General features: G+C 54.2%; 47 protein-coding genes, 2 pseudogenes and 1 riboswitch (1 of these 50 cut by a window edge). Of the genes and pseudogenes, 36 read left to right on the top strand and 13 right to left on the bottom strand.

Annotation, left to right across the window (positions count from 1 at the left end; genetic code table 11):
• Together TX77_RS06585 and hemW are read left to right on the top strand one after the other, a co-directional pair.
• Positions 1 to 921: GTP-binding protein (locus tag TX77_RS06585; RefSeq protein ID WP_044503981.1), on the top strand; the 921-nt coding region annotated here is incomplete at its 5' end.
• Complete coding sequence (gene hemW / locus TX77_RS06580) at positions 921 to 2,042, top strand: radical SAM family heme chaperone HemW (protein ID WP_044503980.1); 1,122 nt, start codon at positions 921 to 923, stop codon at positions 2,040 to 2,042. The genes TX77_RS06585 and hemW, both read left to right, overlap by 1 nt.
• A gap of 106 nt (positions 2,043 to 2,148) precedes the next feature.
• On the opposite strand, the gene TX77_RS06575 is transcribed toward hemW, so the two are convergent.
• Positions 2,149 to 3,075 (bottom strand): AraC family transcriptional regulator, encoded by a 927-nt coding sequence (locus TX77_RS06575; RefSeq protein ID WP_044503979.1) that lies wholly within the window; start codon positions 3,073 to 3,075, stop codon positions 2,149 to 2,151.
• A gap of 135 nt (positions 3,076 to 3,210) precedes the next feature.
• On the opposite strand from TX77_RS06575, the gene TX77_RS06570 reads away from it, so the two are divergent.
• The 4 genes from TX77_RS06570 (at position 3,211) to TX77_RS06555 (ending at position 6,412) form a co-directional block, all read left to right on the top strand.
• Positions 3,211 to 3,456, top strand: a complete 246-nt coding sequence (locus TX77_RS06570) for a hypothetical protein (RefSeq protein ID WP_141669481.1) — start codon at positions 3,211 to 3,213, stop codon at positions 3,454 to 3,456.
• A gap of 238 nt (positions 3,457 to 3,694) precedes the next feature.
• Positions 3,695 to 3,874: a 30S ribosomal protein S21 gene (gene rpsU / locus TX77_RS06565; protein ID WP_020311403.1), complete on the top strand. Its 180-nt coding sequence runs from the start codon at positions 3,695 to 3,697 to the stop codon at positions 3,872 to 3,874.
• 25 nt (positions 3,875 to 3,899) lie between these two features.
• The gene (locus tag TX77_RS06560) at positions 3,900 to 4,349 is read left to right on the top strand and encodes a GatB/YqeY domain-containing protein (RefSeq protein ID WP_044503977.1); all 450 of its coding nucleotides are present in this window, start codon (positions 3,900 to 3,902) and stop codon (positions 4,347 to 4,349) included.
• Positions 4,350 to 4,510: 161 nt separating this feature from the next.
• Positions 4,511 to 6,412, top strand: a complete 1,902-nt coding sequence (locus tag TX77_RS06555) for a type I glutamate--ammonia ligase (RefSeq protein ID WP_044503976.1) — start codon at positions 4,511 to 4,513, stop codon at positions 6,410 to 6,412.
• Between the two features lie 81 nt (positions 6,413 to 6,493).
• On the opposite strand, the gene TX77_RS06550 is transcribed toward TX77_RS06555, so the two are convergent.
• On the bottom strand, positions 6,494 to 7,249 hold the full coding sequence (locus TX77_RS06550; protein WP_044503975.1) for an exodeoxyribonuclease III: 756 nt from the start codon (positions 7,247 to 7,249) through the stop codon (positions 6,494 to 6,496).
• 202 nt (positions 7,250 to 7,451) lie between these two features.
• On the opposite strand from TX77_RS06550, the gene TX77_RS06545 reads away from it, so the two are divergent.
• The 24 genes and pseudogenes from TX77_RS06545 to TX77_RS06430 all read left to right on the top strand — a co-directional run bounded on the left by TX77_RS06545 (position 7,452) and on the right by TX77_RS06430 (position 29,594).
• On the top strand, positions 7,452 to 9,089 hold the full coding sequence (locus TX77_RS06545) for a phosphoglucomutase (protein ID WP_044503974.1): 1,638 nt from the start codon (positions 7,452 to 7,454) through the stop codon (positions 9,087 to 9,089).
• 135 nt (positions 9,090 to 9,224) lie between these two features.
• Complete coding sequence (locus tag TX77_RS06540) at positions 9,225 to 9,497, top strand: ACT domain-containing protein (protein WP_044503973.1); 273 nt, start codon at positions 9,225 to 9,227, stop codon at positions 9,495 to 9,497.
• An 11-nt stretch (positions 9,498 to 9,508) separates the two neighbouring features.
• Positions 9,509 to 10,867, top strand: a complete 1,359-nt coding sequence (locus tag TX77_RS06535; RefSeq protein ID WP_044503972.1) for a PFL family protein — start codon at positions 9,509 to 9,511, stop codon at positions 10,865 to 10,867.
• A 30-nt stretch (positions 10,868 to 10,897) separates the two neighbouring features.
• Positions 10,898 to 11,935 carry a glycosyltransferase family 4 protein gene (locus tag TX77_RS06530; protein WP_044503971.1) on the top strand — a complete coding sequence of 346 codons (1,038 nt, stop codon included), beginning with the start codon at positions 10,898 to 10,900 and terminating at the stop codon, positions 11,933 to 11,935.
• Positions 11,936 to 11,975: 40 nt separating this feature from the next.
• Entirely contained in the window at positions 11,976 to 13,121 is a 1,146-nt protein-coding gene (gene wecB, locus TX77_RS06525) for a non-hydrolyzing UDP-N-acetylglucosamine 2-epimerase (protein ID WP_044503970.1), read from the top strand.
• A 180-nt stretch (positions 13,122 to 13,301) separates the two neighbouring features.
• Positions 13,302 to 13,580 carry an AtpZ/AtpI family protein gene (locus tag TX77_RS06520; protein WP_044503969.1) on the top strand — a complete coding sequence of 93 codons (279 nt, stop codon included), beginning with the start codon at positions 13,302 to 13,304 and terminating at the stop codon, positions 13,578 to 13,580.
• 19 nt (positions 13,581 to 13,599) lie between these two features.
• A complete protein-coding gene (locus TX77_RS06515; protein WP_044503968.1) occupies positions 13,600 to 13,968 on the top strand; it encodes an ATP synthase subunit I in 369 nt (122 codons plus the stop codon).
• 19 nt (positions 13,969 to 13,987) lie between these two features.
• Complete coding sequence (atpB, locus tag TX77_RS06510; protein WP_044503967.1) at positions 13,988 to 14,659, top strand: F0F1 ATP synthase subunit A; 672 nt, start codon at positions 13,988 to 13,990, stop codon at positions 14,657 to 14,659.
• A gap of 66 nt (positions 14,660 to 14,725) precedes the next feature.
• The gene (atpE, locus tag TX77_RS06505) at positions 14,726 to 14,983 is read left to right on the top strand and encodes a F0F1 ATP synthase subunit C (RefSeq protein ID WP_044503966.1); all 258 of its coding nucleotides are present in this window, start codon (positions 14,726 to 14,728) and stop codon (positions 14,981 to 14,983) included.
• Positions 14,984 to 15,022: 39 nt separating this feature from the next.
• The gene (atpF, locus tag TX77_RS06500; RefSeq protein WP_044503965.1) at positions 15,023 to 15,520 is read left to right on the top strand and encodes a F0F1 ATP synthase subunit B; all 498 of its coding nucleotides are present in this window, start codon (positions 15,023 to 15,025) and stop codon (positions 15,518 to 15,520) included.
• 4 nt (positions 15,521 to 15,524) lie between these two features.
• The gene (locus TX77_RS06495; RefSeq protein ID WP_044503964.1) at positions 15,525 to 16,091 is read left to right on the top strand and encodes a F0F1 ATP synthase subunit delta; all 567 of its coding nucleotides are present in this window, start codon (positions 15,525 to 15,527) and stop codon (positions 16,089 to 16,091) included.
• Complete coding sequence (gene atpA, locus TX77_RS06490) at positions 16,091 to 17,626, top strand: F0F1 ATP synthase subunit alpha (protein ID WP_044503963.1); 1,536 nt, start codon at positions 16,091 to 16,093, stop codon at positions 17,624 to 17,626. The genes TX77_RS06495 and atpA overlap by 1 nt, the downstream gene beginning before the upstream one ends.
• A gap of 3 nt (positions 17,627 to 17,629) precedes the next feature.
• Entirely contained in the window at positions 17,630 to 18,493 is an 864-nt protein-coding gene (atpG, locus tag TX77_RS06485; protein ID WP_044503962.1) for an ATP synthase F1 subunit gamma, read from the top strand.
• A 58-nt stretch (positions 18,494 to 18,551) separates the two neighbouring features.
• A complete protein-coding gene (gene atpD / locus TX77_RS06480; protein WP_044503961.1) occupies positions 18,552 to 19,970 on the top strand; it encodes a F0F1 ATP synthase subunit beta in 1,419 nt (472 codons plus the stop codon).
• Positions 19,971 to 19,973: 3 nt separating this feature from the next.
• Positions 19,974 to 20,396: a F0F1 ATP synthase subunit epsilon gene (locus tag TX77_RS06475; RefSeq protein ID WP_044503960.1), complete on the top strand. Its 423-nt coding sequence runs from the start codon at positions 19,974 to 19,976 to the stop codon at positions 20,394 to 20,396.
• A 359-nt stretch (positions 20,397 to 20,755) separates the two neighbouring features.
• On the top strand, positions 20,756 to 21,634 hold the full coding sequence (gene glyQ / locus TX77_RS06470; RefSeq protein ID WP_044503959.1) for a glycine--tRNA ligase subunit alpha: 879 nt from the start codon (positions 20,756 to 20,758) through the stop codon (positions 21,632 to 21,634).
• A gap of 1 nt (position 21,635) precedes the next feature.
• A pseudogene (glyS, locus tag TX77_RS06465) lies at positions 21,636 to 23,685 on the top strand (glycine--tRNA ligase subunit beta).
• 133 nt (positions 23,686 to 23,818) lie between these two features.
• Positions 23,819 to 24,379 carry a hypothetical protein gene (locus TX77_RS06460; RefSeq protein WP_044503958.1) on the top strand — a complete coding sequence of 187 codons (561 nt, stop codon included), beginning with the start codon at positions 23,819 to 23,821 and terminating at the stop codon, positions 24,377 to 24,379.
• Positions 24,380 to 24,562: 183 nt separating this feature from the next.
• Positions 24,563 to 24,904 (top strand): 50S ribosomal protein L19, encoded by a 342-nt coding sequence (rplS, locus tag TX77_RS06455; protein WP_044503957.1) that lies wholly within the window; start codon positions 24,563 to 24,565, stop codon positions 24,902 to 24,904.
• Positions 24,905 to 25,109: 205 nt separating this feature from the next.
• A complete protein-coding gene (bioB, locus tag TX77_RS06450) occupies positions 25,110 to 26,114 on the top strand; it encodes a biotin synthase BioB (RefSeq protein ID WP_044503956.1) in 1,005 nt (334 codons plus the stop codon).
• Positions 26,115 to 26,460: 346 nt separating this feature from the next.
• The gene (locus TX77_RS06445; protein ID WP_081651710.1) at positions 26,461 to 27,021 is read left to right on the top strand and encodes a shikimate kinase; all 561 of its coding nucleotides are present in this window, start codon (positions 26,461 to 26,463) and stop codon (positions 27,019 to 27,021) included.
• Positions 27,018 to 27,980: a 6-phosphofructokinase gene (gene pfkA, locus TX77_RS06440; RefSeq protein ID WP_044503955.1), complete on the top strand. Its 963-nt coding sequence runs from the start codon at positions 27,018 to 27,020 to the stop codon at positions 27,978 to 27,980. The genes TX77_RS06445 and pfkA overlap by 4 nt, the downstream gene beginning before the upstream one ends.
• 242 nt (positions 27,981 to 28,222) lie before the next feature.
• On the top strand, positions 28,223 to 28,888 hold the full coding sequence (locus TX77_RS06435) for an amino acid ABC transporter permease (RefSeq protein WP_044503954.1): 666 nt from the start codon (positions 28,223 to 28,225) through the stop codon (positions 28,886 to 28,888).
• Entirely contained in the window at positions 28,875 to 29,594 is a 720-nt protein-coding gene (locus tag TX77_RS06430; protein WP_044503953.1) for an amino acid ABC transporter ATP-binding protein, read from the top strand. The genes TX77_RS06435 and TX77_RS06430 overlap by 14 nt, the downstream gene beginning before the upstream one ends.
• A 289-nt stretch (positions 29,595 to 29,883) precedes the next feature.
• Here TX77_RS06430 and hemL read toward each other — a convergent pair whose 3' ends face one another.
• The 7 genes and pseudogenes from hemL to TX77_RS06395 all read right to left on the bottom strand — a co-directional run bounded on the left by hemL (position 29,884) and on the right by TX77_RS06395 (position 37,261).
• On the bottom strand, positions 29,884 to 31,173 hold the full coding sequence (hemL, locus tag TX77_RS06425; protein ID WP_044503952.1) for a glutamate-1-semialdehyde 2,1-aminomutase: 1,290 nt from the start codon (positions 31,171 to 31,173) through the stop codon (positions 29,884 to 29,886).
• 12 nt (positions 31,174 to 31,185) lie between these two features.
• Positions 31,186 to 32,454, bottom strand: coding sequence for a glutamyl-tRNA reductase (gene hemA, locus TX77_RS06420; RefSeq protein WP_044503951.1), 1,269 nt, complete (start codon positions 32,452 to 32,454; stop codon positions 31,186 to 31,188).
• A gap of 2 nt (positions 32,455 to 32,456) precedes the next feature.
• On the bottom strand, positions 32,457 to 33,446 hold the full coding sequence (hemB, locus tag TX77_RS06415; protein ID WP_044503950.1) for a porphobilinogen synthase: 990 nt from the start codon (positions 33,444 to 33,446) through the stop codon (positions 32,457 to 32,459).
• A pseudogene (gene cobA / locus TX77_RS14270) lies at positions 33,443 to 34,964 on the bottom strand (uroporphyrinogen-III C-methyltransferase). Before cobA ends, hemB begins: the two are co-directional and overlap by 4 nt.
• A 12-nt stretch (positions 34,965 to 34,976) precedes the next feature.
• Entirely contained in the window at positions 34,977 to 35,912 is a 936-nt protein-coding gene (gene hemC, locus TX77_RS06405) for a hydroxymethylbilane synthase (protein ID WP_044503949.1), read from the bottom strand.
• On the bottom strand, positions 35,902 to 36,549 hold the full coding sequence (locus TX77_RS06400; protein ID WP_044503948.1) for a precorrin-2 dehydrogenase/sirohydrochlorin ferrochelatase family protein: 648 nt from the start codon (positions 36,547 to 36,549) through the stop codon (positions 35,902 to 35,904). Before TX77_RS06400 ends, hemC begins: the two co-directional genes overlap by 11 nt.
• A gap of 148 nt (positions 36,550 to 36,697) precedes the next feature.
• Entirely contained in the window at positions 36,698 to 37,261 is a 564-nt protein-coding gene (locus TX77_RS06395; RefSeq protein WP_044503947.1) for a flavodoxin family protein, read from the bottom strand.
• Positions 37,262 to 37,544: 283 nt separating this feature from the next.
• Here TX77_RS06395 and TX77_RS06390 point away from each other — a divergent pair, with 283 nt between their 5' ends.
• From TX77_RS06390 to TX77_RS06365, 6 genes are all read left to right on the top strand, one after another.
• The gene (locus tag TX77_RS06390) at positions 37,545 to 39,107 is read left to right on the top strand and encodes a gluconokinase (RefSeq protein WP_044503946.1); all 1,563 of its coding nucleotides are present in this window, start codon (positions 37,545 to 37,547) and stop codon (positions 39,105 to 39,107) included.
• 29 nt (positions 39,108 to 39,136) lie between these two features.
• On the top strand, positions 39,137 to 40,549 hold the full coding sequence (gene gnd / locus TX77_RS06385) for a decarboxylating NADP(+)-dependent phosphogluconate dehydrogenase (RefSeq protein WP_044503945.1): 1,413 nt from the start codon (positions 39,137 to 39,139) through the stop codon (positions 40,547 to 40,549).
• A 15-nt stretch (positions 40,550 to 40,564) separates the two neighbouring features.
• Positions 40,565 to 41,884 carry a gluconate:H+ symporter gene (locus TX77_RS06380; RefSeq protein ID WP_044503944.1) on the top strand — a complete coding sequence of 440 codons (1,320 nt, stop codon included), beginning with the start codon at positions 40,565 to 40,567 and terminating at the stop codon, positions 41,882 to 41,884.
• 35 nt (positions 41,885 to 41,919) lie between these two features.
• Positions 41,920 to 42,777, top strand: coding sequence for a MurR/RpiR family transcriptional regulator (locus TX77_RS06375; protein WP_044503943.1), 858 nt, complete (start codon positions 41,920 to 41,922; stop codon positions 42,775 to 42,777).
• A 579-nt stretch (positions 42,778 to 43,356) separates the two neighbouring features.
• Positions 43,357 to 44,118, top strand: a complete 762-nt coding sequence (locus tag TX77_RS06370) for a dihydroorotate dehydrogenase electron transfer subunit (RefSeq protein WP_044503942.1) — start codon at positions 43,357 to 43,359, stop codon at positions 44,116 to 44,118.
• Positions 44,118 to 45,035 carry a dihydroorotate dehydrogenase gene (locus tag TX77_RS06365; protein ID WP_044503941.1) on the top strand — a complete coding sequence of 306 codons (918 nt, stop codon included), beginning with the start codon at positions 44,118 to 44,120 and terminating at the stop codon, positions 45,033 to 45,035. Before TX77_RS06370 ends, TX77_RS06365 begins: the two co-directional genes overlap by 1 nt.
• Before the next feature lie 245 nt (positions 45,036 to 45,280).
• On the opposite strand, the gene TX77_RS06360 is transcribed toward TX77_RS06365, so the two are convergent.
• From TX77_RS06360 to TX77_RS06340, 4 genes are all read right to left on the bottom strand, one after another.
• Positions 45,281 to 45,934 carry a methionine ABC transporter permease gene (locus tag TX77_RS06360; RefSeq protein WP_044503940.1) on the bottom strand — a complete coding sequence of 218 codons (654 nt, stop codon included), beginning with the start codon at positions 45,932 to 45,934 and terminating at the stop codon, positions 45,281 to 45,283.
• Entirely contained in the window at positions 45,915 to 46,958 is a 1,044-nt protein-coding gene (locus TX77_RS06355) for a methionine ABC transporter ATP-binding protein (protein ID WP_044503939.1), read from the bottom strand. Before TX77_RS06355 ends, TX77_RS06360 begins: the two co-directional genes overlap by 20 nt.
• 84 nt (positions 46,959 to 47,042) lie before the next feature.
• Positions 47,043 to 47,140, bottom strand: a riboswitch (SAM riboswitch).
• Between the two features lie 59 nt (positions 47,141 to 47,199).
• Positions 47,200 to 48,432 (bottom strand): aminopeptidase, encoded by a 1,233-nt coding sequence (locus TX77_RS06345; protein WP_044503937.1) that lies wholly within the window; start codon positions 48,430 to 48,432, stop codon positions 47,200 to 47,202.
• Positions 48,433 to 48,453: 21 nt separating this feature from the next.
• Positions 48,454 to 48,984: the 3' end of an MATE family efflux transporter gene (locus tag TX77_RS06340; RefSeq protein ID WP_044503936.1), read on the bottom strand. 807 nt of this gene lie beyond the right edge of the window; 531 of the gene's 1,338 nt are visible here — the last part of the coding sequence; the start codon falls outside the window, past its right edge; its stop codon occupies positions 48,454 to 48,456.

The following is a 48,984-nucleotide window of genomic DNA, read 5'->3' as shown; positions in this document are numbered from 1 at the left end:
CCCATGGTCTACTGCGGCCTCTACCCGGTCGAAACGAATGATTACGATAATTTGCGCGACGCCTTGGAGAAACTCCATCTCAACGACGCGGCCCTGCTCTTTGAACCGGAAACGTCGTCGGCCTTAGGCTTCGGCTTCCGCTGCGGCTTCTTGGGCCTCCTCCATATGGACGTCGTCCGCGAACGGTTGGAACGGGAATACGACCTGTCCCTGATTACGACGGCGCCGTCGGTTATTTACCGCGTCTACTGCACGGACGGGACGATGGTCGAAGTCGACAACCCGTCGCAGATGCCCGATATGACCAAGGTCGATCACATCGAAGAACCCTTGGTCAAGACGACGATCATCATCCCCAAGGACATGGTCGGTACGGTCATGGAAATTTCCCAGAGCCGCCGCGGCCAGTACGTCACCATGGACTACCTCGACGACACGCGCGTCTCCTTGGTCTATAACCTGCCTTTGTGCGAAATCCTTTACGACTACTTCGACGTCTTGAAGTCGGCGACCCGCGGCTATGCCTCCCTCGACTATGAGCTCAACGGCTACCAGTCGTCGCCTATGGTCAAGATGGACATCCTCATTAACGGCGACGTCGTCGACGCCTTGAGCGTCATCGTCCATCGCGACTTTGCCGCCCGCCGCGGCCGGGCCCTGGTCGAAAAGCTGCGCAGCCTCATTCCGCGCCAGCTCTTCCAGATCCCCGTCCAGGCCGCTGTCGGCAATAAGATCATCGCCCGCGAAAATGTAGCGGCCCTGCGTAAAGACGTTTTGGCCAAATGCTACGGCGGCGATATTTCCCGTAAGCGCAAGCTCCTTGAAAAACAGAAGGAAGGTAAGAAGCGGATGAAACAGTTCGGCACCGTCGAAATTCCTCAGGAAGCCTTCATGGCCGTCCTCAAAGTCGACGAATCGTAATGCTAGGCTTATACGTTCACATTCCCTTTTGCCGGCATAAATGTTTGTACTGCGATTTTCCTTCCTACAGCGGCCTCGAACGCTATCTGGAAGGATATGTTCCGGCCCTCTGCCGGGAAATTGCGGCCACGCCCTATGCCGGGAAGTCCGTCGATACGATTTATATCGGCGGCGGTACACCGTCCATTCTTTCCGCAAAGGCCGTGGGAGACATCCTTCGGCAGCTGCGGCAGACCTTCGAGGTTACGGCGGAGGCTGAAATTACGATCGAAGCCAATCCGGAAAGCCTCGACGGGGAAAAGGCGGCAGCCTACGTTTCCTACGGCATCAACCGTTTGAGTCTCGGCATCCAATCTTTTTCCGATGAGATGCTGTCCTTTTTGGGCCGCATCCACACGGCAAAGGAAGGGGAGCGGGCCCTTCGTGCCGCCTGGGACGCCGGCATCCGCAACCTGTCTATCGATCTGATGTACGGCCTGCCGGGCCAAACCGTTGATGACGTCCGGCGCGATGTTCAGCGCTTGGGAGACCTTCCCGTGGACCACGCCTCGATTTACAGCCTCATCGTCGAAGACGGGACGCCTTTGAAACACGGCCTTTCTAAGGGCCTTTGGACACTTCCCGATGACGAGGTTGTCGAAGCCATGGGCCAGGCCGTCCACGATCAGATGCACGACCTGGGATTCCACCACTATGAAATTTCAAGTTATGCAAAAGGGACTTTTGAATCGAAACACAACAGCAAGTACTGGATCTATGAGCCCTATATCGGCTTTGGCGTGTCAGCCCACTCCTTTGACGGTACGGCCCGCTGGGCCAACATGGCCAATATCCCTCAATATATCGAAAGGGCCGGAAAGGGGAGCGTCGAGGGCGAACGCATCCTTATCGACGCTAAGCGAGCCGTCGAGGACTACTGCTTCTTAGCCCTGCGCCGCCGCGTCGGCATCGATAAAGAAGACTATGACCGCCGTTTCGGGCAGCCCATCGAAGCCGATTTCGGTCCGGTCATCGATTCGCTCGTCGCTCAGGGCCTTTTGGAAAATACGAAAGAATGGGTCCGCCTAAGCGATAGAGGACTTTCTTACGGCAACTACGTCTTTGGCAAGTTCATCCGCTGAACTTTTTACGCGGATAATCCCCAACCCGGGATAAGCAAAAAATAAACCGTCAGGAACATCGATTCCTGACGGTTTTTCTGTATCTTCTCTGAGGTCGGTTCAGCGTTCATTCGCTTCGGCCGGGATCTGTGCTTCGGCTTTCGCCGTGTTTTTTTCGGTATTCTCGAGGCGTATGGGCATAAAAGCGCTTAAAGGTCTTGGCAAAGTGGCTCTGACTGTCGAAGCCGCAGGCGGCGGCGATGGCGGCAATGCTCTTAGTCGGCTTCGTCAAGAGCTGGTCAGCGCCCTGCATGATCCGGTATTTTAAGACGTATTGGATGGGCGACAACTGGATCGTCTTTTGAAAGCAGCGCAGGCATTCACGCTGGCTGATTGCGGCGGCGTCGGCAATATCGGTGACGGTGAGGGGTTCTTCAAAGTGGGTGTGGATATAAGTCAACATCTTTTTGATCCGTTCTTCGTCAAGACTTTGCATCTCTGAAGGGGAATCTCCTTCGAGGCGGAATTGATCGTACAGAAAGAGACAGATTTGTGACAGTTCTTCTCGGACGGTAAATTCAAAGCCTGACGGTTCGTCCGTCATGGCTTTAAAAGCGGTGCGGAAGCGGCGAGCTGTCGTGTCGTCTTGGCTTCCCCGGCAGTAAAAGGCCGAAAAGGCCGGACAAGTGAGGAGGGGACGAATATACTTCACCCATAGAATCGAGTCGTCACTGCCGGAAATCAGCGACGGACTGAAGACAAAGGAGCGCAGGTCGCATTCCGGATCGGCCAGGGCCGCATGAAGGGTATTGCCGTTGACGGCCAATATATCGCCGGCGGTCAGATGGAACGTGTGAGCCGGGACCTTTGCGGTCATTTTCCCGCCTGCGATGTAGATGATTTCCAGTTCATCGTGCCAGTGCCAGGGGACGTTATCGCCTATTTCCTGCCGGTAATGGACGGTGTAGCCGGCACAGGGGAAGGCTGCGTTTCCGTGGGGTTTTATTTCTTGCGACCGATCGTCGACCGGGATAGAACAGTCTGTCAATATCATGGGGACACCTCTTTATTTGGCTGTTTTATTATAGTATACGGCTGAATTTTCGTTGTATCAAGACCTATATGACGGTATTCTTATAATAGAGAAGGGAAGAAACCACACGGCCGCGATGCGGCGAAGGAGGTCTTGATGATGGTATTAAAATTTTACTTCATTCCCAACATGGAAACCTTTACGGCTCTCGTCGCCGCCAGCCGGGGATCGGTCCTGGTCCGGCGGGATGAAGCGTTTCAAAGCCTTAAAGGCGATGGCGACGCCTTGTCCTTTATAAAGGAGAGAACCGCGCGGGGCCGCGGCGTAGAAATTCGTTTGAGTGATACGCGGGATTACTTTTCCTTCGTCCGCTTCATGGTCGGGGCTTGTCTTTACAATTGACAGAATATGCGTGCCGTAACGGATAAATGTACGATGATAAAAAACAATTTCCATAGCGAAAAGTTTTATTCGATCCGGGGCCGATGCAGGTGAAAGCCGACTCCAAGGGCGTTGACAAAGTTATGATAAATCGTATCAGAACCTCATAAGTTATTGACAAACAGCCATAATCTGAGTATAATTTCATTGTGTGCAGTAACAGCACTCCCTATCATACCTTGGAGGGAGGGATAACAGAATGGCAGAAATCAGAGTTGGTAAAAACGAAACGTTAGACAGCGCTCTTCGCCGCTTCAAACGTTCTTGCCAAAAGGCTGGTGTTCTTTCCGAAGTTCGGAAACGTGAACACTACGAAAAACCGAGTGTACGGAGAAAGAAAAAGTCCGAAGCAGCACGGAAACGGAAGTACAGAGCATAATCGTTAATGTAAGAAGGGTGATACCATGTCTCTTAAGAACGAACTTCTTCAGGACATGAAAGAGGCAATGAAAGCCAAAGAAGCCGGTAAGACGGCTTTGTCCGTTATTCGTATGGTCCGTTCGGCCATCCGCAACGCGGAAATCGACGGCGGTCATTGCGAACTCGACGATGCCGGTGTCGGCGCCGTCATTGCCAAAGAAATGAAACAACGCAGGGAGTCATTAGCTGAATTCGAAAAAGCCGGCCGTGCCGACTTAGTCGAAGAAACGAAGGCTGAAATGGCAGTACTGGAAAAGTACATGCCGAAGCAGCTGACGGAAGATGAAGTCCGCCAAATCGTCACCGATACCATTAAAGGCCAGGAAGGTCTTCAGATGGGGGCTGTCATGAAGCTCGTCATGCCGAAAGTGCAGGGACGGACCGATGGCAAGGTTGTTTCACAGATTGTTCGAGAAATTTTACAACATCGTTGATTGCCATAGATTCCTTAAAAATCTATTGACAAATAGACTAAATGATTGTATTATTTTAACATGATTTGAAAACAAAATAAATCATGAAACAAGAGTCAAGGAAGACTCCGAATCCCGACTGTGGGATCGGAGCTTTTTTTTCACCTAAAGGAGGAGTCATAATGACAAAAGATGAGTTGGTATACGTAATTCCGGCAGGTCAGTATGGTAAAGAAGGGGTGCTGGCTTTATTGGAACAGCATCCGGAAATCAAATTCGTATCCCTCGTAGGCATCGATTTGGCAGGCAATGATACGGACGAAAAGATTCCTATCAGCGTCTTCTTTGATGACTACGATAAATTCTTCAATGCGACGGCATTCCAGACCGATGGTTCGTCCGTCGTCCTGCCGGGCATCGCCATCTTGTCCAATGCCCGCGTCGACATCAAAGCCGACCCGTCGGTCAGCTGGTTCGTCGACTACAACGACGACAATATCGACCCGGAAACGGGAAAACCCGTAGGGACTCTGCGTATTCCCAGCTTCCTTCGTCATGCCACGGGCTACATCGACTCCCGGTCGATCCTCCGCAACACCTGCGACTACGTCAGCGACCAGGTCTTGGCGCTGGTCAAACAGTATGGCCTGCCCGGTACGTCGGTCAATGTCGACGACATCGAAAAAATCGTCCTCACGACGGCGACGGAACTGGAATTCTGGGTCAAGACGCCGAGCCAGGATGTAGCGACGCGCCTCTTGTCGGCTTCGCAGAAATTGCAGGAACAGTATTGGCAGCGCACGCACGGCGTCGTTCGTACGGCTCTTGAACAGACCATCGAACGCCTCGAAAAATACGGTCTCGAACCGGAAATGGGCCATAAGGAAGTCGGCGGCGTCAAAGCCCAGATCGACGATTCCGGTAAATTGACCTTCGTCCTCGAACAGCTCGAAGTCGACTGGAAATTTGCCAACGACCCGGTCCAGACTGCAGATAATGAAATCGCAGCCCGTATCATCGTCCGTGAAGTATTCCGTGAAAACGGCCTTGAAGTCACCTTCCAGGCAAAACCGATTCACGGCGTTGCCGGTTCCGGTGAACATACGCACTTCGGCATCGGGGCCATCATGAAGAACGGCAAATTCGTCAACCTCTTCAACCCGTCTGATATGAAGAGCGACTTCCTGTCCGTCGTCGGTTACGGCGCCATCATGGGCATGCTCAAACACTACGAAGTCATGAACCCCTTCGTTTCGGCAACGACAGACTCCCTGAACCGCTTGAAACCGGGTTTTGAAGCCCCTGTTTGCATCGTAACGGCCCTCGGCGGTGATCGTCCGGACGTCCAGACCCGTAACCGTTCGGTCCTCATCGGCCTCATCCGCAACATCGCAAGCCCGGCGGCTACACGGTTCGAACTCCGTTCTCCGAACCCCTTCACCAATACCTACATCGCCATCGCCATGGGATATTTGGCCGCCCTCGACGGCATCAAATATGCTCTCTCCAGCGGTAAGAACGGCGAAGCCCTCCTGGCTGAACTGTCCAAGAAGCCCGGCGAAGATGCAGATTATCTTGAAAAAGACCGGGCTTATCGCTCGGAAGTCGACGTCTTTGAAAACTTCACCAGTGAAGAACGGGATGCCATGTTCGGCAAGGCACCGCGGACGGTCTGGGAAAACTTCAAGGCCCTCGACCTCCATCCGGATAAAGTAGATACCCTGGCCTGCGACGCTTTCCAGAAGCGCATCATGGAATCGTTCCGCCTCGGCGCCCTCAACCGCTGGGCCCTCGAACTCCAGTACCGCCTCATTCCGGAAAACCTCTCCAAGGTCATCGCTGCCAAACAGCTCCATGCCGACGGCGACAGCAATGCCCTTGAAGTCGAACGCTGGACCAAGATCAACGCCCTGCGTACGGAACTGGGCCGCGATACGGAAAAGAGCCTGTCCATTTTCTCGAAGATCAAAGAAGCCCTGGCTGCCAAAGACTACGATACGGCTTCCAATCTCATGGTCGAAATGAGTGATAAGATGGACCTCTTGACCGATATGTACTACGAATATTCGTATAACGCTTTCTAAACCCAGTTGATAAAGTTTTAGCTATATAGAAATGAGCTGCTCCGCACATGGGGGCAGCTCATTTTTGCTATAATATATGTTTTATTTTAACGTGAGGCCGACAGGGCAGTGGTCGCTGCCGAGGATGTCGGTGTAAATAGAAGCCGATTCTAAGCGGTCGTCGAGGTCGGTCGTCGTCAGGAAGTAGTCGATGCGCCATCCGGCGTTGTTCTGGCGGGCTCTAAAGCGGTAGCTCCACCACGAATAGACGCCTTCTTTATCAGGGTAGAAGTGACGCCACGTGTCGGTGAAGCCGGCAGCCAGAAGGTCGGTCATCTTCTGCCGTTCTTCATCGGAGAAGCCGGCGTTCTTGCGGTTCGTCTTGGGGTTCTTGAGGTCGATTTCCTGGTGGGCGACGTTGAGGTCTCCGCAGACGATGACCGGTTTTTCCTGATGGAGGGACAGGAGGTACTCCTTAAAGTCGTCTTCCCACTGCATGCGGTAGGGCAGGCGGGCCAGTTCGCTTTGCGAATTGGGCGTGTAGCAGGTGACGAAGAAGTAGTCGTCAAACTCGAGGGTAATCAAACGCCCTTCGTGATTGTGTTCGTCCTTATCCATGCCGTAACGGACGGACAGGGGCTTGATGCGGGTAAAGATGGCCGTGCCGCTGTAGCCCTTGCGGTCGGCGTAGTTCCAATACTGTTCGTAGCCCGGAAGATCGATGTCGATCTGGCCTTCTTGGAGCTTCGTTTCCTGCAGGCAGAACAGGTCGGCGTCGAGGTCGTTAAATGTATCTAAGAATCCTTTTTTCATGACGGCCCGCAGACCGTTGACATTCCAAGAGATAAACTTTGTCATAGAAACCACCTTTCTTTTTCAGATATCCTCGATGATAAGCCATTTTTATCTAGGATAATGATGCGTTTTTTGTTATAATGAAAACAAACGAATTGCCGCGATGAGATGCTGTGATGACAGTATCCGCAAGGATATTGGCAGCACTCTTTCTTATTGTATAAAATCGTTGAATCCTTGTCAAAATAATAAAGCAGGTGATAGTATGGCAGTACATGAATTAGCAGGAACGAAAGTAAGACCGGAAGACTACATCGACTTGGACGCCATGACCAAGGCGTATCATTCGATTCATCCCGACGCCTCTGATCCTCATCAACAGGTGCGCTTCGGAACGTCAGGCCATCGCGGTCAGGCCGGCAGCGGCAGTTTTACGGCAGACCACGTTGCGGCCATTACCCAGGCCGTTTGTAATTTCCGCCACGACTTTGGTGCCGACGGACCGTTGTTCGTCGGGGCCGACACCCATTATTTATCGAAATTGGCTTTCGAAACGGTCTTGTCGGTCCTTTCGGCCAATAAGGTTACGGCCTACGTCGACGCTGACGGCGATTTTGTCCCGACGCCGTCTGTTTCAAGGGCTATCCTGCGCTTTAATGACCACCGTAAGGAAAACTTAGCCGACGGACTGATCCTCACGCCGTCCCATAATCCTCCGGAACACGGCGGTATTAAGTACAACCCGACGACGGGAGGACCGGCAGGTTCTGACATGACCAAGGCTATTGAAGCCGAAGCCAATCGCATCCTTGCAGGGCATAATCAGGATGTCAAGGCCATTTCCTATGAAGAAGCGGCCCGGGGTGATTTTGTCGTCCCTTATGATTATAAAGGCTTATATGTCGCTGAATTGGCGTCCATCCTTGACATGGAAGCCATCCGCGATGCCGGACTTCCCATTTTGGTCAATGCCCTCGGCGGTTCGGGCATGAATTACTGGCACCGTATTTCCGAACGCTACCATTTGAACCTGTCTTTTGTTAACGATACGTACGATCCGCAGTTCACCTTTATGAATTACGACCATGACGGCAAGGTCCGTATGGACTGCTCGTCGGCATACGTCATGTCGGCCGTTACCGGTCAGGCAGCCGATTATCGCCTCATTTTGGCCAATGACCCCGACTATGACCGTTTCGGCATCGTCTGCGGCACGGACGGCATGATTACGGCCAACGCCTTTTTGACCGTCGCTGCGCACTACCTTATGACCCATCGCCATTTCGACGGTCTGGGCATCGCTAAAACCGTCGTTACGACGGATATGCTGGCTCGGGCGGCGAAAAAACTCGACGTACCTCTCTATGAAGTCCCTGTCGGCTTTAAGTATTTCGGCCCCCTCTATGAAGACGGGAAAATCGCCTTTTCCGGCGAAGAAAGTGCCGGTGCTTCCTTTATCGCTAAAGACGGCAGCGTCTGGACGACGGACAAGGACGGCATCATTCTCTGCCTCTTGGCAGCGGAAATCTACGCCGTTACGGGAAAATCGCCCCTGGCTTACTATGAAGGCCTCTGTGAAGAACTGGGCCGGCCCTACACCGTGCGCAGCGATGCGCCGGCGACGCTTGAAGAAAAGGACAAGATCAGCTCGCTTACGGAAAAGGATGTAACCGAAAAGAATCTCTGCGGCAGTCCCATTACGGCCGTCCTGTCCCGTTCGCCTTACGGCAATTCGGCTATCGGCGGCGTCAAGATTACGACCGATGACGGCTGGGTCGCAGCCCGCCCGTCGGGAACGGAAGACATGTATAAGCTCTATGCCGAAAGCTTCGTCTCCCAGGAACAGGCCGGAAAGCTTCTTGAAGAAGGGAAGTCCCTCATCAGTAAGGCTTTGGATGCATAGAAAGTTTCTTTCAAATCGAAATGATTTACTCGATTTTCGTATCATAAGGCCTTTTCATGGGCCGAAAGTGGCATTTACTGCGTTACCTGTGCTATAATGGGGAGCGTAGAATCTAACTCAAAGGGGTGGGCAGCTGTGAAAGTTGTAATCACGGTAGTCGGCGTGGACCGTACGGGTATCATCGCCGCCGTCAGTCAGATCATGGCGGAACATAAGGTAAATATACTGACCATTAATCAGGTTATTTTAGATGGCATTTTCAACATGGCCATGATTGTTGATATGGACCCTGCAGATATTGATTTAGATACTCTTCAGGATTTGCTCAAGCAGAAGGGTGAAACCCTCGGTGTCGAAATCAGAGCCCAGAACCAGGCTATTTTTGATGCCATGCATCGTGTGGGCTAAGGAGAGGGAATATGCTGACAATCCATGACGTACTTGAAACGAATCAAATGATTCAAAAGAACAACCTTGACGTCCGGACGATTACCATGGGCATCAGTCTCCTCGACTGCTGTGCCAGTGACGGCAAGACGTTGTGCAGCAACATTTACGATAAGATTACGCGCTACGGCGAGCACCTGGTAGAGACGGGGGAAGCCATTTCCCGCGAATACGGCGTGCCCATCATCAATAAGCGCGTGTCTGTGACGCCCATCAGCCTCGTCGCCGGGGCCAGCGATATGACGAGTTATGTCGATATCGCCCGGACCCTTGATAAGGCGGCCAAGACGATCGGCATCAACTTCATCGGCGGCTTTTCGGCCCTCGTCGAACGGGGCATGAGCAAGGGCGACCGGATCCTCATCGATTCCATCGCCGAAAGCCTGGCTGTGACCGATCTCGTCTGCAGCTCCGTTGCCGTCGGCTCGACGAAGGCCGGCATCAACATGGATGCCGTCGCTGAAATGGGGCGGGTCTTTAAGGATTTGGCCGAACGGACGAAAGAACAGGATGCCTTAGGCTGTGCCAAACTGGTCGTCTTCTCCAATGCGGTAGAGGACAATCCCTTCATGGCCGGCGCCTTCCACGGCGTCACTAACGGCGATTCCTGTATCAGCGTCGGCGTCAGCGGCCCGGGCGTCGTAAAAGTAGCCCTAGAAAACGTGAAGGGCGAGCCCTTTGATGTCGTCGCCGAAACGATTAAGAAGACGGCCTTTAAGATTACCCGTGTCGGCCAATTGGTCGCCATGGAAGCGTCGAAACGCCTCAATATGCCCTTTGGCATCATCGACTTATCCTTGGCACCGACACCGGCTGTCGGTGACAGTGTGGCTTCCATTCTTGAAGAAATGGGTCTTGAAAGCTGCGGGGCCTGCGGTACGACGGCAGCCCTGGCGCTTTTAAATGACGCCGTCAAGAAGGGCGGTCTCATGGCTTCATCTCGCGTCGGCGGCCTGTCAGGCGCCTTCATCCCGGTCAGCGAAGACAAGGGCATGCTCGAAGCCGTCGGCCGCGGCAGCCTGAGCCTTGAAAAGCTCGAAGCCATGACCTGCGTCTGCTCTGTCGGCCTCGATATGATCGCCATTCCCGGCGATACACCGGCGTCGACCATTTCGGCCATCATCGCCGATGAAGCAGCCATCGGCATGATCAACAACAAGACGACGGCCGTCCGCGTCATCCCCGTACCGGGCAAGGGCGTCGGCGATAACGTCGAGTTTGGCGGCCTTCTCGGCCATTGCCCGATTATCAATGTCAATAAATATAAGTCAGATGAATTCATTGCCCGCGGCGGCCGCATTCCGGCGCCCATGCGCAGTCTGACCAACTGATGATAGATTAACGGAAAGTAGGCGTGTGTTGTGCTCCAATATGTTGTACCCTTTATCATTGCCTTGGTCGTTTCCTATCTTTTGACGCCGGGCGTCAAGAAGGTGGCCATCAAGGTTGGCGCCGTGGACCGGCCCAATGCAAGAAAGGTACATACTCATGTCATCCCGCGGCTCGGCGGGCTGGCTATTTATATCGGCTTTATGGCGGCCGTCTTGTTCTGCGTGCCCCTGCACCATGAACTCATCGGCATGCTCCTCGGCTGTACGGCCATCGTCGCCATCGGCATTTGGGACGATATCTGCAACATCCCGGCCCGGGTCAAGCTCGTCGGCCAGATTGCAGCGGCCTGTATTCCCGTGGCCTTCGGCATTCAGATCGAATGGCTGACCAATCCTTTCGGAGATATCCTGGTCCTGCCGGAAGTCATTGCCATTCCGGTGACGATTTTCTGGATCATCGGCTTTACCAATACGGTGAACCTCATCGACGGTCTGGACGGACTGGCTGCCGGCGTAGCCTTCATCGCCTCGATTTCGATGTTCCTCTTGGCGGTAAACCTCAATCAATTCCTGCCGGCCCTCATCATTGTGTCCATGGCCGGTGCAGCCTTGGGATTTTTGCAGTACAACTTTAACCCTGCCAAAATCTTCATGGGCGATACGGGGAGTATGCTTCTCGGATATACCCTGGCCGTCTCGGCCGTTCTCGGCTTGGTCAAGACGGCGGCGACGGTGGCACTGGTCGTGCCCATCATCGCCTTAGGCCTTCCCATTCTCGATACGACCTTCGCCATCATCCGACGCCGGATGAGCGGCGTTCCCATATTTCAGCCGGATAAGGGTCATCTGCACCATCGTCTCCTGGCCCTGGGTATGACACAGAAGCAAGCCGTACTGATCATGTATTTTGTCAGCATGATGTTAGGCATCGTCGCCCTCTTCGTAGCCAACGTAAGTTATCAGACGGGGATCGTGACTGTCTTGGTCGTTCTTGCCGTTATCATCTACTCGGCAAAGCGCATCGGCATACTGCGTAAATCAACGACCGATTCGACCCGCAAACCATGACGGGAAGAATCGGTTCGTCATATAAGGAGGAATTTGTATTATGATTAAGGTAATGACTGTATTCGGCACGCGGCCGGAGGCGATTAAAATGGCACCGGTCGTCAAGGAATTACAGAAACATGCCGACAGCATTCAGACGGTCGTTGCCGTCACGGCCCAGCATCGCCAGATGCTCGACCAGGTCCTGGAGTTGTTCCGGATTACGCCGGATTACGACCTGGACATCATGGCCAAGGGCCAGACCTTATACGATATTACGACGAAGTCGCTCCTGGGTCTCAAGGATGTCCTGGCCAAAGAACAGCCGGATCTGGTCCTCGTTCACGGCGATACGACGACGACCTTTGCCGGGGCCCTGGCGTCCTATTATCAGCAGATCCCCGTCGGCCACGTCGAAGCCGGCCTTCGGACAGGGGATATATATTCGCCGTTCCCGGAAGAAATGAACCGCAAGCTCACCGGGGCCATTGCGGCCATTCATTTTGCCCCGACCTCGACGGCACGGGCCAATCTCGTCCGTGAAAATATAGATCCGTCTCAGATTTACGTAACGGGGAATACCGTCATCGACGCCTTGATGACGACCGTTGCCGGCGACTATGACTTCGGCGACCAATTGAAATCGGTGGACTTCAAGCACCACCGAGTCATCCTCTTGACGACGCACCGTCGGGAAAACCTCGGCGAGCCCATGCGCCATATCTATAAGGCCCTGCGCCGCATCATCGAAGAGATTCCCGATACGGAAATCGTCTTTCCCGTCCACCGCAACCCGAAAGTCCGCAAGGTCGTCGAAGATGAACTGTCCGGCATCGACCGGATCCATCTCATCGATCCCATGGAATATGAACCCTTTGCCAACCTCATGAGCCTCAGCTATCTGGTACTGACCGATTCCGGCGGTATCCAGGAAGAAGCGCCGTCTCTGGGAAAACCGGTTCTGGTCCTGCGCAATACGACGGAACGGCCGGAAGCCGTGGAAGCCGGGACGGTCCGCCTCATCGGCACGCATAAAGACGTCGTCTATGAAGAAACGAAGCGCCTCTTGACCGACAAGGCCGCTTATGACGCCATGAGCAACGCCATAAATCCCTATGGCGACGGCCAGGCATCGCGGCGCATCGTCGAAGCCATTCTCCATGTTTTTGCCGGCAAGGAAGCCGTTCCTGACGACTTCTGCCGTTAAAATAAGCTTCAGTTATATTGAGAATAGTTTTTAGCTATATACTCGCTTTTTCTTTCATTTTGTGTTGATTTTCCTGTTTTTCCGTGCTAAAATAAGCAATAATCGCGGCTAAACGTAGGTTTTCTATGCGCAGCGCGGTTGTGGAAAGACTGCTATCGCCTGAGCAGGAGTGTGTGTGCTATGAGAAAAAAGAATGATTCTCACAGTGACAAAAGGTCTTCTATGAGGCTTTTAGACATCGTTGCCATTGCCGCATCTCTCGGCCTGTCGCTCTTTGTCTGCATCTGCGTCGGCGTCGCCATCGGCCGTTTTATCGATGTCTATACGGGCACATCGCCGTGGGGATTGATCCTCTTTTCCCTGATCGGTGCCGTTTCCGGGTTCTGGACGCTTTACAAAAAAGCCTTGTCCTATGAACGGGATGAATCCCGCCGGAATGGATCGTCATCGAGCCGATGAGAACCGCGGAGGATAGTCTATGGAAGCTTTTTACACCTATGTGAAGGCAACAATTTGCAAACTCATTGGTTTTACATGTATCGTCGCCGCCGTGCTCTTACTGGGCGGGTGGTGGCAGTACATAAGTGGCTGGTGTATCGGCAGCGGCTTGAACATCGTCTATTTTTTCATGCTCAGCAGCCGTTCGGTACGGGCCTTGAAACTGCCGCCCGAGCAGGCGGCGGCATTCATCCGCGGCGGTGCCGTGTTCCGGCTGATTTTCGTCTGCCTGGCCGTCATCGTGATCTTGCAGTTCCCGTCCATTTCACTGGGAGCTGCCGTGGCCGGTATCTTTTCATACCGCGTCCTGATCTTTGCAGATGTGTTGACCGCACGCTTCAGACGGTAAAGGAAAGGAGGTATTGCGTATGGAATTACATGCAGGGCATCATGTGGTCGTTCAGCTTCTGGGTCTGAATGTGAACCTGGATACGCTGATGATGACCTGGCTCGGTGCAGCGCTGGTTATCATCGTCACCGTCTCTGCCACAAGGGGACGTTCCCTCGTCCCGTCGGGCCTGCAGAATGCCATGGAAATGGTCATCGAATCCCTCCTCGATCAGTTCAGGGAAACGTTGGGACCGAAATACGGCCAAGTCGTATCGGTCTTATTGACCATGTTCTTATTCATCCTGTTCGCCAACGAATTGGGCATGATTCCGAATCCGGAAATCCTGGCTTCGCCGACGAATGACTTGAATACGACTGTCGCCCTGGCACTGGTATCTTCTTTTATGGTCCATTTTATGGCCTTGAAGAACCAGGGGTTCAAAAAACATTTCAAGAGCTTCTTTAAACCCTTTGCGCCATTTGTTATCATCAATCTGATGGAAGAAATTACCAAACCCTTAACGTTGGCCTTCCGTCTATTTGGCAATATCCTGGCCGGGGAAATTTTGTTGGAAGTCCTGTACTTCCTCGTGCCTATCGGCATTCCGATCATCTGGCTGGTGTTCAGCCTGGTCATCGGTCTCATTCAGGCATTTATCTTTACGATCCTGACCACGTCTTATCTGGCTCCGTCTTTTGCAGACGACTAATCGTGCCGGATACTGTTTTACACTGAAATTTTCATCTTATTCACAGAAACTAGGAGGTTATTTATTATGGAAAAAGCTATCGTATTGGCATTGTCCGCTTTTGGTGCATGCTTGGGTATTGGTTTGGCAGCTCTCGGCGCTGCTATCGGTGACGGTCATGCCGCATCGAAAATGCTCGAAGGTACGGCTCGTCAGCCTGAAATGGGCGGCAAACTCTTGGTCAACATGCTTATCTCCATCGGCTTGATCGAATCCATGCCGATTATCGCAGCTGTCATCTCCATCGTATTGGTCTTTGCCAATCCGTTCGTCAGCCTGCTTTAATCTGAATGATTCTACTATACAGCCGGGGAGGGAAGTACATTGGTTAGTATTAATGGTACCTTGCTGTTCCAGTTTATCAACTTCTTCGTCTTAGTTGCTATTTTGGCGAAGTTCGCTTACAAACCGCTGCTCAAAGTGCTGGAAGACCGCCGCAATAAGATTGCCTCCGATCTCAGCGATGCCGCGAAAGCTAAAGAAACGGCTGAAAAGATGAGAGCCGATTATGAAGCTCAGATCCGCGATGCCCGTGCAGAAGCGCAGGCCATCGTCGACAAGGCGGTAAAGCAGGCCGATAAAGAAGCACAGGCCCAGCTCGAAGCCATTCGCGATCAGATCGCCCGGGAAAAACAGATTGCCCAGGCTGAAATCGCCAATGAACGGGAAGCGGCTATCCGGGAAATGCGTAAGGAAGTAGTCAATCTGTCGATGGCTGTGGCAGAAAAACTGCTCAAGAAGAATATCGATTCCGATATGAACGCGAAACTCGTAGCCGACTGCATTGACCAGATCCAGACGCAGCGCGTAAAGGGGAACTGATCTTATGATACCCGAAACGATCTACAGCAAATACAGCCAGGCTATGTTTGACATTGCCAGCGAACAGAAGAAGCTTACCGAGTTCGGAACAGAATTAAAAGGCGTACGGGATACGTTTCAGGAAAATCCCGATTTATGGAAATTCCTGAATCATCCCCTCGTACCGCCGCAGTCCAAAAAGGACACATTGAAAAAGATTTTTGGGGACAGCGTGTCGCCGATGGTCATGCAGTTCATGTATGTCATGATCGACCGGCGCCGTGAAGCGGCTTTGGTTTTGGGCATTGACGGGTTTATCGATTTGGCCCGTAAGGCTCAGAACATCGAAGTGGCCAAAATCCGCGTCGTCAAGCCGCTGTCCAAGAAAGAACAGACCAAGCTCGTAGCCAGCCTGGAAGACATGACGGGACAGCAGATAGAACCGCTGTACTACGTCGATCCGTCGCTTATCGGCGGCATGGTCATCCAAATTGGCGATAAATTAATAGACGGCAGCCTTAAGCGGCATCTGCAGGATATGCAGAATAGCCTGCTCCAGGCTGACGCGACGAATGGGGTGACGGACGAATAATGAATATGAAGCCAGAAGAAATTACGGCTATAATCAAGAAACAAATCGAAGATTATAATGTGGAAATGAACGTCGATGACGTCGGTACCGTCTTGGAAGTCGGGGACGGCATTGCCCACATTTACGGTTTGGAAAAAGCCATGTCCGGGGAATTGCTGGAACTGCCGCACGGCGTTTACGGCATGGCCCTGAACTTGGAAGAAGATAACGTCGGCGCCGTACTGCTCGGCGATGACGCCCTCATCAAAGAAGGCGACACCGTCCGTCGTACAGGCCGCGTTATGCGTGTCCCTGTCGGCGAAAACATGATTGGCCGCGTCGTCAATCCCTTAGGGATGGCCATTGACGGCAAAGGGGACATCAAGACGACGGAATCCCGTCTTATCGAAGTCAAGGCCTACGGTATTGCCGACCGCCAGCCGGTCAAGGTACCGCTCCAGACGGGTCTGAAAGCCATCGACTCCATGGTCCCTATCGGCCGTGGCCAGCGTGAACTCATCATCGGCGACCGCGGCACGGGCAAGACGGCCATTGCCATCGATACGATCTTGAATCAGAAGGATACGGGCGTCATCTGTGTCTACGTCGCCATCGGTCAGAAATCGTCGACCGTTGCCCGCGTCGTACGGACCCTTGAAGAACACGGCGCTATGGCCTATACCATCGTCGTTGCCGCAACGGCCTCCGACGGGGCTCCGCTCCAGTATCTTGCTCCGTATTCCGGCGTATCCATTGCCGAATATTTCATGCTCCAGGGCAAAGACTGCCTCTGCGTATACGACGATTTGTCCAAACACGCTCAGGCATACCGTGCCATGAGTTTGCTTCTCCGTCGTCCGCCAGGACGTGAAGCGTATCCCGGCGACGTATTCTACTTACATTCCCGTCTGCTCGAACGGGCGGCTAAACTGTCCGATGAATTGGGCGGCGGCTCGATTACGGCCCTGCCGATCATCGAAACCTTGGCCGGTGACTTGTCGGCCTATATTCCGACCAACGTCATTTCCATTACCGACGGCCAGATCTTCCTCGAAACAGAAGCCTTCAACTCCGGTATCCGTCCGGCTATCAACGTCGGCCTCTCCGTATCCCGTGTCGGCGGTTCGGCTCAGATCAAGGCCATGAAGAGCATTGCCGGTACGCTCCGTTTGAACCTGGCCCAGTACCGCGAATTGGCAGCTTTTGCTCAGTTCGGCTCCGACCTCGATAAGAACACGAAAGCCCAGATCGACGCCGGTGAACGGACGATGCAGCTCCTCATTCAGCCGCAGTATAAGCCGATGGCCGTTGAAGATCAGGTCATGCAGATTTATTTGGCCGTTAAGAAATACCTGATGCCTGTCCAGGTCGATGAAGTTGCAGAATTTGCAGACGGCTTCGTTACCTTCATGCACAGCAACTATCCGGAAGTCGGTGAAAGCATTAAATCGACGAAGGAACTCGGCAAAGATGCAGAAGAAACCCTCAAGAAAGCCATTGCGGAATACCTCAAGCAGTACGGTACTTCTCACGAACTGGTTAAAGAGGAGGAATAAGCTATGCCGAGTGCACGCGAAATAAATCGACGGATAAAATCCGTTACCAATACTCAGCAGATCACCAAGGCCATGAAGATGGTCTCTTCCGTGCGACTGCGCCGTGCACAGGAACGGGCACTGGCTACTGCCCCGTATACCGAAAAAATGGAAGGCATGCTGCGCCGCTTGTCGGCGGCATCCCCCGATTCCGGGAACCCTTTGTTCCAGTCCCGCGATGACGTCAAGAAGACGTGCTATATCATCATCGGGGCTGACAAGGGCCTGGCCGGTGCCTTCAACGCTAACATCAACAAGACCATGGTATCCGTCTTAAAGGATAAGCCGCGCAGTGCGTCGGTCCTTTTCGTCTCCGGCCGCAAACCGGCAGAGTACTTAAAGCACCTGCATATTACGCCGGAAGAAAAATGGTCCGGTTTTTCGGATAAGCCGCAGCTCATCAATGCCCAGGAAATCGCCCATTTGGCGACGCAGAAGTTCCTCGACGGCGAAGTCGATGAAGTCTATGTCATCTATACGCACTTCAAAACGGCCTTGTCCCAGGAAGCAAAAATCGTGAAGATGCTGCCTATTTCTCAGGAAGAACAGGCCGGTGACCAGGGGCCGCGGGAAGAGTACTTGTTTGCTCCCGATGCATCCCAGGTCCTCGATTCTTTGCTGCCCCAGTACTTAGATCTGTTTATCTACAACAGTCTCCTTCAGTCAGCTGCCAGTGAACTCGGTGCCCGCATGACGGCCATGACGTCGGCTACGGACAACGCCGGTGAGCTGATCGAAAAACTGACTGTTACCTACAATAAAGTCCGCCAGGCTGGTATTACCAACGAACTGACGGAAATCGTAAGTGGCGCCAACGCCTTGAAATAAGACGTGATTCTCGTCACGCGCTGCTGTTACAATTCTTGAAAGAGAGGAGAACCTCTTCATGAGCAATAACATTGGGAAAGTAGTCCAGGTCATCGGCCCGGTCGTCGACGTGCGGTTTGCTTCCGAAGCAGACTTGCCGTCCATCTACAACGCCATCCATATCACGGGCGGTGAAGGCGACCAGAAGATCGACCTCATTGTAGAAGCCATGCAGCACTTAGGTGACGACGTCGTCCGCTGCGTTTCCATGGACTCCACAGATGGCCTCGTCCGCGGCATGGCAGCCGAAAATACCGGCGACCCGATCAAGGTCCCTGTCGGCAAAGGCGTCTTAGGCCGTATCTTCAACGTCCTCGGCAATACCGTTGACAAAGTCGACGCCAAGGTCGAAGCCGATGATTACTGGCCGATCCACCGTCCGGTTCCGAAATTCGAAAACCAGGCGACGGAAACAGAAATCTTTGAAACGGGGATCAAAGTCGTCGACCTCATCTGCCCTTATGCTAAGGGTGGTAAGATCGGCCTCTTCGGCGGTGCCGGCGTCGGTAAAACAGTCCTCATCATGGAATTGATTCACAACGTTGCTACGGGCCACGGCGGTTATTCCGTCTTCACCGGTGTCGGTGAACGTACCCGTGAAGGCAATGACCTTTGGAACGAAATGAAGGAATCCGGCGTTATCGACAAGACGGCCCTCGTCTACGGTCAGATGAATGAACCGCCAGGAGCCCGTATGCGCGTCGGCCTGACCGGTCTTACCATGGCCGAATACTTCCGCGATAAGGAACACAAGGACGTCTTGTTGTTCATCGACAACATCTTCCGTTTCATCCAGGCAGGTTCCGAAGTTTCGGCCCTTCTCGGCCGTATTCCGTCTGCCGTCGGTTACCAGCCGACCCTGGGTACCGACGTCGGCGCCCTGCAGGAACGCATTACGTCGACCAAAGACGGTTCTATCACGTCCGTCCAGGCCGTTTACGTCCCTGCCGACGACCTCACGGACCCGGCTCCGGCTGCTACCTTCGCGCACCTCGATGCGACGACGGTTCTGTCCCGTCAGATCGCCGAACTCGGGATTTACCCGGCCGTCGATCCTTTGGACTCCACGTCTCGTATCCTCGACCCGAACATCATCGGCGACGATCACTACAATACGGCCCGTGCCGTACAGGAAATCCTCCAGAAGTACAACGACCTGCAGGATATCATCGCCATCTTGGGTATCGACGAACTGTCAGAAGAAGATAAGCTGACCGTTGCCCGTGCCCGTAAAGTACAGCGTTTCCTCAGCCAGCCTTTCGCCGTTGCTGAACAGTTTACCGGTCAGGAAGGCCGTTACGTCCCGCTGAAAGAAACGATCGAAGGCTTCAAAGAAATCTTGTCCGGTAAATGTGACGACATGCCTGAACAGGCATTCTACATGGTCGGCAATATTGAAGAAGCCTATGAAAAGGCCAAGACGCTGAAAGGGGAATAGTCTATGGCAGAAGCAGGAAAGACACTCCATTTGGAAGTCATAACGCCCGATGCTGCCGTACTCCATGAAGACGTGGATTTCATCCTCGTCCGTGCCTTAGACGGCGATTTGGGCATCATGCCCAACCATGCGCCGCTCATCGCCTCCCTGTCGATTTGGCCCTTATGCTATGACAAGGACGGAAGCCGCGGCTGCGTCACCGTTGCCGGAGGCTTCCTCGAAGTCCATGGCAATACGGTCACGGTCATTACGCCGGCTTCGGAAAAGCCGGAAGACATCGACTTAGAGCGAGCCATCGAATCGGAAAAGCGTGCCGAAGCCTTATTGGCGAAACACGCTGCCGATCTCGACGAAACCCGTGCCCAAGCGTCCCTGCAGCGTGCTCTGCGCCGCATCGACGTAGCCCGCAAATACGGCAAGCAATAGGATTACCCGATTGAAAAGGATTGTCTCCTAAAGGTTTTATGCCTTTAGCGACAATCCTTTTTTGATGGGGGAAAAGATTGACTTTTACCCTTAAGTTTGCTATGATAAGGAACGTACAATTACATAGGCGATGCAAGAGAACAAGTACGTATCTTATCAGCGAGGCCGGGACAGTGTGAGCCGGCTGCCGATGCGGAAGGCGCTCTGAAGGCCGCGGCCGGAAGTCAGTCGATGTGTATGGCCGGTAAATCAAGCGGGTCTTTTGGACCAATCAGGGTGGAACCGCGGGTACGTATACTCGTCCCTGTAACATACTTATCTATGTTACAGGGACTTTTTTGCATGTAGGAGGGAATACGATGAATTTTCAAGACATGATATTCGCATTGAAGAACTTCTGGTCTTCTCAGGGCTGTATCATCTACGAACCGTATGATGTAGAAAAAGGGGCAGGGACCATGAACCCGGCGACGTTCCTCAGAACGCTCGGCCCGGAACCGTGGCACGTAGCTTATGTTGAACCGTCGCGCCGCCCGGCAGACGGCCGCTACGGCGACAATCCGAACCGCCTTTATCAGCACCATCAGTTCCAGGTCATCTGCAAACCGTCGCCGGACAACATTCAGGAACTCTATTTAAAGAGTTTGGAAACCTTGGGCATCAACCCGGCTGAACACGACATCCGCTTCGTCGAAGACAACTGGGAATCGCCGACCCTCGGCGCCTGGGGCCTTGGCTGGGAAGTCTGGCTCGACGGCATGGAAGTCACGCAGTTTACCTACTTCCAGCAAGTCGGCGGCATCGACGTCGCTCCCGTATCGTCGGAAATCACATACGGCATGGAACGACTGGCCATGTATATCCAGGGCGTAGAAAACGTCTATGACCTCCAGTGGAACGAAACGGCCACTTACGGTGACATCTTCCATCAGAACGAAGTCGAACAGTCGACGTATGCCTTTGAACTGAGCAACGCCGACCTCTTGTTCCACCTCTTCGATGAATATGAAAAAGAAGCCATGCGGGTCATCAAAGCCGGCTTCGTCCTTCCGGCCTACGACTACGTATTGAAATGCTCGCACACGTTCAACCTCCTCGATGCCCGCGGCGCCATCAGCGTCAGCGAACGAGCTGCCTTCATCGGCCGCGTCCGCAGTATGGCCCGGGCCTGCGCTAAGGCATACCTGGAACAGCGTGAAAAATTAGGATTCCCAATGCTTTCCAAGGAGGAAAAATAAGATGAGCAAAGATTTGTTACTTGAAATCGGTACCGAAGAAATCCCGGCTCATTATATGCCGAGTATCCTCGGCCAGGTCAAAGACTTGGCTGAAAAATCGTTTGGCGAAGCCAATATCGCTTATGAATCGGTCCGCACCTTGGGCACGCCGCGCCGCATCGCCTTGCTGATGAAAGGTGTCGCTGAAAAACAGGCTGACGTCTCGGCCAAACACAAGGGCCCGTCGGTCTCTATCGCCTATGACGGCGACGGCAAGCCGACCAAGGCTGCCATGGGCTTTGCCCGCGGTCAGAAGATTGCCGTCGAAGACTTGACCGTTGAAGACGGTTACGTCTACGCCAACGTCACCAGCGTCGGTGCTGAAACGAAGGGCCTTTTGCCGGACCTCATGAAGGGCATCGTAACGGGCCTCAACTTCCCCAAGAGCATGCACTGGGGGAGCCTCGACTTCCACTTCGTCCGGCCTATCCGCTGGTTCGTGGCCCTCTTTGATACGGACGTCATTCCCTTTGAATTGGCCAACGTTTCGTCGGGAAAGGTCAGCCGCGGTCATCGCTTCCTCGGCACGGGCGATTTTACCATCGAAAATCCGGCCTCTTATGAAGCCGTCTGCGAAGAACACTTCCTCATCGTCGACCCGGAAAAACGCCGTCAGCTCATCCTCGACGGCCTTCAGAAACTGGCTGACGAAAAGGGAGGGACGGTCATCATGGACGACGACCTCTTAGAAGAAGTCGTTTACCTCGTCGAATATCCGACGGCCCTCTGTGGTGAATTCGATAAAGATTATTTGAAAGCTCCCTGAAGCGGCCATCATTACGCCCATGAAGGACCACCAGCGCTATTTCCCCATGCGTGATGGAGAAGGCAAGCTCATGAACCTCTTCTTGACCGTCCGCAACGGCAATGACTACCATTTGGAAACGGTTCAGCACGGCAACGAACGCGTCCTTCGTGCCCGCCTCGACGACGCCAAGTTCTTCTTTGAAGAAGATAAGAAACATAAATTAGTCGATTACACGGAAAAATTGAAGAAAATCGTCTTCCAGGACGGCCTCGGTACCCTCCACGACAAGGCTCAGCGCCTGGCACAGATCACGGTATTCCTCAATCAGAAACTCGATCTCGGCCTCGACGACGCCAAACTCCAACGGGCTTCTGAACTGGCCAAAGCCGACCTTGCCACCCAGATGGTCATGGAATTTACGGAACTCCAGGGCGTCATGGGTAAGGAATACGCCCTCATCGACGGGGAAGACGAAGGCGTTGCCGAAGCCATCAACGAACAGTATCAGCCGCGCTTTGCCGGCGACGAACTGCCGGCGACCGACATGGGCCGAATCCTCGGCATTGCCGATAAATTCGATACCATTACGGGCATGTTCAGTCGCGGTTTCATTCCGACGGGCTCCCAGGACCCCTTTGCCCTGCGCCGCCAGACCATCGGCATCTTGAACATCGTCATGGATGCCGGTTGGAATATCAACTGCCATGAAGTCTTTGCCTTCATCTTAAACCTCCTCGGCGTAACCGGTGAAGATGCCGCTTCTGTCATGGGTCAACTCGACGATTACTTTACCCTGCGCTTAAAGAACATCTTCCAGGACAAGGGCATGGATTACCATATCATCGACTGCGTCCTCAGTTCCGATACGCTCAATGCCAATGAAGCGGCTCGCCGCGCTCAGGCCCTCATCGATGCCGATATCATGAGCAAGACCGATCTTCTTCAGGCCTTCACCCGGGTCAGCAATATGATCAAAGGCGCCGATGATACCGACGTCGATCCCGACCTCTTTGAAACCGACGAAGAACGGGCCCTCTACAGCGCCTGCCAGGCTATGCAGGTCAACTTGTCCCAGCAGTACGCCGTCTATGACTACCAGAGCGTAGCCAATACCTTGTCCGAAGGCATTGCCGTCATCAACGAATTCTTGGACAACGTCCTGGTCATGCATAAGGATGAAGCCGTCAAAGAAAACCGACTCCATCTTTTGGCCTTGACGTACAGCCTTATTCAGCCGCTGGGCGATATCAAAAAATTATCGTAAGCCGCCTTTCTTGTGCAGCTAATTTTGAATATGGTATAATAGATGACAGATGCAGCCTGCCTGCATCTGTTATTTATTTGAAAGCCCTCTTTTCGCAAGTTCCATCGCATCAGAAAATAAAGGAGTGATATCCATGAAATTAAAGAACGTTGCCCTCTTAGTCGCTGCCTTGACCTGTATCGCAGGCTCGACGGCACTGGCTGCTGAAAAAGTCAACATCAAAAGCTCCAATGCCGACAGTTATGACGTCGTTCAGGTCATGACGACGAAGGATAAGGACTACTATCAGTATTACAACAGCGCCTATCAGTATGCCGTCGACATCCCGCGCAGCGCGACGGCCGCCGATATGACGACCGATGGGGACGGGGCTTACTTCCAGGACCCGAAGGACGATGCCGTTTTCCGGACCTATGCCGCCAAGAATACCATGGGTTTTTCCATCGATGAATTGTATAACATGGCTATCGGCATGAACGAATCGCCGGAATTGACGACCAACATCAAGACCAAGGACAGCTACGCCATCGGCTGGACCGACGGCAAGACGTCTTACTATCACGAACTTTACATCAACGACAAGAACAAGACCTATGTGGCCTTTACCGTAACCTATCCGACGGACAAGCGGGATAAGTACCAGGCTATCATCTCCCACATGTCCCGTACCTTCCTGCCGAACGTCCGGATGTAGGCCTCAGGTTTCTTCGTATTTGCGATTTTGCGAGAAAAAAGGCTTTACACAAAGGATTTTTTATGATATAATTCCTTTGTTATTTTAGGCAGTCCGCTGCCCGATATGATCGGTATCATATGACGATTGCTGCGTACCATGGCGGCAACGGGGTAAGAATGTCTTATAGGAGGAAAAAGAGCAATGAACATTATCAGCGTACTTGAACAGGAACAGCTTCGTGACGATATCCCGGCATTCCGCCCTGGGGATACTGTCAAAGTTCACGTAAAGGTTGTCGAAGGCAATCGTGAACGTATCCAGATCTTTGAAGGTGTCGTTATCGGCCGTCAGAACGGCGGTGTCCGCGAAACTTTCACTGTCCGCCGCATTTCCTATGGCGTCGGTGTTGAACGTACTTTCTTAGTACATTCGCCGCGTCTGGCTAAAATCGAAGTCGTTCGCCACGGTATCGTTCGCCGTGCAAAACTGCACTATCTCCGCGGTCTTACCGGCAAAGCTGCCCGTATCCGCGAACGCCGATAAGCTATTGGCAAGAACACTTGAAAAAAGGTCTGTCGCAACTGCGACGGGCCTTTTTTTGTGCCCTTAGGGGAGTTGACAGCGCCTGTCACGGAGAAGTACGAGTTTATTGTTAACCCATTACCGTGAAATAATTGGTTGACTAGAGGCCTTTCAGCGCGTATAATAATCCCATAGTCACTAATAGAAAGAGGGGCATTGGTTAACAATGAATACAATCGCAGGTTTAACGGAACGAATTTTACAAGGCTATCGCATCAAACGGGGTGACGATCTGAGCCTTTTTTTGACGGCACCGCTGGCTGAACTGCAAGAAGGGGCCGGCGTACTGCAGCGCCATTTCTGCGGCAATCATGTCGACTTCTGTACGATTATCAACGGCCGCAGCGGCCGCTGCAGCGAAGACTGTAAATACTGTGCGCAATCGGCCTGTCATCATACGGGCTGTGACGAATACGATTTCCTTCCCAAAGAAGAAATCATGGCCAATGCCAAGGCCAATCAGGACGCCGGAGCCAACCGCTTTGCCATCGTTACCTCCGGCCGGGCCTTGTCGGGGAAGGATTTTGAAAAAGCCCTCGACACCTATCGGGCGATGAAGGGGGAACTCCACATCGGTCTCTGCGCCTCCCACGGCTTGCTTTCGAGAGCGCAGCTCCACGCTCTTCGCCAAACGGGCGTTACCAGCTACCATCACAACATCGAAACGTCGCGGCGATTCTTCCCGGAGATCTGCACGACCCATACGTATGACGACCGCATCCGGACCATCAAAGACGCCCAGGCCGAAGGACTCTGCGTCTGTTCCGGCGGCATCATCGGCATGGGCGAAACTTGGGAAGACCGCCTCGATATGGCCCTTAGCCTCTCCGAACTCGGCATCGAATCGATCCCCATCAACGCCTTGATGCCCATTCCCGGCACGCCTTTTGAAGGTAGGAAAGAGCTCTCCGGCGACGATATCCTGCGGACCATTGCCTTCTTCCGCTTCATCAATCCCGAAGCCAATATCCGCCTGGCTGCCGGCCGGAAACTTTTGCCTGAAAACGGGGCTACGGCCCTTCTTTGCGGTGCCTCGGCGTCGATTACGGGCAATATGCTGACCACGTCGGGTTCGACCATCGTCGAAGACATGGCCATGATCAAGCGCCTGGGCCTGACCAATGACGCTGCTGAAGAAGGCGGCAACTGTGGCACGACCTGCGCTTCGTAAAAAAGCTGTGAGGGCCCTTAGAGAGCTTTCGGCTGACGATACAAGAGATTTGCCTTGGGCAGGTCTCTTTTTTTATAAGGTCCTACAAAGTGGGACCTAAATAGACCCCGTAGGGACACTCCGTTTTTTTTATTCCCCTTGGAAAAGGGCCGCGACGATTGGCAGAATGACGGGCTCGAGCACGTCCTCGGCAATCGTGGAGAGGGTTCTTCTTTTTTGACTGTCCCGCTCTATTTATAGTAATATGAAGAAAAAGTACGGCTTTTTTTGTGTCAACAGGAAAGAAGTATGATAAAATAGGAAGGTACATATGCAGAATAGACTACTTGGAGGAGGTGTGCCGATCATGATGAAGCGGAATATCGTCCTCGTCGGGATGATGGGGAGCGGTAAGAGTCATATTGGCCGTAAGCTGGCGCAACGCCTCAATTGGCAGTTTGTCGACACGGATAGGCGTATCGAGCGGGCCGTAGGCATGACGATTGCCGATTTCTTTGCCAGCCATGGAGAACAGGCGTTTCGAGAGCGGGAGCTCAATATCTTACAGCAAGTCAGCCGGTATCATGAAGCGGTAATTTCTTTTGGCGGCAACTTTCCCATGAATGTCGATACGTATCGTATCTTGCATCGTCATGGCTTTATCGTTGCCCTCTTATCCGAGCCGTTTCGCGTCGAGGAAAGAGTCAGCCGCCACATTGGAAAGCGGCCGACCGTGGACTACGACAATCTTCATGATTTTGTCCATACTATGATGAAACAGTGGGAAGAGATCTATCCGTACTGCGACGGCGTCGTCGATACGACACGCGGGGGAGCGTCACAGATCGTCGAATCCATTGTCCATAAAATCAATGAAAGGCATGTGCAGTTTATTGCCAGGGAAAAGAAGGAGACTGATGTAAAATGATCAACAAAATCGGAGTATTGACCAGCGGCGGGGATGCGCCGGGAATGAATGCGGCCATCCGCGGGGTCACGCGGTATGCTATTCAGCGCGGCCTGACCGTCGAAGGGATTATTCGCGGTTATGAAGGTTTACTGCGTCATGAAACGCGTCCCTTGGGTCGACGCGATGTCGGCGCGATCATTCATCACGGGGGGACTGTACTTCGGACAGCCCGCTGCTTGGAATTCAAAGAAAAAGAAACGCAGCAGAAAGCTGCTGAATATTTACGGGAACAGGAAATCGACGCCTTAGTCGTCATCGGCGGTGACGGTTCCATGCGCGGTGCCGAAGCCTTGGCCGGCTTTGGTTTTCCGACGGTTACCATTCCCGGGACCATCGACAACGATATGGTCGGGACCCAGTATACCTTAGGTTTCGACACGGCCGTCAATACGGTCCTCGAATCGGTCAATAAGATCCGTGATACGGCCTTTTCCCACGACCGCGTCGCCGTCATTGAAGTCATGGGCCGCGAAGCCGGCTTCATCGCCCTTAACGCCGGCATGGCCTCCGGTGCCGAAGCCGTCTTGATTCCGGAACATAAAGTCGACCTGGCGGCGCTCTGCGAGCATTTGGAAGAATCGCACCGCATGAAGAAGCTGAGCAGCATCGTCATCGTCGCCGAAGGGGCTGCTAAAGGCTCTGACGTCGTCGACTATATCAAGGAACATACGTATCTGTCTCCGAACCTGACCGTCCTCGGCTACGTACAGCGCGGCGGGGCTCCGTCGGCTTACGATGCCATCATGGCCGGCCGCTTTGCCCAGAAAGCTGTCGACAGCCTCTTAGACGGCACTTATAACAGTGTCATCGGCCTCATCGATAACAAGGTCGTTGCCACGCCCTATGAAGAAGCCGCCAAGCTTCGCTATCCCATTGACGAAAACCTCTTTGAACTGGTTCATTTCTTAGGCCGATAGATATCTTCTCACAGCGGCTGCCCGTCGGCTTTTGCCGCTGTGCCTGCAAATAGGGGAATACATAAGGGAGCCTTCCTTTATGCATTCCTTTTTTTGTCGTTTTCTGTCAAATACGGGCAAAAAAGCGGCAGGAGATGAAGAAAATTTATTAAATCTGAATTGACATCACATAAATATGCAAGTATAATAAGATAGCATGTGTTTTTGTATATTTATCTGTATCATCAAGAGGAGTGTTATTCATGTCATTTGATTTTAGCCTGATTTGGAATTCATTGCCTCTGCTGTTGGCAGGCGCCGGTGTTACCATTGAAATCACGGCCATTGCCGTCGGCTTAGGTTTTGTATTCGGCCTGATTACCAGTGTGTGCCGCTTGTCAGGAGTCAAAATATTGAACATCCTGGCTGTCTGCTACGTCAATATTATCCGCGGGACGCCGCTCTTAGTCCAGATCTTTTTGATTTACTTTGCCCTGCCCATGATCATCGGCGAACGGATTAACCCCTTCGTCGCTGCCGTTGCCGCCTGTTCCGTCAACAGTGGGGCCTATGTGGCAGAAATCTTCCGTGCCGGCATTCAGTCTGTCGATAAGGGCCAAATGGAAGCCGGTCGGTCTCTCGGCCTGTCGTGGATGCAGACTATGCGCTACATCATTTTGCCCCAGGCTTTCAAACACGTCATTCCGCCTCTTGGCAATGAATTTATTTCCATGACCAAAGAAACGTCCCTGGTTTCGGTCATCGGCTTTGAAGAATTGACCCGCCGGGGCCAGCTGATCATCGCTAAGACCTACGGCTCGTTTGAAATCTGGCTGACCGTCGCTTTTATTTATTTGGTCATGACCTTTACCATCGCCCAGTTGGTAAGCTATTTGGAACGGAGGTTTGCAACGGATGATAGAAATTAAAGGGTTGAAAAAAAGCTTTGGCAAACACGAGGTTCTTCGGGGCATCGATTTGACCATTCAAGATAAAGAAGTCGTCGTCATCATCGGCCCGTCCGGGTCCGGCAAGAGTACGATTCTCCGCTGTATCAATTACCTGGAAGAACCGACGGCCGGCGAAATCATCGTCGACGGCATCAGCATGAACGATGCTAAGAGCATCAACAGCGTCCGCAAGGAAGTCGGCATGGTCTTCCAGCGGTTCAATCTCTTCCCGCACATGACGGTCTTGGAAAACATCATCTTGTCGCCCATGAAGACCCGTGGGGAAAGCAAGGAAGCCGCGACGGAAGTGGCTCTTCAGCTCCTCGAAAAAGTCGGTCTGGCCGATAAGAAGGATGCCTATCCCGAAACCTTATCCGGCGGCCAGCAGCAGCGTGTGGCCATTGCCCGCGCCTTGGCTATGAAGCCGAAATTCATCCTCTTCGACGAACCGACGTCGGCCCTTGACCCGGAAATGGTCCGCGAAGTTCTCGACGTCATTAAAGACCTGGCCCACGACGGCATGTCCATGGCCATCGTCACCCACGAAATGGGCTTTGCCCGCGAAGTGGCCGATCGGGTCTTATTCGTCGATGAAGGCAAGATTCTGGAACAGGGGAAACCGGACGATCTCTTCTCTCATCCGAAGGAAGAACGGACCCAGGCTTTCTTGTCGAAAATCTTATAAGAGACAGCTTTTCCTAAAAGAGAAGGGCTGTGAAAAAATCCCGTTTGAGCGATGGCTCAGACGGGATTTTTTGTGTGGGGATAAGTTTGTTATTTACTCATCTTTATGCTTTTCCAGGTATTGTTCTATCCAGCTTCTAATTAATGCACTCTTATTAACGCTATAGCGTTCTGTCACTTCATTAAATCGCTTAAGTAACGTTTCATCGATTCTGAATTGTATTGCTTTTGTCTTTTCCTTTTTGTCGGGCTGATTTATCACGATGTACCTTCTTTCGGTCTTATATATATTATAAGGTGCGGAAGGCCTTTTCAGCAGCTTTAATCGTCTTTTCGATGTCGGCATCGCTGTGAGCGCCGGAGACGAAGTTCGTTTCAAAGGGCGACGGAGCCAGGTAAATGCCGTCATTCAGCATAGACAGGAAGTAGCTCTTGAAGGCCTCGGCGTCGCAGCCTTCGGCATCGGCGTAGTTCGTGACCGGTCGGTCGCTGAAAAAGACGCTGAACATGGTGCCGGCCTGGGGGACCTGGACCTGGACGCCGGCTTTTTCGGCGGCCTGACGGATTCCTTCGGTAAGGGTCGATGTCTTTTCCGTGACCTTTTCGATATAGTTCGGATCTTCCGTAATGATGCGCAGCGTTTCAAGGCCGGCTGCCATGGCCAGGGGGTTGCCGCTTAAGGTGCCTGCCTGGTAGACCGGACCCTCCGGCGAGACGCAGTCCATGATGGCTTTTTTTCCGCCGTAGGCTGCGACGGGCAGGCCGCCGCCAATGATCTTCCCTAAGGTCGTCATGTCGGGCTCAATATGGTAGAGGCTCTGAGCCCCGTGAAGGGCCGAGCGGAAACCGCACATGACTTCGTCAAAGATGAGGACCGTGCCGTGTTTCTTCGTTTCTTCCCGGAGGAGGTCGAGGTAGCCTTCTTGGGGGAGGACGAGGCCCATGTTGCCGGCAATGGGTTCGACGATGACGGCAGCGATATCGTCGCCGCTACGGTCCATCAGGGCCTTAAAGGCGGCGGCATCGTTATAAGGGACGGTCAGGGTATCTTTGGCCGTGCCGGCCGTAACCCCCGGGCTGTCAGGCTGACCGAAGGTGGCGGCGCCGCTGCCGGCCTTGACTAAGAGGCTGTCGCCGTGGCCGTGATAGCAGCCGATGAATTTGACGATCTTTTCCCGGCCCGTATAGCCTCGGGCGGCGCGGATGGCGCTCATCGTCGCTTCCGTACCGGAATTGACCATGCGCAGTTTTTCGATGGACGGGTAGACCTGGCGAACGAGTTTGGCCAAATCGGACTCGACGAGGGTCGGTGCGCCGTAGCTCGTGCCCCGTTCGGCCGCTTCCTGGAGGGCTTTGACGACGCGGGGATGGGCGTGGCCGACGATCATGGGACCCCAGGATCCGACGTAGTCGATATACTCGTTGCCGTCGATGTCGGTGATGGTACTGCCCTTGGCCCGGGCGATGAACGGCGGCGGGCAGCCGATACGGCTGTAGGAACGGACCGGGCTGTTGACGCCGCCCGGCATGAGGGTCTGCGCTTCGGAAAACGCGGCCCTTGATTTTTCTAAGGAAATCATGGAAAGGCCTCCTTACTCTTTAATGTCTAACTTGAATACGTTTTGCAGTTCGCGGACGACCTGCGCTTCGTCAGGCGTATGGGCCGCTTCGACGGTGCGCTGCAAGGGCGCACGCAGGATTTTGCGGACTAAGATGTGCGATAAGTTTTCGACGACGCGAAATTGTTCGTCCGTCAGTTCCGGCAGTTTGCTGCGGGCCTTTTTGACGAAGTGGCGCCGCGTCTGTTCGGCCTGCTGAGAGAGGCTGACGACGACGGGCCGGACCGAAAGGTAGCGGTAGCGCTCGACCATGGCGGTGACGGCTTCGTCGACGATGACTTTGGCGGCGACGGCTTCTCGCTGTCGGGCCGCTTCGTTGTCGTGGACGATGTCTTCTAAATCGTCGATATTGTATAAGGTGACGCCGTCGATAGCAGCGGCATCGGGAGAAATGTCGCGGGGGACGGCGATGTCGATGAGCAGGAGGGGCCGCCCCTTACGCCGTTCCTGGAAGCGGCGCAGGCGGGGGACGGTGACGACGTAATGCGGTGCCCCCGTCGAGGCGATGACGATGTCGACGTCGTCCACGATCGTTTCGGCTTCTTTGTAATGAACGGCCTGACCGCCGACGTCGCCGGCCAGTTCTTGGGCGCGTTCTAAGTGGCGGTTGACGATGTAGAGTTTATCGGCGCCTTTTCCGAGAAAGTTTTGGGCCGTCAGGCGGGCCATCTGGCCGGCACCGTAGAGAAGAAGCCCTTTTCCTTTTAAGGAACCGAAGACCTTTTCCGCCATTTGGACGGCCGTATAACTGACCGATACGGCGTGGTAGGCGATGTGCGTGTCCGTTCGGATCCTTTTTCCGACGGCGATGGCCTGCTGAAAGAGCATATTTAAGATGGCCCCGGTAGCCCCGTGTTCATGGGCCATGACGTAGGCCTGTTTGACCTGGCTTAAGATTTGGCCTTCGCCGATGACGAGGGAGTCGAGACTGGCGGCGACGGTGAATAAATGGGCGATGCATTCCTTTCCTGTGTAGCGGTAGAAATAGGACGGGTTATAGGTCGGTTTTCCCGCCAAATCGAGGAAGAAGTCGCGCAGGGCCTGTTCGTTTTCCCGGATGTCATCGACGACGGCGTAGACTTCGGAGCGGTTGCACGTCGACAGGACAACGGCTTCGCGAAGGCCGCCGTAGTCGTCGAGGTGCTGAAGGCTGCTGCCGATGGCGTCCGGTGTCATGGCAAATTGTTCCCGAATGGCGACGGGGACCGTTTTATGATTGAGTCCGACGATGACTAAATCCATGGCTAAACCTCGATGTCGCCGTTTTTCAGCCATCGGGCGACGTCGATGGCGTGGTAGGTGATGATGATGTCCGAACCGGCTCGCTTCATGCTGAGCAGGGATTCGGTGACGATGCGCTTTTCGTCGATCCAGCCTTTTTGGGCCGCCGCCTTGACCATGGCGTACTCGCCGCTGACGTTGTACGTGGCAATGGGCCGCTGGCAGCGTTCCCGGGCCTGGTGGACAATGTCGAGGTAGGCCAGGGCCGGTTTGACCATGATGATGTCGGCACCTTCGTCGAGGTCGAGGTCGATTTCTTTCATGGCTTCGCGGCTGTTGGCCGGGTCCATCTGATAGCCCCGGCGGTCGCCGAAGTGAGGTGCCGAATCGGCCGCATCGCGGAAGGGGCCGTAATAGGCCGAGGCGTATTTAGCGGCGTAGGACATGATGCTGATGTCGGTGAAGTCGTTGGCGTCGAGGGCCTTTCGAATCGAGGCCACGCGGCCGTCCATCATGTCTGACGGGGCGATGATGTCGGCACCGGCTTCGGCCTGGCTGAGGGCAACTTTATTGAGGAGTTCCAAGGTGGCATCGTTATCGACTTCGTGGCCGCAAAGTTTGCCGCAGTGGCCGTGGCTCGTATACTGACAGAGGCAGACGTCGCCGACGATGACCATGTCAGGCACGGCTTTTTTGATAGCCTTCATGGCACGCTGGACCGGGCTTTCCGGATCCCAGGCACTGGAACCGATGTCGTCTTTATAGGCCGGCAGGCCGAAGATTTCGATGCCTTTGATGCCGAGTTCCCGGATTTCTTCAGCTAAGGCGACGGCATTGTCGACGGACAGGTGGTAACAGCCGGGCATGCTGGGAATCTCTTCTTTGACCTTCGTTCCGGGGACGACGAAAATGGGGTAGATGAAATCGTTCAGGGAGAGGTGGTTTTCTCGAATCATAGCCCGCAGCGGTGCCGAACGGCGCAGGCGGCGGGGGCGGAGGGTATTTACGTTCATCGTTTTTCTAATCTCCAATCTTTTATACAATCAGTCAGACCTTTTGTCGTATAGGTCGAGGCTGTAAGAATATGGGTGAGGCCCTGTTCGCGGCACGTTTGGGCCGTAATGGGACCGATGCAGGCAAAGGTCAGGTCGTCGAGGGCGGTGCCGGCATCTTTGGTGAGTTCCAGAAAATGGCGGACTGCCGACGAACTGGTGACGGTGACGACGTCGATTTTTCCGTCCGTCAATAGTTTTTTTAAGCGTTCCTTGTTTTCCTCGGCGCCGACGGTTTGGTAGGCTTCACAGATATCGACGGAGGCCCCGTGACGGCGGAGGGTATCGGGCAGGAAGGAGCGGGCTTCTTTGGCGCGGGGGATGAGGATTTTCTCGCCGCCTCTAAGGTGGGGCGATAAGGCTTCGAAGAGCCCTTCGGCACAGTAGGCCCGGGGGACGACGTCGGCCGTAAGACCGTGGGTGAGGAGGGCCTCTGCCGTGGCGCTGCCGATGGCGGCCAGTTTAGCCCGTCCTAAGGCGCGGCTGTCGAGATTTTTTTTCGACAGGCGGCGGAAAAAGGCGTCGACGCCGTTGGTGCTGGTGAAAATCAGCCAGTCGTAGGCGGAAATTTTGTCGATGGCGGTATCGAGGGCGGCATAATTGTCGCTCGGCCGTTCGATGCGGATCGTCGGGACTTCGATACACGATGCGCCCAAGTCTTCCAGCTGCCGGGTGAGGGCCGGCGCCTGGGCATGGGTGCGGGTGACGGCGATGCGCAGGCCAAAGAGCGGTTTCGTATCGAACCACTGCATGGATGGCCGCAGGGATACGACGTCGCCGACGACGAAGATGGCCGGCGCCTTGAAGCCTTGTTCGGCAGCCTTTTGGGCGATATCGCCGACGGTAGCCACTAACGTTTCCTGTATGGGCTTGGTGCCCCAGCGGACGAGGGCCGCCGGCGTGTCGGCCCTTCTTCCGTGGGCCATTAATTCTTTCGTAATCAAGGGCAGGTTGTGGACGCCCATGAGGAAGACTAAGGTATCGACGGCCGTTGCCAGTTTGTCCCAACGGATGGACGATTCTTTCTTCGTCGGATCTTCATGGCCGGTGACGACGGCAAAGGACGAAGCCGCTGTCCGGTCGGTGACGGGAATGCCGGCGTAGGCCGCAGCGCCGATGGCTGAGGTCACGCCGGGAATGATTTCAAAGGGGATGCCGGCGTCGTGAAGGGCCCGGCTTTCTTCGCCGCCGCGGCCGAAGACGAAAGGGTCGCCGCCTTTGAGGCGGACGACGACCTTTCCGGCACGGGCTTTTTCAAGGAGTAAGTCGATGATTTTCTCTTGGGAGAGGGTGTGGTCGGCGGCTTTTTTTGCCGACGTATATTTTTTCTGCATCGGGCCGGGTAAAATCCAGGAGCCGTTCATCCGCCAGGTAGTCGTAGATGACGACGTCGGCGAGACGCAGGACGTCGCGGCCCTTTAAGGTCAAGAGGCGGTAGTCGCCGGGGCCGGCGCCGGTGAGATATACAATGCCGTTCATGGAAAACCTCCTTTATTCGGCAGGGGTAATGCCGAGGTCTGTCAAAATTTGGCGGCCCCCACAGTCGAGGAGGGTCTTAGCGGCCTCTTGGCCGAGGGCGGCCCCGGAAGTGAGAAGGCCGGTGGTCTGATGGCGGAAGGCACGGCTGCCGTCCGGGGCGGCGATGATACAAGAGAGGATCAGCTGATCGTTTTTGGCCCTGCCGTAGACGCCGACGGGGACCTGACAGCTGCCGTTGATGGCGGCTAAAAAGGCCCGTTCCGCCGTCGTGGCCGCCGTCGTGCCCGGGTCGCAAAGAAAGGCTAAGGCCTGTTTCAGTTCATCGTCGTCGGTGCGGGTCTCGATGGCAAGCGCCCCTTGGCCGACGGCAGGAATCATGATGTCCGTCGGGAGAAGCTGGCTGATGCGGTTCGCAAGGCCCAGGCGATGGAGGCCGGCTTCGGCTAAGATGATGGCATCGTACTCGCCGTCATCGAGTTTTTTGAGCCGCGTATCGACGTTGCCCCGAAGGTCCCGAACCGTAAGGTCGGGACGGTAGGCGAGAAGCTGGGCCCTTCGGCGCAGGCTCGACGTGCCGACGCAGGCCCCCTGCGGCAGGGCGTCGAGGGAGTCATAGTGATTCGATACCAAGACGTCGTGGACGTAAGTACGGGCCGTGACGGCGGCTAAGCAGAGACCGTCCGGGAGGTCGGCAGGCAAATCTTTCAGGCTGTGGACGGCTAAATCGATGGTACCGGTGAGGAGCCGCGATTCGAGTTCTGTCGTAAAGAGTCCTTTGCCACCGATGCGGGCCAAGGGGACGTCGAGGATCTTGTCCCCTTTCGTAACGATATGCTCGAGGGTTACGGTCAGTTCCGAATCGTGACCTTCGAGGGCTTTTTTGATGTATTCGGCCTGCCATAAGGCCAGGGCACTTTTGCGGGTACCGATGGTCAGGTTACGTTTCATGGCGGCTCCTTTCAAATTCGATAAGCTTTTGGAATAGGCGGCGGCCGGCTTCGTCGATGTCATTGGCTTCGACGAGGTCCATGATGTCGTCCGAAAGGGCCGTGCGCCAAAAAGCATGACGGTCTTTCGAGGACGGCAGGGCCTCTTTGGCAGCACTTCTGACGCGGGCCACTTCGTCGAGCCAGCGGCTGTAGCGGTCATCAAAGCGTTTTTCTAATCGTTGCCGCAGCCAGCGCGAGAAGGCCGGCCCCTTGCCGTTCGTTGAAATGGCAAGCTGTAAGTCCCCTTGGCGGACGACGGCCGGTAACGTGAAACTGCATAGTTCGGGGACGTCGCAGACGTTGATCGGTTTACCCGCTCCTTCTGCGGCACGAGAGGCGGCGCGGCTTACATTTTCATCGTCAGTAGCGCAGATGATGAGAAAGAACGGCTTTTCGTCGCCTGTCTCATAAGGACGGGCCTTCCAGGTGAGCCTGTTGGAAGCGGCCCAGTCTTTTACGGTGTTCGTCGCCGTCGGGGCGATGATGGTGACATCAGCTCCTTCGTCGAGGAGGCGGGCCGCTTTTCGTTCGGCGACGGTACCGCCGCCGATGACCAGACAGGGCCGGTTTCGGAGATCTACATTTATAGGATACATAGGAAATCCTCACTTTTTTACAATATATTCCTTATTATACACAATTCTCCGAAAAAAAGCGTGGCAACGACAACACTTTTAGCAAGAAGGGGATATGAGAAAATCCGTACAGTGCGGGACTGTACGGATTTTTTGAATCTTCCGGCCATTAGCGGATGAAGTTGGTCATGATCTTGGCTTCCGTCTGCGGTGCGTCGATACCGGCTTTTTTCCCGGCTTCGATGCACTTCAAAATCCAGGCCATGTTGCGGCCTAAGGTGCGCATGATCTGAAGGCCTTCTTCGTCGCGTTTGACTTCATCCGGCGTGTTGCCGTGGACCATGGGCCAGTAACTCGAAGCGACGCTGATCATCTGATGGTAGGCCAGGTATTTATTGAGGACGTCTAAGGTCGCCGTCGTGCCGGCCCGGCGGGCAGAGGCGACGGTAGCACCGACTTTATGGACCAAGGCCGAACCTGCCATACCGGCTAATTGGTCCATGAAGGACATGATTTCGCCTGTCGGCGAAGCCCAGTAGACGGGAGAACCGATAACCAGGCCGTCAGCGGCATTCAACTTTTCAGCAGCGGCCGTGACGACAGCTTTATCAGGGACGGCGTGGATGATTTCCGCATCGATGCCGTTTTCACGGAGCGTATCGGCGACGACGGACAGGGCCGTATAGGTGCAGCCCTTTTCGCGGCGGCTGCCATTTAATAAGATAACCTTCATGGAAAATCCCTCCTAGATGGGTGACTGAATAGGCTCAGCCAACAAAACGATCATATATATCTATATATACCAAGATAACTATACCACAGGAAGGGAAATGGAGCAAGGCGGTCATCGTCAGGAAGGATGATTGCCTTTTTAGCATAGAAAAAGTCTTTCTTATGAAATAAAAATATCAAAATATAAAATTAAAAATGATATTTTTATTGCATTTAGGAAATAGGCGTGGTATCATAAGGGCATCGAAAAGACTAGCCATGATTCATGAAAGGAAGTATGACTTATGAATACAATTACGCCGATGGATTCCGCCAATCAGGAAGTCTGGATTGGCGTCGATGTCGGAACGACCGGTGTCCGTGCCATTGCTTATACGGAAGAGGGCATCAATGTCTGCTCATCCGAAGCCTTTTATCCGTTGTTGACACCTCGTCCCGATTGGGCCGAAGAAAGCCCGCTCCAGATTCTCGAAGCCGTCCAGGATGTCATCCGTAAGACGACAGGCCAGCTCCGCTATAAGAATAAGGAACTGGCAGGCATTGCCTTGAGTACGGCCATGCACAGCTTTGCCGCCCTCGACGAAAATTTTGAACCTCTCCATGATATGCAGACCTGGGCCGACAGCCGCAGTGCTGCCATCGTCCGGGACATGAAGAAAGACGAAGCCTTGTGCCGCTCTTTCTACGAACGGACAGGCTGCCCGATTCACGCCTGCTATCCCTTGGCCAAAATCATCTGGCTCCGTCAGAACCAGCCCGAACTGTTCCGCCAAATGCGTTTCGTCGGTTCCCTGAAAGATTACTTATACTATCATCTGACCGGTGAGTGGCTCGTCGATAAGTCGACGGCCAGCACGACGGGCATGTACAACGAACACACCCTTGAATGGGACGACGAAATCATCGCCTATGCCGGTATCACCAAAGACCAGCTTCCGCCCGTCGTCTCGACGACGTACAGCCATGGACTGAGTGAAACGGCAGCCAAGAATCTTCGCCTTTCCGAAGGCCTTCCCGTCGTCATCGGCGCCACAGACGGCGTCTTGGTCAACGTCGGCATCGGTGCCGTCGAACCGGGACAGATCAGCGGTACCATCGGTACCAGTGGGGCTCTTCGCATGCTGACCCGTCAACCTAAGATCGATCCGCAGATGCGTACTTGGTGCTACAATCTGACCGACGACATGTGGGTCGCCGGCGGGGCCATCAACAACGGCGGCATGATCCTGCGCTGGGTCCGTGACAAGATTTGCCATTACGGCGGAAACGCCCTGGAAATGCTCGACATCGATCCCTACGACCTGATGACCATGAAGGCCGAACACGTCGATGCCGGTGCCGACGGCCTCATCTGCCTGCCTTGCTTTACGGGCGAACGGGCACCGCACTGGAACTCCGAACTGCGGGGCATGTTCTTCGGCTTTTCCCTCAATCACAGTCGATCCCATATGATCCGTGCCGTCATGGAAGGCATTTGCTACAGCTTGAACAGCGTCATGGCCGCCCTGCGGGAATTCGGTGATGTCAAGGACATCCGGGTCAGCGGCAGCTTTACCAAATCGAAGCTCTGGCTTCAGATCATGTCAGATGTCTTCAATGAACCGATTACCTTGCCCGACAACAGTGAAGGTGCCGCCTTTGGTGCCGCCGTCCTGGGCTTCATTTCAAGCGGAAAGTTAAAGAGCATCGCCGATACGGCCAACTTGGTTCACGCCAAGAAAGTCTATACGCCCATTGAAGAAAACGCCGCCGTATACCGTGAGCTCTACGATATTTTCACTCGTCTCTACCAAAAATTACAAGGTGAATTTGCCGATATTGCGGCATACCAGCAGAAATCAAAATAATAATTTGCAGCAGAAAAGGGGATGTACTTATGATGCTTCATGATATTGGCGTCGTCGGCATGGCTGTTATGGGCAGTAACCTGGCCCTCAACATGGCCGACCACGGTTATGACGTCGCTGTATACAACTACACGCCGGATTTGACGGAAAAATTCCTCAAAGAACGGCCTCACGATAAGATCCATGGTTTTTTAGAACTCGATGAATTCCTGGCCTCCCTCAAACGGCCGCGCAAAATCATGCTCATGATCATGGCCGGAGCGCCTGTCGACAGCATGATCGACCAGCTCCTCTCGCGCCTCGATAAGGGAGACATCATCATCGACGGCGGCAACTCCTACTTTGGAGATACCCGGCGCCGCTGCGAACGCTGCCAAGAAGCGGGGATTCACTTCTACGGCATGGGGATTTCCGGCGGGGAAACGGGAGCCCGCCGCGGCCCGGCTATCATGCCCGGCGGCAATAAAGAAACGTACGCCGAAATCCAGCCCATTTATGAAGCCATTGCCGCCAAAGCCTCGGACGGCAAGCCCTGCTGCACCTATATCGGTTCTGACGGTGCCGGCCACTACGTCAAGATGGTTCACAACGGCATCGAATACGCCGATATGCAGCTCATTGCCGAAGCCTATTTGCTGCTGAAATACGTCGGTGGCTATGACAACGCGGCCATCTCCAAGATTTTCCACGACTGGAACCAAGGAGAACTCAAGAGCTTTCTCATCGGTATCGCCGCCGATATCTTTGCCGAAGACGACGAAGACGGCGGTCAGGTCCTCGACAAGATCGTCGACGCCGCCGGCCAGAAGGGGACCGGTCGCTGGACCAGCATCGAATCGATGAAACAAGGCGTCGATATCTCCATGATTACGGCAGCCTGCAACGCCCGGGTCATGTCCAATGCACCGAGCCGTGTCAAAGCGCAGCAGGCCATCGTCCGACCGGCTATTACGCCCGAGAGCGGGGACGATTTCATCGAAGCCGTCCGCCAGAGCCTGTACGCCGCTAAAATCGTCGCCTACGCCCAAGGCTTCTCCCTCTATAAGAGCGCTTCGGAAACGTATGACTGGCATCTTGATTACGGCGCCATCGCTTCCATTTTCCGGGCCGGCTGCATCATCCAGGCCGAATTTTTGACCAAGATCACCGAAGCCTACGGCAAGAATCCCGATCTCGACAACCTCTTGTTCGACGATTTCTTCCTCAAAAAAATCAATGACAACCAAGGTGCCCTGCGCCGCATCATCGGCCTCGCCGTCAGTCAGGGACTTCCCATTCCGGCTTTCTCGGCAGCACTCCAGTACGTCGATGCCTACAGCAGCCCCAAGGTTGGGGCTAACCTCATCCAGGCCCTGCGCGATTACTTCGGAGCTCATACCTTTAAGCGCGTCGATAAAGAAGGTACCTTCCATCATCAGTGGCACGAACACTATACGAAATAAAGGGGGTTTTTCATCATGCCACTCGTCATCCTTGCCATTGGCATTCTCATCTTATTTTTCCTCATTGTAAAAGTAAAACTCAATAGTTTTCTGGCCCTGCTCCTCGTCGCCGGCCTCGTCGGCCTTGCTGAAGGCATGCCTATCGATCAATTGATCCCGACCATTGAAAAGGGCCTGGGTGGTACCTTAGGCGGTCTGGCCATCGTCGTATCCTTCGGCGCCATGCTGGGCAAGCTCATGGCCGAAAGCGGCGGTGCCCAGCGCATCGCCACGACGCTGATCAACGTCTTCGGACGGGAAAAGGTAAAATGGGCCGTCTGCCTGACGGGCTTCATCGTCGGCATCGCCTTGTTTTATGAAATCGGTTTCGTCCTTCTCATTCCTTTAGTCTTTACTATCGCCGCGGAAGCGAAAATCCCTCTCCTCGAAGTCGGGATCCCCATGGCAGCGGCCCTGTCGGTCACCCACGGCTTCCTGCCGCCTCATCCCGGTCCGACGGCCATTGCCATCATCTATAATGCCGATATCGGCACGACCTTATTGTACGGCGCCGCCATTGCCATTCCGACGGCCATCGTCGCCGGCCCCTTGTACTGCAACTTGACCAAGGATATCAATCCGGAAATCCCTAAGGGCATGTACAATCCGAAAATCTTTAAGGACGAAGAAATGCCAAGCTTCGGCATCTCCGTCTTTACGGCCCTGGTTCCGGTCATCCTCATGGCCGCATCGGCTATCTCTAAATTGACCATGGATGCCGATTTGCCCCTGCGTCACGTCCTGACCTTTTTCGGCCAGCCTGATATTGCCCTGACCATTTCGGTGGCCATCGCTATCTATACCTTCGGCATCGGCCGCGGCAAATCGATGGAAGACGTCATGAAAACGGTACAGGATGCGGTCCTTGCCATTGCCATGATTTTACTCATCGTCGGCGGCGGCGGGGCCTTGAAGCAGGTCCTCATCGACAGCGGCCTCGGTCTTTATATCGGGGAGCTTGTCGCTAACTCCGATCTCTCGCCGCTCTTCCTGGCCTGGCTGGTCGCTGCCGTCATCCGCACGGCCTGCGGTTCGGCCACCGTCGCAGCCCTCACGGCCGGCGGGATTGCCGCTCCTATTGCGGTCGCTACCGGTGCCAACCCGGAATTGATGGTCCTGGCAACCGGTGCCGGGTCGCTCATCTTCAGCCCGCCCAATGACCCCGGTTTCTGGCTGTTCAAAGAATTTTTCGGCCTGACCATCAAAGAAACGGTCCGCACGTGGTGCGCCCTGGAAACGATCATCGCCGTCATGGGCCTCATCGGCGTCCTTGTCTTAAATGTATTTGTAGGGTAAAATAAGAAAGTAAATAATGAGTAGGAGAGAATCTTATGGAAGAAGCAAACATCCAGCGATTTCCCGTCCTGCGCAGTGTATACGGCGGTCTGACTAAGTCAGAGCGCCGTATTGCCGATTATATTGCCAATCACGCCGGCGTCGTCATGGAACAGACCGTAGCCGACTTGGCGGCGCAGACGGAAAGTTCAGAAATCACCATTTCACGGTTTTGTAAGAAATTAGGCTGCAGCGGCCTGAAAGAATTGAAAGTGATGCTGGCCGCAGGGCTGTCGACAGCGCCGCAAAAAGATTTTCACGATATCGCCTCCGGCGACGGCGGCCGCGACGTAGCCTCCAAAATTTTTGCCAATATATCTGAAGGACTTCAGGATACGCTGAGTCTCCTCGATTATGAGGCCCTCGATAGGGCGGCGGCTATGGTTTTGGCGGCCAACAGAGTCTATGTCTTTGGCTTCGGCAATTCGGCCACGGTCTGTGCCGATATGGAGACCCGGTTTTTGCGCCTGGGCCTGGCCATCCGGGCCGAATCCGATTCCCATATGCAGGTCACCGAAGCGGCCCTGATGACGGACGACGACGTCGTCATTGCCGTCTCTCACAGCGGGGCTACAAAGGAACTCCTCCAGTCCGTTCGGGCGGCCAAGAAGGCCGGTGCCGGCATCATCGTCATTACCAGCCACGGACGGTCCCTCCTGGCAGAAGAAGCCGATATCTGCCTCTGCGGCATGGGCCGCGAAGTTCAGTACACGTCGGAAGCCGGGGCCTCGCGCTTGATCCACATGGCCATTGGCGACGTCCTTTATACACGGATTGCCATGCAGGAAAGAAGCGTATTCCGGGGCAATATGGAAAAGATGCGCAAAGAAATCGGCAAGAAGCGGCAATTTTGACAGCAGGTGCTTGAAATCCGTGTGCAGCCCGATGGGCGTCGTTACGATGGATGCGTTGAACCATAAAAAAGACGTCCCCTGCCGCATACCGCATCAGGGCATGCAAAATGAGGGGACGTCCTTTTATATTATCAGTATATCAGCATCGTTGTATGGCGTCAATAATACCTTCAAAAGAGCCTGAGCTGAGAGCCGACGATCGAAGGCAGCCTTGATAAGGCGCAAAACCGTTATATCATCTAAAGGCAAAGGACGGTCCGGCGTCAAACTGGAAAAAGGAACCGTCCTTAAGCCGCTTCGATTAGAAACATAAGTAATGCTATTTCATGATATCATAAAAAAAGGGCCATGCCCATCCAATACGCCACAAGTGACGTACATAGGATGGCAAACCGCGAAGGCTTGTCTGCTGTTGAACAGCAGAACATGGTTCCTGATACAATCAGTGTAGCAGAATCGTTACGCGGAGTCAATGATAGGGTAAAGAGATCTAAAAGGCGTCAACTCAGATGTGGACTTTTTGAGCAATTTGTGGAATAATAGAATCGCTATATAGAAATGAGGAAGGATGATCAGAGGGTGAAAAAATTTGTGGAAATGGCGACCATTGTCGAAAATACAGCCATCATTCCGGAAGTTTGGAAAATGGTCTTCCAAGCGCCGAAGACGGCCAAGGAAGCCAAGGCCGGTCAATTTGTCAACGTCCATCGCGATGGGGGACAGACCTTTTTGCGCCGTCCCTTCGGCATCGTCGATGCCGATGTCGATGCGGGAACGGTGACCATTATTTACCGCTTGGTCGGCGTCGGCACGGAAGAAATGAAGGACCTCCGTCCCGGCGATATGATCAACGTCGAAGGGCCCTTGGGCGACGGCATCTTTACGACGACGCCGGGGAAAGTCCTTTTGGCCGGCGGCGGCGTGGGCCTGGCGCCGCTCATCTTCTTGGCGAAACAGCTCGATCATCCCATCGTGCTCGTCGCCGGCAAGACGGCAGCCGAAACGTTTTGGACCGAGTTCTTTGAACCCTATGCCGAACAGATTTATGTCACTACTGATGACGGTTCTAAGGGCATCAAAGGCTTTGCCGTCGATGCCCTGCCCCAAATTTTTTCCGAGCATCCCATCGACCGCGTATCGGTCTGCGGGCCGACGATGATGATGATGACCATTGCCGAAGGATCGGCCAAGGCCGGCATCGACTGTGAAGTCTCTATGGAAAAACGGATGGCCTGCGGCTTCGGCGTCTGTCTGGGCTGTACCTTTGAAAGCAAGCTGGACGGCAAGCGCTATAAAGTCTGCACCGACGGACCCGTCTTTTCGGCAAAGGAGGTCTTCTGATGATCAGTGAACGGATTGCCGTCGAATTTGCCAGTATCTCGATGAAAACGCCTGTCATGGGGGCATCGGGAACCTTCGGATTCGGCATCGAATACAGTGATTTTCTCGACCTCGACGCCGTCGGGGCCATCATCTCCAAAGGGATTACGCCCTTGCCGCGGCCGGGCAATCCCGGTGTCCGCGTCGCCGAAACGCCAGCAGGCATGCTCAACTGCATCGGTTTGGAAAACCCCGGTGTCGACGCCTTTAAGCGGGACATCCTGCCGAAGGTAACGGCTTCCTGTCAAACGCCGCTCATCGTCAATGTCTCCGCCGGCAGTGTCGAAGAATACGGACAAATCGCAGCCGACCTCGACGTCGACGGCGTCGCAGGCCTTGAAGTCAATATTTCCTGCCCCAACGTCAAAGAAGGGGGCATCGTCTTCGGTACCCAGCCCGAAGCGGCTGCCGCCGTTACGCGCAGTGTCAAGGACAACACGAAAAAGCCGGTCATCGTCAAATTATCGCCCAACGTTACGGACATTACGACCATGGCCAAGGCTGTCGAAGCAGCCGGTGCCGATGCCATTTCTCTCATCAACACCCTGACCGGCATGGCCATCGACATCACGACGCGTCGGCCCATCTTGGGCAACATCACCGGCGGCCTGTCGGGTCCTGCCATAAAGCCCATCGCCCTGCGCATGGTTTGGCAGGCGTCGAAGGCTGTCTCCATTCCCATCTTGGGCCTGGGCGGTATCGTGACCTGGCAGGATGCGGTAGAATTCATGCTGGCCGGTGCCAGCACGGTCGCTGTCGGCGCTCATAACTTCGTCGACCCCCGGGCTGTCGAAACCGTCGCCGAAGGCCTCGACCAATACTGTAAAGACCAAGGCATCGCCCATATCAGCGACATCGTCGGTCAATTAGAAGCATAAAAAAGAGTATACATTAGCGTCTTGTGAACATAGCCGGTTCACAAGACGTTTTTTGTTGTCATACCGTGCCGTTCGATGACGATATGATGTTACTGTTAAGCTGGAGCGACCAGCCTGTCTGATTCCAATCATAAAGGATTTATGTACGGCTGAATTTAACGTTCTGCGCAAGGAGCGTGTGACCAAGGGATATAAAAAAAGACATGAACCGAAAATAGCTGTTCATGTCTTTTTTGGCAGATCTGTTATTTTTTATTCTTCTTATGCGATGCCAGGTCGCCGCCGTACTGGATGAGGTTGACGACGACGATGAGGATGATAATCGTCGCTAACATGACGTCGGGACGGAAGCGCTGGTAGCCGTAGCGGATGGCGATGTCCCCGAGGCCGCCGCCACCGATGGCACCGGCCATGGCCGATGCGCCGATGAGGTTGACGATGAGGACCGTAACGTTGTTGATGATCGTCGGCAAAGCTTCCGGCAGGAGGACCTTGCGGATGATCTGGAAGGGCGTAGCGCCCATGGATTCAGCAGCTTCGACGAGGCCGTAATCGACATCGCGGATCGATGTTTCGACGAGGCGGCTGAGGAAGGGAATGGCGACGATGGTCAAGGGGACGCAGGCTGCGGCCGTACCGATGGACGTGCCGGCAATGAGTCGGGTCAAGGGGATGATGGCCACCATGAGGATGATGAAGGGCACGGAACGGATGATGTTGACGATGGTGCCCAAAATCCGGTTGATGAAGAGGTTTTGCAGGATGTGGCCCTTGCTGGTCGTGACTAAGGTGACGCCCAGGGGAATGCCGATGATGCCGGCGATGACCGTGGCCACGGCGACCATATAGAACGTTTCTTCAATGCCTTGGAGCATTAACTTAATGATTTCTTGGGACATAACCTAATACCTCACTTCCTATCGGTAATGTTTTAATATACGAGAAGGCCTTGGCCTGGGTTTCCATATCGCCCATGATGACGATGATCAAGTAACCGAAAGGTTCGTCTTGGATGTAGTCGATGTTGCCGTAGAGAACGCTGACCTTGACGTGGAAGGTGCTGACGATTTCCGAGACGACCGGTTCATGGGTAGCCTGACCTTTAAAGCGCAGGCGGACGAGCATATCCCGGTCCGGCGTCGGTTGGTCGGAGACGCCGAGATTCTTGATCCCCTTCGGCAGTTCCATGTTGATGACGGACGTGACGAAGTCCTTCATGGTCTGGGACTGGGGATTGGTGAAGATGTCGACGACGCGGCCCAGTTCCTTGATGACGCCGCCTTCAATGACGGCTGCCCGATGGCAGATGTTTTGGACGACGGCCATTTCATGGGTGATGATGACGATGGTAATGCCCAGGCGTTGGTTGATGTCCTGGAGGAGTTCCAAGATGGATTTCGTCGTCTGCGGGTCGAGGGCCGACGTCGCTTCGTCGCAAAGGAGAATCTTGGGGTCGCTGGTCAGGGCACGGGCAATGCCGACACGCTGTTTTTGACCGCCTGAGAGCTGAGACGGATAGTTGGCAGCGCGGTCGCTGAGGCCGACCAGTTCCAACAGGGATTCGACTTTTTTATGGATGACGTCTTTCGAGGCGCCGACCAGTTCCAAGGGGAAGGCGATGTTTTCGGCAACCGTCCGCGAGGAGAGGAGGTTGAAGTGCTGGAAAATCATGCCGATATTTTTGCGTTCTGCCCGAAGCTGGGATTCACTCATTTTGCACAGGTCTTTGTCGTCGATGATGACTTCGCCGCTGGTCGGTTTTTCCAGCATATTGATGCAGCGGACGAGGGTCGATTTACCGGCGCCGCTCTTTCCGATGATGCCGAAGATCTCGCCGTCTTCGATGGTCAGGTTGATGCCCTTTAAGGCTTGGATTTGGGCAGCGCCGCCGTAGGTTTTGGTAATGTTCTTTAAGGTAATCACAGTATCACTCCTTGAGCCAGGCGTACAGGGGATAAAGACAATAAAAAAGGCCGTCATGCAGATGACGGCCGTCAATACGGTGTTACTTCATCTGTCGGAATGTTCCGGTGGACTTGGCACCTTCCCGAATGGGGGTTGCCGCAGCGTCATCGGGCCAGTCCCTCAGCTGCTCTGGATGAAAGGTATATCGTTGTTGCAACTTATAATAGCACGGCTTTTTGCCGTTGTCAATAAGTAATCTTTACTCGGCCCAGTTTCCGTTGGTGAATACAGGGACGACGGTGCCGTCTTTTTTTAGGCCCGTAATGGTAAGGTCTTTGGAACCGACCATGAAGTCGACGTGAATCATGGAATCGTTGAGGCCGGCTTTAGAAAGGCCTTCTTTGTCGAGTTCTGTGCCGCCTTCAAGGCAGGTCGGGTACGACGCGCCCAGGGCTAAATGGCAGGAGGCATTTTCATCGAATAAGGTTTCGTAGAATAAGATGCCCGACAGGGAAATGGGAGAGGCGTAGGGGATGAGGGCCACTTCGCCCAGGCGGCCGGCGCCTTCATCGACGGCGACGAGTTTTTGTAAGACGTCTTCACCGACTTTAGCGGCGGCGTCGACGACCTTGCCGTCTTTAAAGGTCAGGTGGAATTGATCGATGGTGTTGCCGTTGTATACGAGGGGCCGCGTACTGTATACCGTACCGTTTACGGCATCGGCCTTGGGGGCCGAGTAGATTTCTTCTGTCGGCACGTTGGCATTGAATAAGATGCCCGTTTCCGTTTCTTCCATGCCGCCCTGCCAGATATGGTTATCGGGAAGGCCGACGGTAAGATCCGTGCCCAGGCTGTTGGTGTAGTGAAGGCTCGTGAAGTGCTGATTCGTCATCCACGTCCGGCGGGCCTTGAGGTTGGCCAGATGGGCATCCCAGTCGGCCAAGGGGTCTTTTCCATCGGCTCTCGACGATTGGAGAATCTGGTTCCAAAGGGCGTCATAGGCTTTGTCGGCGTCAAGATCAGGATAGAGGAGCTTGGCCCAGACGGCGCTCGGTACGGCGGCGACGAGCCACGTCGTCTTCGAGGCCATCATGCCGTCGATATATTCTTTTAAGGCCTTATTGTGCGCCTTTTGCTGGGCAAAGATCTTCTTCGTATCGATGCCGCTCAGGAGTTTGGGATTGGCCGAAATGAGGCTCAGGAAGGCCGCTTTTTTATGATAGTAATGAAGGCTGAAGTCGCGGCGCCAGTCCGGCAGGGACTCAAAAGACGACAGGTCTTCGTGTTCGTAGCGCAGGCGGGTCATGTCGTCGGAACGCCAGTTGACGACGACTTCGGAAGCACCCATGGTGTAGGCTTCTTTGGTCAGTAAGGTGACGAAGTCATGGCCTTCGACGGGGGCATTGATGACTAAGGTCTGTTCTTTTTGAAGATTGAGGCCTTTTTGCAGTAATACCTGTGCGTAGGCCGTTAATTGTTCAATCGTTGGCATAGAATCAACTCCTTTATATAACTATGATAAACGCCAGGCCGTCTGTTTCCACAGCCGCCAGTTGAGGGCCGCGGCGTTGATGGCCAGGCTGATGATCAGGCTGAGCCAGTAGCCGAAGGGGCCGTATGGCGTGAGATGGGCCATGGCATAGCCCATGGGAATGCTGATGAACCAGTAGGTGATAAAGGCGATGTAGGTAATGATGCGGACGTCTTTATAGCCGCGGAGGATCCCCTGGACGGGTGTACCCATAGCATCGCAGAAGGCAAAGGCTACGGCACACAAGAGGAAGGTTCGGAGGGCCCGGAAGGTTTCGGCATCCGTCGTAAAGATGGCGGCAATGTCGTCGACGAAGACGTACGTGAATAAGGTAACGCCGACGGCGATGATGAGGGCCGTGATTTGACAGAGAACGGCGTATTGCCGGGCACCCTGATAGTTTTTGGCGCCTACTTCGTAGCCGATGACGATGGTTGCCGCCAGGCTGATGCTCCAGGGAATGGTATAGGTCAAGGTCGTGAAGCTGATGGCGCCCTGGTTGGCGGCGAGATA

This window comes from Megasphaera massiliensis, assembly GCF_000455225.1.
GTDB lineage: Bacteria > Bacillota > Negativicutes > Veillonellales > Megasphaeraceae > Megasphaera > Megasphaera massiliensis.
This window is presented reverse-complemented; position numbering and strand designations above follow the sequence as displayed.

What these genes read in the sequence shown, in the direction of transcription:
- atpG (WP_044503962.1), top strand. Translation starts at nt 17,630, where the DNA reads ATGCCGAGTGCACGCGAAATAAATCGACGGATAAAATCCGTTACCAAT.
- TX77_RS06360 (WP_044503940.1), bottom strand. Translation starts at nt 45,934, where the DNA reads ATGTCCCAAGAAATCATTAAGTTAATGCTCCAAGGCATTGAAGAAACG.
- hemA (WP_044503951.1), bottom strand. Translation starts at nt 32,454, where the DNA reads ATGGATTTAGTCATCGTCGGACTCAATCATAAAACGGTCCCCGTCGCC.
- hemB (WP_044503950.1), bottom strand. Translation starts at nt 33,446, where the DNA reads ATGAACGTAAATACCCTCCGCCCCCGCCGCCTGCGCCGTTCGGCACCG.
- TX77_RS06495 (WP_044503964.1), top strand. Translation starts at nt 15,525, where the DNA reads ATGATACCCGAAACGATCTACAGCAAATACAGCCAGGCTATGTTTGAC.
- gnd (WP_044503945.1), top strand. Translation starts at nt 39,137, where the DNA reads ATGATGCTTCATGATATTGGCGTCGTCGGCATGGCTGTTATGGGCAGT.
- pfkA (WP_044503955.1), top strand. Translation starts at nt 27,018, where the DNA reads ATGATCAACAAAATCGGAGTATTGACCAGCGGCGGGGATGCGCCGGGA.
- TX77_RS06535 (WP_044503972.1), top strand. Translation starts at nt 9,509, where the DNA reads ATGCTGACAATCCATGACGTACTTGAAACGAATCAAATGATTCAAAAG.
- atpE (WP_044503966.1), top strand. Translation starts at nt 14,726, where the DNA reads ATGGAAAAAGCTATCGTATTGGCATTGTCCGCTTTTGGTGCATGCTTG.
- TX77_RS06460 (WP_044503958.1), top strand. Translation starts at nt 23,819, where the DNA reads ATGAAATTAAAGAACGTTGCCCTCTTAGTCGCTGCCTTGACCTGTATC.
- TX77_RS06445 (WP_081651710.1), top strand. Translation starts at nt 26,461, where the DNA reads ATGATGAAGCGGAATATCGTCCTCGTCGGGATGATGGGGAGCGGTAAG.
- atpA (WP_044503963.1), top strand. Translation starts at nt 16,091, where the DNA reads ATGAATATGAAGCCAGAAGAAATTACGGCTATAATCAAGAAACAAATC.
- TX77_RS06390 (WP_044503946.1), top strand. Translation starts at nt 37,545, where the DNA reads ATGAATACAATTACGCCGATGGATTCCGCCAATCAGGAAGTCTGGATT.
- TX77_RS06395 (WP_044503947.1), bottom strand. Translation starts at nt 37,261, where the DNA reads ATGAAGGTTATCTTATTAAATGGCAGCCGCCGCGAAAAGGGCTGCACC.
- TX77_RS06475 (WP_044503960.1), top strand. Translation starts at nt 19,974, where the DNA reads ATGGCAGAAGCAGGAAAGACACTCCATTTGGAAGTCATAACGCCCGAT.
- TX77_RS06515 (WP_044503968.1), top strand. Translation starts at nt 13,600, where the DNA reads ATGGAAGCTTTTTACACCTATGTGAAGGCAACAATTTGCAAACTCATT.
- TX77_RS06545 (WP_044503974.1), top strand. Translation starts at nt 7,452, where the DNA reads ATGGCAGTACATGAATTAGCAGGAACGAAAGTAAGACCGGAAGACTAC.
- TX77_RS06570 (WP_141669481.1), top strand. Translation starts at nt 3,211, where the DNA reads ATGATGGTATTAAAATTTTACTTCATTCCCAACATGGAAACCTTTACG.
- TX77_RS06345 (WP_044503937.1), bottom strand. Translation starts at nt 48,432, where the DNA reads ATGCCAACGATTGAACAATTAACGGCCTACGCACAGGTATTACTGCAA.
- TX77_RS06555 (WP_044503976.1), top strand. Translation starts at nt 4,511, where the DNA reads ATGACAAAAGATGAGTTGGTATACGTAATTCCGGCAGGTCAGTATGGT.
- TX77_RS06365 (WP_044503941.1), top strand. Translation starts at nt 44,118, where the DNA reads ATGATCAGTGAACGGATTGCCGTCGAATTTGCCAGTATCTCGATGAAA.
- rpsU (WP_020311403.1), top strand. Translation starts at nt 3,695, where the DNA reads ATGGCAGAAATCAGAGTTGGTAAAAACGAAACGTTAGACAGCGCTCTT.
- bioB (WP_044503956.1), top strand. Translation starts at nt 25,110, where the DNA reads ATGAATACAATCGCAGGTTTAACGGAACGAATTTTACAAGGCTATCGC.
- atpD (WP_044503961.1), top strand. Translation starts at nt 18,552, where the DNA reads ATGAGCAATAACATTGGGAAAGTAGTCCAGGTCATCGGCCCGGTCGTC.
- rplS (WP_044503957.1), top strand. Translation starts at nt 24,563, where the DNA reads ATGAACATTATCAGCGTACTTGAACAGGAACAGCTTCGTGACGATATC.
- hemC (WP_044503949.1), bottom strand. Translation starts at nt 35,912, where the DNA reads ATGAAACGTAACCTGACCATCGGTACCCGCAAAAGTGCCCTGGCCTTA.
- wecB (WP_044503970.1), top strand. Translation starts at nt 11,976, where the DNA reads ATGATTAAGGTAATGACTGTATTCGGCACGCGGCCGGAGGCGATTAAA.
- TX77_RS06375 (WP_044503943.1), top strand. Translation starts at nt 41,920, where the DNA reads ATGGAAGAAGCAAACATCCAGCGATTTCCCGTCCTGCGCAGTGTATAC.
- glyQ (WP_044503959.1), top strand. Translation starts at nt 20,756, where the DNA reads ATGAATTTTCAAGACATGATATTCGCATTGAAGAACTTCTGGTCTTCT.
- TX77_RS06520 (WP_044503969.1), top strand. Translation starts at nt 13,302, where the DNA reads ATGAGAAAAAAGAATGATTCTCACAGTGACAAAAGGTCTTCTATGAGG.
- TX77_RS06560 (WP_044503977.1), top strand. Translation starts at nt 3,900, where the DNA reads ATGTCTCTTAAGAACGAACTTCTTCAGGACATGAAAGAGGCAATGAAA.
- TX77_RS06400 (WP_044503948.1), bottom strand. Translation starts at nt 36,549, where the DNA reads ATGTATCCTATAAATGTAGATCTCCGAAACCGGCCCTGTCTGGTCATC.
- TX77_RS06430 (WP_044503953.1), top strand. Translation starts at nt 28,875, where the DNA reads ATGATAGAAATTAAAGGGTTGAAAAAAAGCTTTGGCAAACACGAGGTT.
- hemL (WP_044503952.1), bottom strand. Translation starts at nt 31,173, where the DNA reads ATGATTTCCTTAGAAAAATCAAGGGCCGCGTTTTCCGAAGCGCAGACC.
- TX77_RS06550 (WP_044503975.1), bottom strand. Translation starts at nt 7,249, where the DNA reads ATGACAAAGTTTATCTCTTGGAATGTCAACGGTCTGCGGGCCGTCATG.
- TX77_RS06435 (WP_044503954.1), top strand. Translation starts at nt 28,223, where the DNA reads ATGTCATTTGATTTTAGCCTGATTTGGAATTCATTGCCTCTGCTGTTG.
- hemW (WP_044503980.1), top strand. Translation starts at nt 921, where the DNA reads ATGCTAGGCTTATACGTTCACATTCCCTTTTGCCGGCATAAATGTTTG.
- TX77_RS06575 (WP_044503979.1), bottom strand. Translation starts at nt 3,075, where the DNA reads ATGATATTGACAGACTGTTCTATCCCGGTCGACGATCGGTCGCAAGAA.
- TX77_RS06380 (WP_044503944.1), top strand. Translation starts at nt 40,565, where the DNA reads ATGCCACTCGTCATCCTTGCCATTGGCATTCTCATCTTATTTTTCCTC.
- atpB (WP_044503967.1), top strand. Translation starts at nt 13,988, where the DNA reads ATGGAATTACATGCAGGGCATCATGTGGTCGTTCAGCTTCTGGGTCTG.